Raw genomic sequence first — 57,671 nt, forward strand, 5'->3', positions numbered from 1 at the left:
TGCGACAGCGGCAGCACAGAGATCAAACTGGCTAATGAAAATGCCGCCTCCGTCGAAAGGAATGTCTTCAATGCCGAGGTCGAGGCCGTGAACCTGGGTTCCCCATATCAGCTGCGCCGCACCCTCGATGATATAGGAGAGCCCAAGAGTGGCCATAAAGAGTGTCATCGGCGATCTGTTGGTTAGAGGCCGAAGAACAACGCGCTCGATTACAATCCCGATGGCGACCATCAATATAAATGTGATCGCCAGCGCCAAAGCAAATGGGACAGCTCTTTCCACCAGGCTGACGAAGGTGAGTGCCGCAAAAAGCAGCATCGCCCCTTGAGCAAAATTCAATACGCCCGACGTCTTGTAGATCAGCACAAAACCGATCGCGACGAGTGAATACATGACTCCTGATAGCAGGCCGCCAATCAGAACCTCGAAGAAGAAAAGCCAATCGAACTCAACCATCAAATCCCCTCGCCATCGATATTTTCCGGAGCAACGCCAAGATAGGCATCAATCACGCCCTGATCGGTGCGGATTTCTTCGGGCGTGCCATCGGCAATCTTGCGACCATAGTCGAGAACGGCAATATGGTCGGAAAGGCCCATGACCACGCCGATATCGTGTTCGACGAGGATAATTGTCGTGCCATATTGCCGATTGGCGGCACGAACGAAATCGCTCATTTCGGCTTTCTCTGGAGCGCTCATTCCAGCCATCGGCTCATCAAGCAGCAGGATCGCCGGATCCGCGACCAGCGCGCGTGCGAGTTCGACGCGCTTTTGCAATCCATAGGGCAAACTACCTGCCAGACGATTGCTGACGTGGGTAAGATCGAGGAAATCCAGTATTTGGGCCGCACGTTCGCGGGCATCTGTCTCTTCGCGGCGCGAGAGCCGAAGTCCCAGTACCTGCGCGAGAAAAGTCGAACGGACCTTATACGCCCGACCGGAGATGACGTTGTCGACGACGCTCAATCCCTTGAACAGCGCAAGATTCTGGAACGTTCGCGCAATTCCAAGGTGAGCAAGTTTTTGGGTCGGAACCCTGGCGAAACGATCTGGCCCGATCCGTACCTGGCCGCGATCGGGTCGGTAAACGCCACTGATGATATTTATTAGAGAACTTTTGCCCGCACCATTCGGGCCGATAATCGCGCGTATCTCGCCCGATCGCACAGTGAGGTCGATATTGTGGAGTGCAACGACGCCGCCAAAGGAAAGGCTGATCCCCTCCAGACCAAGAATAGTATCCGCTTGCTCCCGGGGCTCGACCTGCCTTAACAACTCGATTTCCGGAGTGGCCACCGGCTCGCGAAAGGCAACGGTGGCGGGACCTTCGTGAAGGTAGTTCATCGAATGCATTTTCTGCCTCTCTCCAGGCCCGTTTCCGGTTCGATAAAAATCGAGCGCAAAATTCCCTTCGCAGACCGAATACAGACGACGATACAGCGCTTGGTTTGGCTAGCGGAACAGGTCTGCCGGCCTTGGTCGTTGTGGATTATTCGGCTGCCACTGCCGTAACCGTCTCCGCCTTTTCCAGTTTGCGGATCAACGGAATTACATGTTTGCCAAAAAACTCGACCTCTTCCTGGAAATGCAGGAACCCGAGCAGGATAAGATCTGCACCAGCATTCTTGAGATCGATCACGCGCTCGGCAATCTGTTCTGGCGTGCCTATGAGATTGCTGCGGAAGCCATCATTGTACTGAACCAGATCCTCGAAAGAAGACTTGGCCCAGTTCCCCTCGCCTTCCGGCGAGGCTTTGCCGGCATTCTTCACCTGATCGGCAAAACCCTGCACAGCCTCCGGGTTCGCCTTGGCAATGATCTCGTCCAGCACTGTGCGGGCTTCCACTTCCGTGTCGCGAGCAATCGCAAAGGCATTCACCCCAATTTTCACCGAATGGCCGTTAGCAGCAGCCTTGGCTCGGATGTCATCCACCTGCTTCCTGATTTCCGCTGGCGTATTCCCATTCGTGAAATACCAATCGGAAACACGCGCCGCCATGTCGCGTGCGGCACGCGAGGACCCGCCCTGGAAAATTTCCGGGAGCGGATCGACCGGCTTCGGCTTCATCGAGTACTCGTTAAATCGGTAGAAATCGCCCTTGAACGTGAAGCTGTCCTCTGTCCAGATTCCACGCAGCGCCCGGATGAACTCCTCCGAGCGCCGATAGCGCTCGTCGTGATCAAGCCAATGCTCGCCAATCGCTGCAAATTCACCACGGAACCACCCGCTGACTATATTGACTGCAACACGTCCGTTGGTGAGATGGTTGATGGTTGCTATCTGCTTCGCCGCCAACGCCGGATTCCATGGTCCTGGCAAGAGGGCAGCAATCACTTTCAATTTCGTCGTCGCTGCCAGCAGCGCGTGGCTGAAAGACACGGATTCGTGCTGATTGTCAGCACCATAACCGGCTGTGAATCTGATCTGGCTCAGCGCATAGTCAAAACCATTGGCTTCAGCGATCTGGGCCAGTTTGCGATTGTAATCAATATCCCAGCTCGTGCGCTGTTCGATATTGGAAATGACCAGACCACCCGATACGTTCGGGACCCAATAGGCAAACTTAACCGGCTCTCTTTTTATCTGTGACATGTAATTCCCCTTCAAAATGAATTCAGGTTTGCGCCAAAACAATTTCCCGCTGCGGGCTTGTGCGGCTGTTGCCGGAATTGGTATCGGCACAACGAAACAGCTGGGCGAGTTCCGTCACCGAACGATCGATGCGTTTCGCGACGTCGGGACTGGTCAGCTCGTACCCGGTGAAGTCGGCCTCAGTCGCATAGACCGCTGTTGGAATTGTCAGGGCGTTGAAAAAGCCAAAAAGCGGGCGGAGCTGGTGTTCGGTAACTAATCCATGCAGCTGCGTGCCGCCGGTCGCAGCAAGGATGACGTGTTTTCCCGTCAATGCGCGGAAGTGCACAAGATCAAACAGATGCTTGAGAGCACCCGTATAGGAGGCTCTGTACACAGGCGAGCCGACGACGAGGATATCTGCCGCTTCGACGGCATCGATAATATCGCGCCCGGCCTTGTCCAGGTGATCTGCTCTTAAGGCACGGAAAAGGACCGGCGCCGCATCGGCGAGTTCAATGACCCGGCCATCAACATCGAATTGCTTTCCAACCGCCGTGGTAATAGCCCGGACAAGGGACGCCGTGCGCGATGGCCGACTGACATTGCCTGACAAACCCAGAATTTTTAAGCGCCGCATACCACCTCGCCTTATCTATACCAATTTACTAGAGATTAAGGATTTGGCGCCCTCCGTAAAAGAAAGACATTCCAAAATGAACGCCTGACGTGAAACGGTTGATGCGTTTATTTGGCGGCGACGATCTAAGTTTATGGCTGGGGCTAAATTTCAATGCCGTCCAATTTCCGTTCGCACATCAGCGTAGATGCAATGTGTGACCGAGCGAACCGACGTATGAACCACATAACGGTGCAGGCGCCCAAATTCGGCCAATGGATCGTGACGACATCTCTGTCGACAGGGCGGACACGTCACTGGTCTAGCCCATGACCGCAGCGATCCGAATGCTCTCCAGCGCTCGGCGAACCACCGTCGCTCTGGGAAATCGGCCTCAATGAACCGGCTCAGGCAAGACCAGGGAAATGCCGATTAAGCGCTCTTTTTCAGATAGTCGTGGAAGATGTTGGCTTCTTTCGCGGCACCAATAAATGCCGAACGCGCATCCGCAGCGCTCACTTTCCCTTCGAGGGCGTCAAAGCACAACTGGCGGGCCATCTTTAATTTGGGTCCGTCATGTATCGGCCATCTCATAAGCAGAAACTCGGCTGCTTGTGTGACGGAACAGATATTTATCGGCTTGCCCAAGCGGGCGGCTTCGATGGTAACTGGAGGGAATGAATTGATCATGCGCTGAAAACTTTCCTATGACATTCCGGGTTCCACGCCGCTTCGCAAGATAATGCTCCAGTTTCTTCACACACATATGACGCGAAGAGAGATCGATCCTGTTATTCCGCTGCGCTCGCGACGATGGACCTCTCTGCTGTGACAAAAGGCCGGATTTCACTTACGGCCTGGGTGATCCGTGCGTTGATGTGGGCGGTTGCAATTTCATAGTCCAGAAAGTCGCGGTCCACGGCAAAAACCCCCGTCGGTAACGTGTGTGCCATGAAGAAACCGAAGAGCGGTCGCAGCTGGTGCTCGATAATCAACGCATGCCGGTCACTGCCTCCCGTGGCGGTCAGGACAATGGGCTTGCCCTGCAGGGCCAGCGGATCGAGTAAATCAATGAGATGCTTGAAAAGCCCGGTGTAGCTGCCCTTGTACGTCGGGGTGCCGACCACAAGAACGTCAGCCGCCAAAATCTTCTCGACAATGTGCGTTGAGGGGGCGTCAAGATCTTTGGCGTAGCGGGCCGTGCCAAGGCTGTCACCGAAATCAACCAGATCGAAAACCTCAGAGGCAAGCCCATATTGATGACTGATGCGGCTGACCACATTGGCGACAAGCGATCTTGTTTTCGATGGGCGCTGGAAGTTGCCGGAAAGGCCGACGACGGTCGGATTGGACATGGAAGGCTCCTTTGAAACAAAACAGGCAGATACTTGCAGTGCAGGAACACTAACAAGAGCCGTTAGATAAAGAAGAAAACCAGGCCCGAACTTCGACGCTATCGGGACAAAATATTCTCAATCAAGGCATCCTTGTGGGACGATTCCTGACGAGCATCAGGGACAGACGGCGAGTTTTCGTCAGAGACAACTAAACAGGAGCAAGCCTTGGCTAATACTCTCTCGTTATGTTTGGAGTTGTATTGGGTGACGAATAAGGAGAGACGAGTTGGTACCAATGGCGAACAACGGCGCGTACCCAGGCAACTTTCTTAGGTGAAACACCGAAGGCGTCTCGGCAACTCCCGAAGATGGATCAGTCGTGCGTTGCGAAGATTGCAGCAGCCTCGTGGGCGGCACAGTTGGCCAAGTAGCCCTTCAGTGGTGGACATACGTCAGCGCTGCGATGATTAATTTAATGCAGCACCCTATCGAGGCAGAGTTGAAGTGCAACGTGAGTTACTCATCGTTCTGGTTTCTCAGAAGATTCAAGAATGTCGTGAGGCCCAACCGGTCGGATTGGGCGGTCGTAATAGCCGAGCGACTGATTGATACTTGCAGATTAGTAAGACAGGATGCCGACGCTGGACTTGAACCCCAGCGGTGAGGCTCGGCACCGTGTCATTCCCTTGATGCACGTGTCGGGCTTCATCTTAGCATCTCGCACATTTGCCTCAAGCGGGCGGCGGCGTTCTTTTCCATACGAACAGGTCGAGGGTTGAAGCTGCCATAATCGGTATGTCGCGGGCGCGAATGCGTCATGGCGCAGTCATCGGTACCGTAATCGACGCATTGTAGCTGACCGGATACTGATTGATTAGTGGAAGGTCGACCACAAAGTTGTATGTGGCGGTGACATGCGCCATCTTGAAGCCGCCGTCAGGTGGGTCGATTGTCAAGGACACCGTAATATTTTGCAATCCTAATTGGCTTACATGGTCCCGGACGAGTGCCTCGATCTCATTTTGACTAAGCGATTTTTTCAATTGAAGCGCCCGCGAGGTCTCCTCAAGCGCGTACCGTACGCTGGACATTGCATTCATGCTCCACCCGAACACAATGATTCCCAGCAGGAACATCATCAGCAATGGCGCAACCAAGGCGAATTCGACTGCAGTTCCTCCCTTTTCGTTGTCTTTGAACGGAAGGTTACCGCACACGTATCACCTGTTCATGACTGAGTTCGCGCGAAACCGGGTATATGTCGAGATCGTAGGGTGCGGTCCACGTCGCTTGCACCTGAATCCAGACGAAGACTGCGGGCGGTTTTGATCCCTCACACAACATTGACGACGTGACCACGCTGTTGCCGCACATGTATCTACGGTTCAATAGGACCTGCGCATCATCCGGACGACTGTCCCAACTTGCAAGCGCGACCCGCTCGATTGCTGCATCGTCTGCGGCACCTTGCATCACCATATTGGCCGCCGTTTTTACGCCTGCACGCATGGAAAGTGCGCTAGAAGCAAGAGACCAGCCGTCAATGATACCAAGTGCCAAAAGGCAAAGGACGGGTGCGATCAAGGCGAACTCTATTGCGGCAACGCCCGACTCGCCGCCAAACTTTTGCGAACGGCGACCTTTCATAGCTTACTCGACGAGTTGGATGGATTGCGTCGCCGGAATGTCCCGCATTCCGAGGCTGCTGCAATCCTGGTTGATACCGGTGTTTCCGGTCCACTCGATTGTTCCGGCCACGACTTGCGAACAGCCGCCTTTTCCCGAGAAGTTCCCGAGATAGCGAACCTGTTGCGTTGCAAAATAAAGAGCGCCAGTGAGCAGTGAATCCGCTGTTCCGTTGAACGTGTTAGATCCCCCGACATTCGATCGATCGCCAAAAAACAATATACCCGAATAGACCCCCGACGTTGGTGCGCTAAGTTGAACGGTCGCGTTACCGTTCATACTCACACGCGAGCTTCCTGCCAAATAGATCAGGACCCCTTCCCCCTGGACATACGCATTTGCGTTTATCTTGAAATCCCCGCCCTTGATAACATAGACGCCGGGAGAAAGGCTCACATTGCCGCCCAGTGCAAGCCCACTACAATATGTCCCCGGCTTCAGCGCGTTTGTCTTGGCATCCTGACATGTGGTCGAGACCTGCGGCGCCGGAATATCGGCGAACGGATCAGAGGCTATCGATGCTTTGGTGATCGGCGCTGCACAGGAAGTTTTGACAGCGCCATTACCTAGATCCACACCTCCGGCTGATATCAGGCAATCTACCTGGAGTTTGGCGGAACCTTGCACCTTGATCGCGTTTGCGTCTATTGAGTTTGCCATCACAGAACAGCCCTTCAGCTTAACGTCGGAACTGCCAGAAAAGAGGGCGGCATTGGAAGCTGACGGATCAAGCGCGAGAATGCAGGCCTTTGACGCCTCAGAAATAAGTGCGACAGCTCTGGCCTGCGCGACCACGGGCGTTTGCGAGTAGATCGACGTGAAAAACCGCCCCAGTCTTTGGTGAAGGATTACCTCTACGGCCCGTTTTGTTGTATTCGGTCCAGTTGACGGAGGAGTGAAAACTTCGATTTCGCCCGTCGAGGTTTCAAAATAGTTTGACGTCGCAGAAGACGTGGCTGCGGCAACGATTGCCGGTTTACCGGAGCCCAACGCTTTTTCCAGTGCACCTGCATAGGCAGAAGCATCTGCTGCCGCTTGTAATTTCAAATCACTGTAAAACCAATAGGACGTTTCAACACCTAGTCCCGCGCCACCGATAACGAGTGGAAGGCAAAGCGCAAAAATAATAGCTACGTTGCCCTCCTCCCCTGCAAATCGCTGCAGAAGGGATTGAAGATGTTTCATACCGGAGCGCCATCTTTTTCTCATTCACTAATAAATACACAAAATGATGAAGAAACGTTTTAACGGGTTCGTAGTAATTTAATTGCTTGATCGAGATAACTCTTTTAGCCGGAATGATCTTCTCCCTCCCGGTTTACGCCCCTGCGGTTGTTGGGGCGACGCGCAAATGTCTCGGCTACCCCCGCTGAAGTCTTCCGACAAAAACTGCCCTCACGGACGGTTGGCTTCTCTTTCGCCGCGTCGCGCTTCAGCGAAAACTCACACTCCCGCTAAAACTGTCTTGTAGAGATGCCTGGGTTTCGGTGGCGCCTGTACCCGTCAGACAGCGCTCAATTGATCAGCTGACGATTTGCCAGATCTTTTGTCTTGTACCAACTCGTTTGATCTTCTGACCGTCATTTAGGCTTCGCATGCCTGCGCGTTCAACGGCCGATATATGAACAAAAACGTCGCCGCTTCCATCGTCAGGTTGAATGAAACCAAAACCTTTGGTTGCATTGAACCATTTTAGTGTACTTGTGGCATGTCTGCCCTCCCCGGTTTGTAAATCGTATGGTTATCTGTCAGGGCGTTTGATATCAAGCGATGATCTAGTCAGGCGCAACTCACAACTTGGTTGCAACAGTGGAGATGGCACATTCATCTCCCCGATAGACAACCTCACAACGCTCCTCCAACCGACCTTTACGCTTGGACATGTGTGAAGTTCGCTCTCCAATCAGGAAGCGTGGCCTGCAGTCTGGCCACGATCGTGTCATGGACGATAAAGCCGGCTTCGGCGATGGCGTCGAGCGCTAATTCTTCCGGGAACGGAGAACTCGCGGCCATAACCACGGATCCCGCCAGGACAACGGGAATATGGTCGCACTCAAGGTCATAGCCGACGGCCTTCGCGCAGACTGCCGCGTAGTCGGCGAGCCCTAGAGCCTGTTCGCGAATAATCGCTCGAGCGACCGGATCCTGCACTCTTGCCCATTCCAGGACGGCCGGCGCCAGTCTCGCAAGCTCGCGCGCTGGTCGGCGGCCTTCCAAACGCGTGAAGGCGTGCAACAGAGCCTCGACGCTGCCGGCCCGGTAGGTTTCCAGCAGTTCCTCCTTGAGCGCTGTCTCCGGTCCAATCCCAAGTTCAGCCCGGCACACGGCCCGCAATGCGGCGCGACCGAGCGCCGCTCCCCCAAACGGCTCCTGCGCCCAGAAGGAAAGCGCCCAGGCGCGATTGCCGCTGGCCCGCGCCGCAACGGCAGGCCCCGTCCCAACCACGATCGCAACTCCAAGGCCGTCCTTTGGGCTTCTACATCGCAGCGGAGCAAAGCCGTCATTTCTGATCGAGGCAGGACCCAGATCTGGAAGATGATGGGCAAGTACATTCTGCCAGTAGATCTCGTCTTCGGGCCAGTCCACGCCTGCCAGGCAAAACGCCGACGACAGAGTGTCGCCACCCTCGCGCCGCTTTTCGCAAACGCAGTCTTCACCGCCTCCATCACGACGGCGACGCCGTCCTTGGGATCCGGGACACTGTAGATGTCGCCGCAACCGCTGACTCCGGTACCAAGGACTTGACCCGAACCGGTGCAGACGACGGCAACGGTCTTGGTATTGCCGCCGTCAACCGCCAGATGCAGTGACTTCATGGAACGAGACGCTCGGGCAGATGACGGGCATGTGCATGGGCCATCTCTGCGTAGAGCGCCTCAGCAACCGGCAGCGATGGAACTAGGGGATTGGCGGCGAGCGCCCTGATTCCGTCGTTCACGTCACCCCTCCAGGCTGCTTGGGCCGTGAGCACCTGATATTCTGCGAGCGCATGAACCAATCCCGCGGTTCGATGCGGCAGGCGCGGCTGGGGAATGGCCTTGAGCCCGACGCGTCAATGCTACTCAGACCCCGCCTTATAACCAAATTCTTCGAGAAGGCGTGCTGCCCGCAAGTTAGGGCCGCTGACTGCCACTGAACTTTCATCCAGCAGCGACTAGAGCCTCGGCGGTTTCGAATACGCCAAGTGGCGCGGTGGTTTCAACCGGCGGAAACGCGAAGCTTTCATCTGGCGCAGCGTTGGAGCCGGTTGCTGTGACGATCCCGGCAAAAGCTGCGGGGTCTGGTATTCGAGCGATGAGTGCGGCCGGAAATTGTTATAATCGTCAGCCCATTCAGTAATGGCACTGCGGGCATGATCGAGGCCAAAGAACAAACTCTCATTGAGCAGTCCGTATCGAGATGTTGCCAGACTGAAAGAGCACCGTTGATGTCGGTATGAACGGATGATTGCATCACTTTGCCATGACAGTGCGAGTATCCAAACATGTTGTCCTGCCAGGTTTCCGGCTGAACGCACGGCGCTCTTCACTGTCGAAACGGATGGCATCGAACGCAAGTTCAAGCTTGCCGGAGGCCGCTTGATCGAATGCCATGATAACGATTGCCCGAGTCGACTGGCCCATGCCATAATACTTTGTCGGGGTTGCAGACGGAGCTTTGCAGAAGCAGCAACGTCAGGTCAGTGAATATCCCGCCCGGAAGCTATTTTGCGCATTGTCGCCTTCTTTGGGAGCGCCCGCTATTGTCTATTCATCGCGCTGGAGAACTTTTATTTCTGGGCAAGCGCGAAAAAGGCAAAAATCTTCGTTGAACGAACTTTCGCGACACGCCAGCATGAACTGCTACGCAGCGAGTCCGCGCGGCAAGCAGGTCCGGTACGCGTCTCCTCCCTTGATACTCGTACCGGGCCTCAGCGTCCCGTCAGTTTTTTTTGCGCGCATCATGCAGAGTCCGCAACTGATCAGAAAGATGCCTCTCGGGGTTCGAATCCGTTTTGTCGGGTTCGTTACATCAAGTGCGACCTTACTGTTTCTATGAGGATTGGAGTGAAATAATCAAAGAGCTTATAGCAAATCTCAAATCAGGGCTGAATCCGTTCGCGCTCAGATTAAGTTGATCAGAGAAAACAGCCATAATGAGCCAGAATACCGCCGTGGCACGCCTCTCGAACAAAGACTGGTGGACGTGGAAAACCGCCTTCAGATGATCACTATGGAGTCTATTGAGCAATGGTCGGTTGCAAGCGGGACGTCGAGCAGTTTATGGAGGCTTTGACCGGCGCTGGTTTCCTCTCTCCATTTCAACAAGCTCGTTCGCGAAAGGCGGCGTTACTCTTCAAGTCGACCGGCAGCGGACCTAAGAGGATACCCGATGACGCACATTGCAAACATTATGGTGTCCGCGATTTTTGCAGATCGCCAGGGCCTGCGATCTTTACGACATTGCAAGAACCACCCGCCGGTTATTGGCAGAAACTTGCTCGGCAAGAACGTCGAAAAGGCCGATCTGCAAACTGTCAATTTTTCCGCCGAGGATACCGTGACGATTGAGCGTTCCGGCGCTCCGGCTCCCTGGCGCCGCACGCAGCAAGACGCCAAGAATTTGGGACAAGCGGACGACGGACGTCCTGGTCGATCACGCAAGCAGGCCGAACTGTGATCCACGGATCGCTGCCGTTTGATCTTTGCAGCAAATCATTCTTGTCTGCCAGGGTAACAAGTCCTTATACATCCTCGTGATCTATGAACCAACTGAGGCTGACGATGCCGCCGATCTCCTTGAGCAAGACCGCGTTACGCCGAGCCAGTGGATGCCGCACTCCAAATTGTAGGTGTCGATCCGGCGGATCGGGCGGTGTCTTATGCGGTCAATGCGGGCCTGCTCGATGCCGGCGTTGCGACCAACTTCGAGAACAGTGAGCCGACGGCACAAGATGTCGCGGTGATCGAAAACGCCGACCTTGTCATTTTGACGGGGTGCGTCGGCTATGTAAACGAGATTTCACTGGAACGGCTCCTGGAAGCGAGCCTCGACAACCGCCCCATGGTTGGCGCATTTCGTGCTACGCATGTTTCGATTTCGGCGCCGCGCGGAAGAAATGCTGAGCCAGCACGCCTATGTCACAGAAAAGCTGGAAGGCCCGTTTCCGCAGCGCCGCTTCGCTTCCACCGAGGAACGGCAGCACGTGCTCGACAACCTTAGCCGGTTGAGCATCGATGCCGCCGGGGCGGAGGTGACCGGTTGGTACCTTGCCGAATTGCATGTCGCATGACCGGAGGAGGTCGCGAAATCGGTGCCGCTCAACGAGATCCTGAATGGCGGCGTCCGCCAGATCGCTTAGGCGGTAGGTGTCAATCCGTGTGAGTTAGCGATCGCTCTTTTGACAGCCAGGCATTCCGCGCGCCTCCGGCCTCAACCTGCTGGTCAGTGCCATCGTTTCCCAATGACCCTGCTAACCCCGCGCGAAGCGTCGCAGCGCGCACATCAGAGGGTGTAGCGCCGTAGCGCCGGCGGAAGGCATGATTGAAGTAAGACAGATCGCCAAATCCGGAATCATAGGCGATGCTGCAGATGGTCCGATGGCCAAACCGCCGGTCCGCAAAGAGGCGGTGGGCATAGGCCAAGCGCTGCTCCAGGACGAAGTTGGTAAAGGTTATGCCGGCGCCGGCGAACAAAGCGCCAATGTAACGCGGCGAGATGCCGTGGCGGGCCGCCAAGCTATCGATGGTGAGATTACGATGGGTGGCGTTGGCGACGATATCAGCTTTGACTGCGGCGAACCGTGCGGCGCGTTTGCCGCGTCCCTCGATAAGGTCGCGTGCATCACGCGTCGCGGCGCACGCCAGCGCGACGAGATCATGAATATGCAGAGCGAGTAGATGGCGCGCCTCCGGCGTCGTGATTGCCTCTTCGGCGTCGAGGGCTCGAATATAACCACGCAAAAGGCCCATGGCTTGCGTGTCATGGACGATAGCAACGCTTTGTAAATCCGAAGCGCTCTGAACCAACGGCAGCAGCAATTGTCGGCGCAGGCGTATACTCAACAGCTGCATGCCCGATGGCGCATCGATCGTCGATTGCCCACCGATGGCGCCCATGCCGGCAGCAAGTTCATGATCGACGCCATCAACGTGCAGCGAGAGCGCGTCCCTGAGCGGAACCAGCAGGCAAAGATCGCCCTCCTTGGCAGCATGCAACGTTCGCATTGGAGAGCAAGCACTGTGCGCAATGGCCACGTCCGGCAACGTTCGAATGGTGGTCTCAAGGCAAAATTGCGCTTTCTTGTGCGGGGCGATGTCCAAATTGTACAGTTGTCGGCTGTGCTCTTTACAATACCATTCGATCCATTGACGGTCGGATTGATCGGGCGATGTAAAAAGAATTCTCCGGAAATCATATCCCTCAGCGGTCATCAATGCCCCCATTGCCCCAATGATTGAAAAATGCCCCGTTAGGGCGTACTCCGTTTCGCGCACCGATTGCTTCAGCCGCTTCGCCGAACCGTATTGTAGTGCTGCGAGTGTGGCTGTCGTCGAAACGAGTCCGACGACAGCCACGTTGCCTTGGGAGGCTAGACGGAACGAAAATCTTTGGAATCAGTGCCGCCGGAACGCGTCGAGAAAAATCGGCTGCCGTTAAAACACGTTCAACGGCAACCGAGTGGCATTGCGAGGTTGGGGTAAATGCCATTCGTAGGTCAGGAACTTCTCTGGGCCGAGCCCGGAAGCCGTTGCTCATGGCGGTGATGAACCGCTTATCGCTCCCTGCTCTCCAATTCGCCCACGCGAGCGGATTACTAGCGCCCGGCAGCACAGCTACTTGCAGAAGTGAATGACGCCATCCTCCGCCAAGCCTGCGACTTCAATTCGCTTTACCTTCATGCTGTAGATGCGCCATGATGTTGCCTTGCAGCGACCGGCTGATCGCGAACTTGAAAGAATACCGAGGGAAACAGGGAATAGCTAAGAAATCCGGGAGGAATTCGGGTAAAATTGAGTAAGGTTGCCGGCACAAATCTACTTTTGCGGGACCCTTTTTTGCGTATTGCAATGAAACAGGACTGGAGTGAGCTTTTGATTGGAACGGCGTCTGGTAAATCGGCGGAATCCACATAATTGCCTCGAATACCCAGAGAGCACCTTATAAGGTTGGAGCGAGGGGTTGATACGCGAGACCATCATGCAAAAGAACATCGTCATTGTCGGGGGTGGCGATGCAGGCGGGCGTGTTGCGCAAATACTTGCCGCATCTGATCATCATCTTGACATCACTCTCATTGGACGAGCGTTCGTTCCACCCCACAACAGACCGCCCTTATCAAAAGGTGTACTTCTCGGCAAAAGCCGAAACGCTGGCCGGCTTCGTACTGATCCCCTTCGCCTTCTTCAACAAGACTGCCTTCCTTGCCGAAAAGGTGCTCGGCAACATTGTCAGAAAACGCGGGAAAGAGGCTATGCGTTCGACGACGAGGAACGCACGGGCAGTTTTTCTCGAACCGGCAATTCGGGCGTGGCAGCCAGGCCCTGGGGGATAGGCCCGCCTGTTGCCCAATCGAGAAGTTCCACCGTATGAACCATCGGGATGCCAGTTGCCGATCCGATTTGCATCATACAGCCGATATTGCCCGCGCTGATCACCTGAGGCTGCGTCGCCTCAAGTGTCGCGACCTTGCGCGTCTTGAGCTCGGCCGAGATCACCGGCTGCATAAGATTGTAAGTGCCGGCCGATCCGCAGCAGATGTGGCTGTCACGGGGCTCAACCACTTGGAAGCCAGCAGCTTTGAGCAGGTCCTTTGGAGCCGAGCGGATCTGCTGGCCATGCTGCAAGGAACAAGCTGCATGATAGGCGACACGCAACGGTTCGGCGTGCCAGGCGTCCCTCAACCCGATATCGGCGATCACCTCGGAAATGTCCTTCGCGAGAGCTGCAACGCGGCCGGCGTCGGCGGCCAGCGGGTCGTTGCGAAACATGTGAGCATAGTCTTTAACGGTAGTCCCGCAGCCAGAGGTATTGATAACAACAGCATCAAGCCCCTTGCCATCAAGTTCTGCGCCGATCGCACGGATGTTGGCAGCGGCCATCGCATGACTGTCGTCAGTCTTACCCATATGGTGGGTCAGCGCGCCGCAGCAACCAATTCCATCCGGAATGACTACCTCGCAGCCATGCCGCTTTAACAATCTGATGGTCGCATCATTGATGTCGGTGTTGAGAGCGCGTTGTGCGCAGCCCGTGAGAAGAGCAACGCGTTTGATCCGCTTTCCCTCAGCAGGAAAGCATTGCGGGAGATCATTTCTGCTCGCGGGTGGTATGCGGTCAGGCGCCATTTCCAGCATTGCCCGGAGCCGGGCATCCGGAACAAATCTCCTGAAAGGACGGACGAGCTTTGCTCCTAACAGCGCAAAGCGAAATCGGTCGGGATAGGGCAGGATCTTCGAGAGAAGCCACCTAAGCGCTCTCTCGTCCCATCGGCGTTTGTAGTTCCGCTCGATGTAGGCGCGCGCGTGATCGACAAGGTGCATGTAGTGAACGCCGGACGGGCAGGTCGTCATGCAGCTGAGGCAACTCAAACACCGGTCGATGTGCATCACCGTCTTTTCGTCCGGTTTTCTGTTGTTCTCCAACATGTCTTTAATCAGATAGATGCGACCGCGGGGACTATCGAGTTCGTCGCCGAGCACTTTGTATGTCGGACATGTCGCTGTGCAGAAGCCGCAGTGGACGCAGGATCGCAAGATTTCGTTCGATCGCCTCGTATCTGGGTCGGCAAGTTGTGCTTCGTTAAACTTCGTCTGCATCTTAATTGCCCATAAGACCAGGATTGAAGATCCCGGCGGGATCGAATGTTTTGCGCAGTGCTGCTGATATCCGGGCAACGGCGCTGTTTTCAGGTGGGAACAGGTCAGCGGCCGACAACGAACCAGGCCGCACCAGCATCGCCCGCCCCGCGCCCACGGCTTTGCGAACCGCCGCACTTGAGGCCGGACCAGAGAACCAAATCAAGCCCCCGCCCCAATCGAGAGAAGCCTCTCCTCCGAGCTGGCGTAGGGCCGCCATCACGTCTGGTGCGTCAGTTGGTTTGATCAATATCCGCCAGATTGCATCTTCCGAAGGTGCGAAATGTCGTACGTCGCGCAGGTCGCGCCACAGGTTCCGGCTGGCGGCATGGGCGACGACATCGATTTCCCGCCCAGAGAACAGCTCCTTGAGCCGGCCCACGCGATAGTCGACCTGTGCCTCGAAGCCTTCGACCCTCAACCATGCGGTGCCCGCGTGGAAGGCAGCTCCGGAGACTTCGAACGACGTAGCAAGCGCCGCGACAAAGATTTCAACCGCCTCACGAGGAGTGACACCGGGGAATCCCAGGCTCTTTTCTGTTTCCGCCAGAGGCAGCGTTTTCAACGCCACCTCCGTCAGGACGCCCAGAGTGCCATAGCTGCCGCAAAGAAGCTTGCCGAGGTCGAGCCCGGTGACATTTTTCATCACGCGGCCGCCATTCTTGATTGTTCGGCCACGACCATCGATGAACCTCACACCGAGAAGATGGTCTCTGCACGCCCCCGCCTGGATCCGACGTGGCCCCGAGACATTGGCAGACACCATGCCACCGATCGTCGGTGCGCCTTTCGAACCGAGGATCGCCCTGTGGTCCATTGGTTCGAATGCCAGGGCCTGCCCCTCTGCCGCAAGGACGTCTTCCACCTCCTGCAAGGACGTGCCCGCCCGCGCGATCAGTGTCAACGCGCCCGGTTCATAGGTTACGATGCCGGACATATTGCGGGTCGTAACCATGTGCTCGGCTTCGACGGACCCCGGCTGAACTCGCGTCCCGCCCCCGGCAATGCACATCGGTGTTGCTCGTGCATGGCTTTCGCCAACGAAAGCTGCGAGCTCGGCTTCGTCTGCCGGACTGACGGGGTAAGGCAGGGCCTTGATTGCTGACTCGTCGATGCTCATCAGCCCCTCACCGCCTTGTCCCTGTATGGCTTACTTGCTTCGAGGGGAAAGACCTTAGCCGAATTGAGCAGCCAGTCTGGATCAAAGACGCTTTTGATTTCCATTTGGATCGCCAGATCATCAGCTGAATATTGCTTGGTCATCAGATCGCGCTTCTCGATCCCCACTCCATGTTCTCCGGTGAGACATCCTCCAACGTCGACGCAGAGCCGGAGGATATCGGCTCCAAAGGCTTCGGCCCGCTCCAGTTCGCCGGGCGCGTTGGCATTGAACAGAATCAGAGGATGCATATTGCCGTCACCGGCGTGGAAGACATTGGCCACCTCCAGGCCGTAGTCCTTGGAAAGCTCGCCGATGCGCTTCAGCATGTAAGGAAGCTTCGAGACGGGAACGGTTCCATCGAGGCACAGATAATCGCCGAGCCTTCCCATCGCGCCAAAGGCCGACTTGCGGCCTTTCCAGATTTTCAGAGACTCATCCGCATTGCGGCTCGTGCGGAATTCCACGGGATTGAGCTCTGCGGCGATCTGGCGAATTCGCATGATCTGGTGAAGAATCTCATCCTCGGAGCCCTCCACTTCGACAATCAGAACGGCTGCGCATTTTGGATATCCAGCGTTTGCAAAAGCGTCGACGGCGCGAAGACAGACGTCGTCCATGTATTCAATTGCGACGGGCAGCAGCCCGGACCGGACGATGCGCGCTACGCATTCGCCAGCCGTTTCGGCGCTATCAAATCCAATAAGCATCGGCCGCGCGCCTTCCGGCCTGGGAAGGATTCGCAAAGTCGCCTCGGTAACGATTGCGAGCTGCCCCTCCGAACCGCAGAGCAGGCCCAAAATATCGAGCCCGCTTCCGCTCAACAAAGGACCACCGATATCGACGATTTCCCCGCTAGCCATGACCATCCGGATGCCCATAAGGTTGTTTGTGGTCACACCATGCTTGAGGCAGTGCGCGCCGCCGGAATTCATCGCGATATTCCCTGCGATCGTGCACGCGAGCTGAGAGGAGGGATCCGGTGCATAGAAAAACCCTGATGCCTCCAGTTCCGCGCTTACCGACAGATTAGTGACGCCTGTCTGGACGCGGACAAAACGGTTGGCTGTGTCGATCTCCAGAATGTCGCGCATCCGCATTATGCCGATGACCACGCTGTCCGCCGTTGGCAACGCGCCGCCGGCAAGCGACGTACCAGCGCCTCTCGGAATCACGGGCACGCCCATTTCATGGCAAACCTTCATAGCCGCTGAGACCTCCTCCGTCGTCCGCGGCAGCACCACCGCAAGTGGCAGACAGCGATAGGCGGCCAATGCATCACACTCGTAAGCGCGTGTTTCCTGAGGGTCCGAGATGACGGCCTCGGCGGAGACCACAGCTGTTAGACGCTCGATAATTTGTGATGCTCTGGCAAGAATACCAAGGTCCGGCTCTGGCATGGCTATCGTCGGCATTGGAATCTCTTCCTCACGGTAAATTCAACGATCAGGGGCGCCGCCGACCAATCGCTCCTTGACATCGTTAGACCCCTCTCCCTGATATGAGGCCTCGTGGGCGAAATTTGACGAATACAATAGCCAATACGAATACAAGGACGTCGGCAATCACTGGTGTCATCACCCAGGGCAGTGCGGCGCTAAGCGTGCCAATCACGCTCGCGCCGGCAACGGGGCCTGCAAACGATCCGACGCCGCCCACCATGACGGCGACGAAGCCTTGAATGAGAAATCGGATGCCTAGATCCGCGAATAGCGAGAACACTGGCACGATCAGAGCCCCAGCGAGACCTGCCAGCGCAGCTCCGAATGCAAATGTGATGCTGTAAATCGTATGGCTCGATATGCCTGAAGCACGCGCGAGCGATGGGTTCTCTAAAGAAGCGCGTATGCGCAGTCCAAACGAGGTGCGCGCGAGCAGAACATAGCAAGCAGCCATTACAAGCAACGTAACGATGACGATCACGCAACGCCAGACAGCAAAATGCAGCGGTCCAACGATGATCGAACCGCCGAGCGGTTCCGGTACCGAAAGATAGAGGCCACCAATTAGTCCCCGTACCATTTCGCGTATTATCAGACCAAGCGCGTAGGTGCCGAGCATTGCGACGATCGGAGCGGTGTAGAACCTCCTGACCACGAGCCTTTCCAGCACGAATCCCAGCGCTCCGACTATGAAGGGCGCCGCTAACATGCCAACGGCGACAGGCAAGCCAATACTGTAAGCCAGGTAGGTGACATATGCACCTAGCAGAACAAACTCACCCTGCGCGAAATTGAAAATGCCCATCATGCTGGCGATGATCCCCAGACCAAGCACCACCAAAACTACGATGGCGCCGAAGCTTAGAATCTCGAAAAGTGCGACAATCAATGTATCCATGTTGCTGTCCTGATATTCTGAAAATAAGTGTGAAATTCACTACTTCGATTTCGATGCTTTGGGCTGGCAACAAAGAGCGGCTGCCCACTCCCGGGTCATGTCGAGATCACTTAGTCCGGTAACCGCTTGACCAAGTAATAGGTGAATCGAACTCGATGCTGTACGCCACATAAAGATATCCGACGTATCCGACAGTTGCTTCGCGCATATCAGGATAGCCGGAAGAATTTCTTTGCATTCTTACCTAGTATATTGGTAGCTAGGAGTTCGGCGTCTCCGTTTCGAAGGTATCCGCTTGCGACCTTCTCCTCTAAGACATCGCCGATTAGGTGCCGGGCAAATTGGATTGCAGCAAACGATTCTTCGACATGCTGGCAATCACCCCCGATCATCATCCTTGAATTGTCTGGCAATACTTCGATAGCTTCGTGCAAAGCGAGCTTAAAATGAGATGGGCTTAACAAAAAGGACCAACACAAGTCCAACCAGACGTTTCTGTAAATGAACGCCATGCCCAGGAGGTCGCGACTCCAGGGATAAGCAAGATGCATTAGCAGGAAACGCGTCTTAGGATGACGCTCGATCAACCCGGCAATCCGGAGCGGGTGGGAACCTCTTAAAATTGCGGTCCCAAGATGCGTTTGGATTGGGAGGTCGAACTCGGCTGCAAGCCGGCAAAACAAATCGACGATGTAGTCACCGAAGGCTTTTCGGGCCGAACCGGATGGGGAAACTTGTCCCCAGGCTTCGCGCGCAAGTCGCTCATTTGGTTCATCAAAATTTAGATCTCGGTCGTATGCAAGGGCGTTCTTGAGCGCGACTTGATTGCGCCCACGGCAACCTCTGACAAGTTCGCGGATGGCGTCGCAGTAATCGTCAAAGGTATTCAACTCCATGCCGAGCCGCTTTAGCAACGCATGGCCGGAATTTCCGTTATGATCTCGGGATTGCGGATTCCAGCCAAAGGCAAAAGCATTGATCCGGAGCACGGCGTCGTAGTTTTCTCCGAGCGCCGCGCGCGGCTCGAATATGGGATCGAGGTACGAGTCGGTTATAATCCTCCCGATACCGGCGCGCTTAATAACCTCGCGCGGCCACGTTTCCTCCTTGTGACGCGACCGAACCGAAGCATCTACGGCCTCCCAATTTTCTCGCGTAATCCCAACCTCGCTGAACCCGTGTAACTCGACTGTTCCGCGAACGAGATTCGTAACAAAGGAATTTGAACTGCTGTTTTCCAAGTACGGAGCTAAGGCTTCCCACGTGGTCGGCACGGTCGGAGCGGATACCACGTCGTGGGTAGCTTTAGGTTCCGAGGGCAGCACATTGCTGGTCCAGGCTGCATAGCTCTGTTGAAACAACTTCAGCAAGTTTACGTCGCGGCTGAGCGTGATCTGAGGCATGTGATGTTCATGAACATCGATAACATCGAACGAATTCACGACTTGCCTGATTGCTTCGGACATAGTCTGCGTCTCCTTGGTAATTCTTCGGAAAGGAAAAAATCTAGCCCCGCTGATGTTGCACGCGGAGGTCCTATGGCGCGAGATATTTCAAGAGCCGCGGATCATCACGCACGTCAGGAGAGGAACCCGCAAGTGCGACACCCCCACGGTCGAGGACATAGGCATGGCTCGCCACCCTCAGAGCAAGGTCCAGATGCTGTTCGACCACGATCACGGCGATATCTTTCGCGAGATCAATGAGCCGCTCTGTGATCTCTTCGACGACGCCGATCCATACACCCTCTGTGGGCTCATCGAGCAAAAGCAGCCGCGGTTTAGGAAGCAGCGCGCGTGCAATTGCCAGCATTTTGCGTTCACCCCCTGAAAGCGTGCCGGCGGCTTGGCCGAACCGTTCGCTAAGTTTAGGAAAGATCGCAAGAACCCGGTCGAGGGCATCCCGCTCACGAGATGCGATCATGCCGATCGCAAGGTTGTCGCGCACCGAGAGGCGCGCGAACACCGAATGTTCCTGCGGCACATAGCCAATACCTCGTCTTATTCTCTGTTCGGTGGGCAAATTCCCAATGTCGCGGGCATCCATGTTGACAGAGCCGCCCGCTAAAGGAAGTTCTCCCACAATGGCTTTTAAGAGGGTCGTTTTGCCGGCTCCGTTACGCCCCAGCACGGCCACACCGCCTTGGTGTGGCACATGAATGTTGACACCGAACAACACTTGGCTACGTCCGTAACCCGCGTTGAGATCCTTCACGTCGAGTAATCTGTTATTAAGCACGGCGCAGATAAACCTCCTTGACCTTGGAGCTTGCCTGAATCTCCTGTACGGTGCCGGAGCATATGACGCTGCCCTGATCAAGCACGGTAAGCCGATCGCAAATGTCCCGAATGAAGTCGAGATCGTGCTCCACTATAATGAGGGAGCAGCTATCTTTGATCGGTCGCAGCAACTCACCCGTAACGCGTCGCTCCTCGTAACTCATTCCACCGGTGGGTTCGTCGAGGAGCAGCAGCTTTGGCTCTCCGGCCAATGCCATGGCGATCTCGAGCCACTGCTGCTGGCCATGCGAGAGAACCGCTGCAGGTTGGTAGGCGCGATCTGCAAGACGAAACTGTTCCAGCATGTTCATGACACGGTCATGCAATGTGCTTCGGCTGCGAGAGAACACCAAGCTCACCAGCGATAGCTTGGCTTGAAGCGCGAGCAAGACGTTGTCGTACAGTGTCAGTGCCGGCAGAACGTTGGTGATCTGGAACTTGAGGCTCATTCCCGCGCGTGCCCGCTCAGCAGGTGAGAAGCGGGTAATGTCGACACCTGAAAATGACACTCTACCTTTAGTCGGGTTCTCCGCGCCCGCCACGCATTTCATGAGGGTACTCTTGCCGGAACCATTCGGACCAATAAGCCCGTGAAACTCGTTTTTGTGGACCGTGAACGCTGCATTGTTGAGCGCGGTGAGCTTTCCGAAAGTCTTGTCGATGCCGGTTACCTCAAGCAGTGTCATTTTTCCCTCGCTTTCCCGGGCGGCCAAAGGTTCCCACCCGTTCGCGTTCGCTCAACAGCAGACTGACAAGGCCAGCGGGTCGAAACATGATTACAAGGAGCAACAGGACGCCGAGGATGATAGGCCAAACGTCCTGGAAGCTGTTCGAGAGCCAGAAGCTCAATGCTTCAATGACAATTGTCCCGATTATTGCGCCGACAAGGGTTCCAGACCCTCCGAAAAGCACGTAAAGTACCACTTGCGTCGACATCACCACACCAAGAACGTTGGTGCCGACGAAGCCCTCGTGAAAAGCATAGAGGCTGCCCGCCATTCCAGCGATGGCGCCGCTGATTGCAAAAATAACGGCCTTCAGATGCTGCGCTTTATAGCCGAAGAAGCCGATCCTGTATTCGTTTTCTCGCAGCCCCGCTAAAGCAAGGCCAAACTGCGAGCGTAGTAAAAATCGAGACAGCAGATAAACAAAAACTAGAATCCCAAGCGCTAGATAGTAGAACGTCGATCCCTCATTCAGTTCATAGGGCCCGATCGTCATCAACTGGATGGACGGAATACCATTCTGACCCCCGAGGTAAGATGAACCTCCGGCAAGTCGATCAGCAGCGTAAGCGCCGGTCATTGTACCAAGCGAAACAAAAACAATGCTTGAAGGGTGACGACCCAGCAACAAAAAACCGGCGAGCAGCAAGGAAGCCACGAAACCAATCAGGGCACCGACTGGAAACACCACGAAGATCGACGAAATGTTGAAGTCTCGGGAAAGAAGGGCGACTCCGTAGCCTGCCATTCCGAAAAAGAGCGACTGACCCAGGCTCAAGATCCCGGCGTATCCCCAGACCAAATCGAATGACAATGCAAAGAGGCACAGGATAAGAACGCGGGTTGCGAAAACGGTGACGTAGTCTTGAAGCAGGAGCGGTACAAGCACCGCGACGATGAACATCGAGATTTCGAGAGCCGGAAGAATCCTCCGGCTTTCAGATAACGCAAGATCTTTCGTGCGTCTCGTTGGAAGCTCTACCACCTGCGGGCCCAATGTAGCCGCAGCCTTGTCGGTTGACTGATGTGACATTCAGCACTCCTTAGGGTCTACAGGACCGTCGCTGCGTGCGACGATCTCGTATTTGCCCCCTTTAGCTACGCCGATGTACATGTTCATCTTGCAATGGTGTTTGCCCGGCACCATCTCCGCGGGTCCGCCAGGACCTTCGGCGATTTTGGCATGATCAAGGGCTGCGGCCACGGCGTCGCGATCAACGGTGCCCGCTTCCTTCACTGCGGCTTCCCACAGCTTCAGCCCTCGATAAGTGCCCGTAGCGGCGCTTCCGGCTGAGAAACGAAATTGACTGGGGAATTGCTTTTCGTAATCTCCTTGGATTTTGGCGCTTACTGGATCCTCATCAATCAGCGCCCGGTAGTAGTCAAGGCTGCTCGCGAGACCATCAATCTCGTGAGCCTGATTCATTTCGAGGAAGTTTTCGTCAAAATAGGTGCAACCTATCCGCCCGCCATTCTTGGAGAAGCCGGCTTCATAAAGCTGTTTGAAGAACGGACCGACACCCGGGGGGACGACGGTGTTGAAGACTACGTCCACGCGGTTTGAGATGACGCGGTTGACGGTGGAGGAGAAATCAATCTGATCGTTAGGATAGTATTCTTCGAAAACCACCTCGCCGCCGTTGCTTTCGATCACCTTGCGCGCGTAGGCGTTGATCGTCTGTGGCCACACATAGTTGGAACCAGGCAATGCAAAACGTTTGCCGCCATTCTTGATAAGCCAGGGAATGAATTGATCACAGTTCTGCGCGGGTACAGGACCGGTGCAAAATAGATAAGGCGTGCACTCCTTGCCCTCGTAGCCCTCAGGGTAGATGTAGATCGTCTTGCCGCGGGACACGATGACGTCCTTGATGGCATTGCGCATCGAACTGGAAATTCCTCCTAGAACCAGATCGACTTTGTCACGCTGGATCAGCTTGCGAACATTTCCAACGGCAACGGACTCGTTGGTGGCCGTATCCTCGATATAGAGTTCGATGGGGCGGCCGAGCAGACCACCTGCGTCGTTTATCTCCTTAACGATCATACGCGCGACGTTGGCGTCAGTGTTACCCGCAAATCCCAGCGAACCGGTAAGGTCGGTAGCAATGCCGAGCTTGATCGGCCCCTCAGATGCGTTCGCCCAGCCGGGACGTATCACCCAGCTGCCCGGACCTACCGCGATGGCGGCCGAAGCGAATGCGAAATTATGCAGAAAGCCGCGCCGACTGAACTTCACACTGTCAATCATCATCGATAGTCTCCCACTGGCTCGTTGGCCTTGATGCGCCCCCCTCCGGGCCGCAGCAGCAGGAAGCTATCCGTCATTTTTCAGTCACATCCGGTCTTTCGAAGCGGAAGTTGGGTAAAATTGCGTAATTCGCTCGAAGAAAGAGAGGTGCGGGCTGCTGCAAACGTGCGTCGCGTGGGTGCCCCCTGCAGGAGACCTTCAATTCGACGCTATTTGGAGACTGAACGCCTCACCGGGAAGATAACAGCGGGGTTTGTTATATATAAAGAGCGGGTACGGTTTCGAACACGAGCGATGAGGCGGTTTCATACACGCCTACTACCAACGTTGACCGGCCTTGCGTTTCGGCAGCCGAGGACCCCGTAGATTTCAAGTGGCGGCTTCAGTTCTTATGATGTCAGCCGTCAAAGGACAAATTGATCTAGAGAGCTCATGGGGGCACAGCGACAGTGCGATCGGTGACGCGATACCACCACCTCGGTGCAATGAATCATTTTGCAGATTTCGCGACGGGTTTCATCGGCCGACACCGCTACAAGGTCGTTGAAATTCGTGTTCACCAAAGACCTATTGACGCCGGGTACCTTATTTCAGGCCGATGCCCAAACCCCGTGATAAATAACTCCCAGCCATTAAAAAAGCAGGCAAGGTGCACCTTGCCTGCAAAAAAACGCACAATCGTTCCTTCAGCGGAAGCCAAGTTCCCAAGAATAACTATGGTGAGGCTCTCATTCAGCACTCCTTTGGATCAACGAGGCCAGCGCTGCGCGAGACGACCTCAAATTGCTCGCCTTTGGCTACGCCGATGTACATATTCATCTTGCAATGATGCTTGCCTGGAACCATCTCTGCCGGGCCGCCGGGACCATCAACAATTTTGGCATGATCGAGGGCTGCGGCCACGGCGTCGCGGTCGACGGTACCAGCCTCTTTCACTGCGGCCTCCCAGAGCTTCAGTCCTCGATAAGTGCCTGTAGCTGCGCTCCCGGCCGAGAACCGAAATGGACCAGGGAACTCCTTTTCATAGGTTGCTTGGATCTTGGCACTTACTGGATCTTCCGCAGTGAGCGCTTTATAGTAATCAAGGCTGCTTGCAAGACCTTCCACCTCGTGAGCTTGATTCATTGGGAGCGCGTTCTCATCGTAGTAGACACAGCCTAGCCGACCGCCGTTCTTAGAGAAATCCGCTTCATAAAGCTGTTTGAAGAACGGACCGACACCCGGGGGGATAACGGTGTTGAATACGACATCAACCCGGTTTGAGATGACGCGGTTGACGGTGGAGGAGAAATCAATCTGGTCGATAGGATAGTATTCTTCGAAAATCACCTCGCCGCCGTTGCTTTCGATCACCTTGCGCGCGTAGGCGTTGATCGTCTGCGGCCACACATAATTGGAGCCCGGCAAAGCGAAACGTTTGCCACCATTCTTGATAAGCCAGGGTATGAACTGATCACAGTTCTGTGCCGGCACCGGACCGGTGCAGAATAGATAAGGCGTGCACTCTTGTCCTTCATAGGCCTGCGGATAAATGTACAGGGTCTTTCCGCGAGAGATGATCGTATCCTTGATGGCGTTGCGCATAGCGCTGGAAATTCCTCCAACCACCAGATCGACTTTGTCGCGCTGGATCAGCTTTCGAACATTACCAACGGCAATGGATTCATTGGAGGCGGTATCTTGGATGTGAAGCTCGATGGGGCGTCCCAGAAGACCGCCCGCATCGTTGATCTCCTTAACGACCATACGAGCAACGTTGGCGTCGGTGTTGCCGGGAAAGCCGAGCGAGCCCGTAAGATCGGTGGCCATGCCGAGCTTGATCGGCCCCTCAGATGCGTTCGCCCAGCCAGGACGTATCACCCAGCTGCCCGAACCTACTGCAATGGCGGCCGAAGCGAAGGCGAAATTGTGAAGGAAGCGGCGCCGGTTGAACTTCATACTGTCAATCATCATCGATAGTCTCCCACTGGCTCGTTGGCCTTGAATGCGTCCCCCTCCGGGCCGCAGCAGCAAGAAGCTATCCGTCATTATTCAGTCACATTCGATCTTTCAGAACGGGATTTGGGTAAAGTTGCGTACATCTCCAATAATGGAAGAGGACCTTGCGATAGACCGGAACATCGACTCGCGCTTGACGTACTGTTGGGGGGTATTTCAAGGGATGAGGCTGGGTACGAATAGCGCTTCAGGCTGGTTTGGAACATGCAAACCCAGCCTACCAGGCCCGCTTCAAACCTTTCAAACGACTGTTGTTCGATTAGGGCGAACGTCTGGCCCCGCATTTCGCTGCGGGGCCAGGGTGCTCTGCACGACGCTTGGGAGGTCTGTGATCATTCGTGTGCAGAGTCTGACTTTGATAACAAAATCGGCCTTTTCCAGCCACGTGACAAACGCACCTCCGGCTTAGACAAGCCGGAAGTGGCAATGCGCAATATCGCTGCAGCCGCTAGGATCCGGTCGAGCTATTTCTTAGTCGACGCGCCCTCCGATCGCATTGGCCGCCCTGTAAGCGAATACAATTCCCGGGCCGATTGTGATGCCCGCCCCTGGATAGAGTCCTCGCATCAGCGACGTTGCGTCGTTGCCGCAAGCATAAAGTCCGTCGATCGGAGAGCCGTCAGCCTTCAGGACCCGACCGGAAGTGTCCGTCGCAAGCCCAGCTGCAGTTCCGAGGGTCGCCGGCACGATTCGGAGCGCTACGAACGGACCCGCAGTAATAGGACCGAGATTGGGATTGAGTTTTCCGACCGACGGGTCTCCGAGCAAACGATTGAACGCGGATTCTCCGCGATGAAAATAGGGGTCAAGACCGCTCTTTGAATGAGTGTTATGCTCGGCCACGGTCTTTTCCAGCTCAGATGGATCGACCCCGATCTTCCGCGCAAGTTCAGCAACTGTGGCTGCGACCTGGATGTAGTTTACCCGCTCATATGATTTTGTGCTGCGCGTCCATGGCCAAGGAAGAAGATGTCCCATGCCACGCTTTTTCAGGAACTCGTGGTCACAGATGAAGTAGAACCGTTTGTCGGCCGGATAGCCGCTCTGGAACATCGCCAGGCAGATGTCGTGATAGGAATTGGATTCGTTGACGAAACGCCGAGCGTTTGGTCCGATTGCAATGACGCCCGGCCGGCCGCGATCAAGCCAGCCATATGGAACGGTCTGCGTTCTTCCTTTTCCATGCAGCAAGGAAACAGGCGTCCAGAAGCCCGCGCTCGCGACGTTGTTATCAATAGCACCGCCCAGCTCCACAGCCAGCTTGATCCCGTCGCCGGTCGAGTCCGGGTGCGCTAGGGTGTCATCGTGCTGATGGGCACCGCTTAAGGCGGCCCGAAGCTTGGCATCGCGCGCAAATCCGCCTGTCGCCAGGATGACGCCACGCGCAGCCTTGATGCGTAGATCGCGGCCATTGCGCCGAAGGACGACGCCGGTGACACGGCCGTCTTCCACGACGAGGTGAACCAGCGGAGCTTCCGTCCAGATGTCGACCTTCCGCTTGCGAAGACTTGTGATGAAACGGGCAACAAGCGCGTTGCCGCCACTCAACTCCGTGCCGCGCTGGTAGCGCAGCCGATCGCGAGCATAACGGCCGACACGGCGGAGCACATGCCGCATCGAGTCCAGGGACTTGAATGGATTGAGAAACTTCGTGACCTCTCCGGAGGAAATCATCATGCCGCCGAGAACCACTCGGATCGGATCTCCAACCAGATCGAAATCCTTGCCAAGCCAGCGGCCGTCATAGGGGGCTGGGCTCAGTGCTCTGCCTGAATCAACACCACCCACCTGGCTGGAGTGATAGTCGGGCGCAGAGGCGAGCGTGAACTTCACGTCCGTCCCCTTCTCAATTTCCGTGAGAGCCTTTGGACCATCAGTCAGATACGCATCGACGAAATCCTCGCGGTAGTAGTTTCCGAGTTCGTTCTTGAGATAGGTCCTGGCGTTTTCAATGCTGTCCTGGACCTTCGCGGCCACAGCTTGAGGCGAACACGGAACCCAGATCATCCCGTTCGACAGCGCGGTAGTTCCCCCCAATTTCGACGATTTCTCGCAGACGAGAACCTTCAGGTTGGCCTGAGCGGCGAACAGGGCGGCCGACAGGCCGGCTGCGCCGCTTCCGACAGAAACGACGTCATAAACCGCGTCCCATGCGGGTTTGACGGACTCTTGGGGAGAAAGTGGGGTGGCAACTTCGGACATGACAAACTCTCGTGAAACGGAAACTTGGTGGCGCTCTAGGTCATGAGCGGGGAGACATGGGCACGGCCTTGAAGGCCTTTGCGACAGCCTGTACCGCTCTCTCGATCGGTATCCGCTCGATTGATGAGGCGCCGACGAAACCGACGCAGTCTGTAGACCGGTAGACTTCCGCCGTGTCCTCCGGCTCGGCGATGGCGCCGCCGTGAGCAAGCAGGATGACATCCGGCCGAACAGCCTTAGCTGCATCGTTGATCCTGTTGATCTTCGATATCGCTTCCTGGATGGCCTGGCCTTCTTCATGGCCGGCAAGCCCCCCACGCGTTGCTCCGACATGAGGAACGATGCAGTCCGCGCCCGCTTCGGTCATCGCCGCGGCGTCATCCGCAGAAGCGACATAGGCCAGAGAGAAGACGTTCTTCTTCCGCGCCAGCGCGATCATCTCGACTTCGCGTTCGAAACCCAGCCCGACGCGGCCGCGGCGGTCGCGCCATTTGTCTCCCATGGTCGAGATCGTCGGGTAGTTAATCACGCCGGAGTAGCCGGCAGCCCAGAACTTATCCAGCAGCGTGTCGAGATCCAGACGTACCGGGTCCCATGCCTCGACACCGCCGATGATTGGAACAGATGAAACGACATTCCTTATCTCCGCGGCCATCTCAATCGTGCGCGCGTTGGAATCACCTATTCTGCTTGTCGGCAGGCCCATCAAGCGCGATAGGCCAGTGCTATAGACCACCAGCATGTCGGCTCCGCCGAGAGCTGCGCATTTGGCAACCAGGCCGCAGCTGCTGCCCGCTGCAAGGAGCGGGTTTCCTTTGGCAATCTGTTCGTTAATTGATGCCAGAATCTCCGAGCGCTCAAACATTTTCATCGGTTGCAACCCCTTCTCGAATGTTCTGAAGAATCCAGCCGACGGCGGTTTCCGCGAAAGCTGGATCGTTGATATGGCAGGAGATTTCCTGGCAGTTGATCGTGGCTGGCAGGGTGCTGCGAAGCCCTGCCAGCCACGCCCGGTTCGCCTCCGGATCGTGGAACACAGCGCCATCCCGGTCATAGTCAGAGACCCCCTCTGAGGGCCAAAGGACATGGGAGGCACCTCTGGCGGCGGCAAGCTTCAGCCCGGTGCGGCGGCCGATCTCGTAAGTTTCCTCGGACGTCGTCCGCATCAGGGTGGTGTATGGAGTGTGGGAATAGAATTTTCGCCCGGCGTAGCGCTCGGGCACGCTGGAGCGCACACCGAAGTTTACCATGTCGACGGCACCGGGCGCGATGAGCTGCAGGATGCCTCTGCGTCCAGCCGCCGTAAGGCGATCAGGTCCTGCACTTGCAGTTCCTCCCGCGAGTTCATCTGCAAGCTCGGTCGTTGTCAAATCCAGGACAGCATCGAACTCGCCCGCGTCTATCAGGGCCTCCATCTTGCGGCCGCCCGATCCGTTGGCCGGAAAGACGATCGCCTCAACGTTCTTCTCCGACAGAAGCCAGACGCACCGGTTCACTGCTGGTGTCGTCACCCCAAACGCGGTGATTGCCACGAGCTTGCTGCGAGATTGATCTTGTGGCGCATAGTGCATAGCCGCAATCGCATGCGCGGCGTTCGCGAGGATTCGACTGGTGAAACCGTTGACGCCGAAGAGATCGACGAGCGTGGGATAAAACAGAATGTCGCTCTTGGACGCGAGTTCGGAGAGCAAGGCTGGCCGCGCACTCGAAACAAGGAGCTTTGGAAAACCGAAGGGAAGATCGGCGACCACTTCGCCGAACACCGCACTTCCCTTGCCGCCCGCAATGCCGATGACCGCCGTGATGTGGCCCTCGGCGTGCAGGTCGTTGACCGAGGCGCGGGCACGTCGGCCGATATCGGCAAGCAGCGCTGCCGGGTCGCCCGACCTGCCGGCAGTGACGCTGGAGGTGCCGACATCGACGAGAGCAACCTTTCTGCCGCGCGTCCGCACGATGTCCGCAACATAGGACACTTCTGCCTGTTTGGTGTCCATCGTCGCAACGATTGCGACCGCACCCGTCCTGAAGCCCGCCTGGGTCACGATTCTTTCCGCCCCAGACGGGCCATGCAGCCGCTGCCGGCCCGGCATATGCGATCCATCTCTCTTCCTCCCTTGCGCGCTTCGATGCATTAGGCGATTTTGAGCCAGCATTAGACGTGGACGGCGCGCAGTTAAATCGCGCGCAGGACAGGAGATGGGTAAAATTGGGTACATGGATGATCATCGATCATATCGCCGCAAGAGCGCATGACGGTTCCAGCTCTCGCGAGAGCGAGACTTATATCTTCGCTCCCTCGCTTCGCACCCTTCCGCAAGGTTTTCCGCTTGTAATGGCGACACTGCCGGTGACCGATTGGAATGCAGAGCTGTTTCAGGCGCTTCGCGATGCAACATCCGTGCAAGGAAAGCGCTATTACGCCGCGATGATGATGATCGACCCGTTCACTCTGTGGGAAGACCTTGCCGACCTTCTCAAGGAGAAGGGCTTCATCGGCGTTGTCAATTTTCCTCCGGCCTCACTTGCGGAAGGCACCCAAACAGCTGGATCGGCTGAGGCCGCTAACACAATCGAGATCGATCGGCTGAAATGGTACCACGAAACGGGTCTGAGGCTGGTCTACACTGCATCTTCGACACAGGAGATCGCGAGTGTTCAGAACCGTCTGGCGGACTTGCTGGATGGGATCATCTATTTCCCGCCGGACACCTTGGCACATCCCGTCGGCAGCCGGATGGAACTTGAGGCCTTCCATGTCCCTGGTCTCTCTTCATCGTCTGTCTGGTCGTTGAAGACGACCCCCTGATCAGGCTCAGGGAAAGAAGACTACTGGTGATGCTGGCTAATCCAGGATCCGCAGTTTTCGGATCTTGTTATAGAGCGTCTTCCGGGAAAGACCGAGAGTACGCGCCGTCTTGCCGCGGTGCAACTTGTTGCGCCGCAGCGCGTCTATTATCCATTCACGTTCCGAGAGGTTTGTCGCTTCCTTCGGGATTGGCTTGATGCCCAGTATCGGCTGCAGCCGGTCCGCTGTGATCGGAACGTTGGGCGCCAAGGTCGCCAGTTGTTCGACGACATGCCTGAGTTCTCGGACGTTGCCCGGCCAGGAGTGGCTGGCCAGTGCAAGGAACGCAGAATTCTCTATCGCGAGGGCGCTTGTTCCTGCGTCGCCCTTCGTTTCCACGGTGAAGTGGTGGATGAGTGCCGGCAAATCCTCAAGCCGGTCCTGAAGCGGCGGCAACAGGATTTCCAGTCCGGTAAAGGCGGCCCGCAGCCTCGGACTGATCGGCAGCGTTTCGAGCCCTGCCCCGGTCGATATCGTGGAGGTGGCGATCACCTTGGCTTCCGAGCGGGTCGACGCGACACCGTTGACGGCGGTGAATGTCCCGGTTTCCAGAAAGTCAGCCAGTTGCTCCTGCCCCTCTTCCGTGAGCTCGTTGAGGTGAAGGATTATGAGCGAGGTGTCGGTCGCGGTCTCCAACACGGAGAGCCGCCGACGGGTGTCCCTGTCCGCCTCCAATCCGAAAAGGGCGATCGCATTCTGGTTGCCAGGAGACCGACGGCACGGAAACATGACGGGTTTGCGATGCTTTCGCGCTCCCAACGCATGGACAAGCGAGGCAACACGCCGCTTGCCCGTGCCTGGCTCGCCGACAATGAGAACAGGGTTGGCGCCGCTCGCAAGACGCTTTGCTGCGTCGAGGGCATTGTTCATCGAAGCCGAGCGCGCGACGACGCCGTGGCGATACCCGTTGAGCTGCAGTTGCCGCTCGAGAAGGTCGACCTTCTCCCGCAGGACGTTGATGGTCTTGAATCCGGACGTCATCTCAAGAACCGACATCTCGAGGGGTACACGGTCGAGCGATGAGCCGCCGATGAAGCCTTGCGTCCCGGTTTCCCGGCAGACGTCCATCAGTTCCTCGGGCCTGGTGATCGGTCCGCCTCCGAGAAGGCAAACGACGTTGCGATCGATCGCGTGAACGGTGTGCGCTATGTCTCTGGTGCGCGCGGCAAGTTCCGCAAGTCCGATCGAGGAGGAAGACTGGCCGGTTTCCGCCGGGTTGAGATTAAAGTTCATGCTAATCGCTTCGACGCCAGCCTCCACCATGCGCCGCGCCTCAACTTGCGTACGGGTATAGGCGATCGTCATCAGACCGCGCTTGGCTGCCTTCACGAGGAGCTCGATCTCACGGGAGTAGCCAAGTCCGCACCTTTCCAGTACTGACCGACGGTGCTCGTCGAGATGAATGACCGACGGAAAGTTGGTGACGCCCGCAAAGCCCCATCGACAGAGCCTGTCCAGGAAGTCGTCGAGGTCCAGTCTGGGGTCGAACGTGCAGGCACCGAAGAAGGCAGGAAGCCTGGTGCTTCGCAGGATCTCGGACCGGCCGAAGCCGGCGACGAACGCGTTGCTGTTGCGAATGGGAAGGATTGATGCCGGCGACGATCCTCCCATCGCCCGAAAACGGCCGGCGTTGAGGGCAAGCACGAAATCCGCGCCAGCACGCTCGGCCGCCCGCGCCGTCATGCCGGAGCCGATAGCAGCTCCCAGCATGAATGAGCGGGAATTACCCAGAAACTGCCGGATGCCCGAAATGGTCGTCACGCCTCCTAAGATCTAACGTTCTTGTCAGGATCAGGCATTCCGCTTGAATTTTCAACTCCAGCTTCTGGGCGCCTCCAGTCGTGACAGCGCCTTTCCCTTCTCCGTGAATAGATGACAGTCTGACGGGGTAACCGCGAGCGACACCCGCCCTCCACTTCCCGCGTGAAAATGATCGGTAGGCGAGCGGGCGACGATGTGCTCCCCGAATGCAGCTCCGTAGAGGTAGGTCGCGCTGCCGAGGTGCTCCACGAAATCGACGTCGATCTCGATGACCAATTCACCCGGTCTTTCCGAGGGCGCAACGAAATCGTCAGGACGAATTCCAAGGGTCAGCGCTTGCCCAGGCTCGACAGCCCCCGCCTGTACGGGAAGCCAGCGAGAGGATCCGTCGCGAAGCGCGACTTCGGCTCGCGCTTCATCCTTGGCCTTCAGCTTGCAAGGCAAGAAGTTCATTCGGGGCGAGCCGATAAAACCAGCGACGAACTGGGTCGCCGGGCGGTGGTACAGGTCGTGCGGACTACCGACCTGCTCGATACGCCCGTCCTTAAGCACAACGATTTTATTGGCCATGGTCATGGCCTCGACCTGGTCGTGCGTAACGTAGATCATCGTGTTGCCCAGCTGCCGATGGAGCTTGGCGATCTGGACGCGCATCTGCACGCGAAGTTCTGTGTCGAGGTTGGAAAGCGGCTCGTCGAACAGAAACACCTTAGGTTCGCGGACGATCGCCCGACCGATGGCGACGCGCTGCCGTTGCCCACCCGAGAGTTGCTTAGGCTTGCGGTCGAGAAGGTGCTCGATCTGCAGCAACGCGGCCGCGTCGTGCACCTTGCTGGCGATCTGATTCTTGCCGAGCTTCGCCATCCGTAGCGGGAACGCGAGGTTGTCGCGGACAGTCAGGTGCGGATAAAGTGCGTAGCTCTGGAACACCATGCCAAGGTTGCGATCGGCAGCATCCATCAGGTTCACCACCCTGTTGTCGATCTTCAGTGTTCCGCCCGAGATCTTCTCCAGTCCCCCGATCATGCGCAGGAGCGTCGACTTGCCAGAACCTGACGGGCCGACGAAAACCACGAACTCACCATGCGCGATTTCGAGATCGATGTCGTTCAGGATCTCAACTGTGCCATAGGCCTTTCGAATTCCCTCGAGGCGAACTTCAGCCATTGTTTCCTCCCATGGTATACCGCGCGCCCATTTCAGCGCTTCAACGGAATCTGTTTAAGACTGGATATGATGAAGTCAGGCGCCTGCAGTGATGGATCCTCGACAGGCGGCACGCCCGTTGTCACGAGAACCGAACAAAGGCCTGCCCGCTTCCCAGCCTGGATGTCGGTGGGTATCTGGTCGCCGATCATCAGGGTCGTAGCCCTGTCGGTGCCGAGCCGTGATAGCGCTGCCTCAATCATGTACACCTCGGGTTTACCGACGATGATGGGTTTTACTCGTGCCGCTGTCGCAACGGCGGTGAGGATTGCACCCGCTCCAGGCTCGAACCCGGTCGGTGTCGGCAGCAGCAAGTCAGGATTGGTGCCGATCAGCACCGCTCCTTTCAGAACCGCGTCGACGGCGATGCGCAGCTTCTCATGCGTGATCTCACGGTCGAGGCCCATTATCACGATAGCGGGTTGCTTGTCGGTAATCACAAGCTCCGCGTCCAAGATCGCCTTTCTAAGAGACGGTGCACCAACCACGTAGATGCGCGTTCCGGCGGGATAGCTTTGGCGGATCAATTGTGCTGCCGTCGCCGCCGAGGTTACGACGTTGTCCTGCGTGGTCTCCAGACCGAAGCCGTTAAGCTTGGTGACGACGTCCTTTGCCGTGTGGGTTGAGTTGTTGGTGACGAAGCAGAATGGAATCCCTTCCGCTTGCCAGTTCCGAAACGCCTCGACCGCATCGAGGATCGCCGTCCTGCCGCGGTAAACCACGCCGTCGAGGTCAGACACGATGCCCTTTACCAGCGGCCAGTCCATGGTGTTTGCGAGCTCAACCATTCATCAACATCCCGCCGTTCACGTGCACGATCTGCCCCGTAATATAAGCAGAGGCAGGGCTTGTCAGAAAGACGGCGATCCCGGCTACGTCTTCGGGAGAGCCGACGCGGCCGAGCGGAATACGCCCGGCATGGCGGGCTTCCGTCTCCTCACGTGGCCGTCCGTGCATCGGGGTGTCGATGATGCCGGGTGCTACACCGTTCACGTTGATGCCGTATGGAGCGCACTCGTAGGCGAGCAACCTTGTAAGGTCATGCACCACCGCTTTCGAGAAGCAGTAGTCCGCGCCTCCCGCTTGATAGTTAAACACCGCGCCCTGCGATGACAGCGAAGACCCGATGTTGACGATCCGGCCGCCGCCCTCCTTCATGAAACGGTTCACTATGAGCTTCGAGCACAGGAGTACCGCCCCGGAATTGATCTCCATCGTGCGGTCGATCTTTGCTTTATCGCCAAAGAGCAGGGATTCAGTCGACTTGATGCCGGCATTGTTCACGAGAGCGTCGAGCCGTCCGAACTGTTCAGCCACAGCGTCCATCACGCGTTCGATCTCCTTCTCGCTCGTGACGTCCATGGTCATGGTGACGGCCCTATCACCGCCCTCGACCTTGGCAAGTGCCCGTTCCAGCGCATCCTGGTTGGCATCGGTGGCGATGACGGTCGCACCGTTTGCCAGGAAAGCACCCGTGATCGCCGCGCCAATTCCGCCGCCTGCCCCGGTCACAAGAACCGTGCTACCCGACATTGAGAAAAGTGGTGATGTCATCATAACTCCAGTAAAGTTTTGTGATTGAGAAATTCGTCGACCTCGGCTGCGGTCGGCATCGATTGTTGAGCACCACGGCGCGTCACGCACAGTGCAGCTACAGCCATGGCCTGGCGGACAGCGTCACGGATTGGAACGCCTCTCGACAGCGCGGCGGCGAAACCACCGTTGAACGCATCACCCGCTGCCGTCGTGTCGACAACGACAACCGGAAAAGCGGGAACAAGAAACGTCTGCGTACTGTCGACATAGATGGCTCCACGTTCGCCAAGGGTAATGAGCGCTGCTCTCGGGCCAAGCCCGAGCAAGGCGCTGGCCGCCTGCGCCGCTGCCTCCATGGAGGTGATTTCGATTCCTGTAAGCTCAAAGGCTTCGGACTCGTTCGGGGTTACAAAGTCCACTTGGGACCACGTCTCGCGGGACAAGCCCTGCCTGACGGGTGCCGGATTGAAAATGAGTTGGAAGCCGAGGCGCGGTTTGAGGGAAAAGAGCCGCTCTAGAGCTGAAATGGGTAGGCCCATTTCCGCAACCACGATCGAACCACGCTCGATATGAACCGCGGCATCATCAATAATTTCAGGCGTAACGTTTGCGTTGGCCCCTGGATCGATGACGATCATGTTGCCGCCATCGTCGCCGACCATGACGAGCGCCGAGCCGGAAACCTCGCCCCTTGCGATCTGTACGGCGTCCGTGACGACGCCGGCGTTCAAAAGCGAGTCCATGAGGACACTGCCAGCCTCGTCGTCACCAATACGGGTAAACAGCTTGGGCTTCAGTCCCAGCCTCGCTGCGGCGACCGCCTGGTTGGCGCCCTTCCCTCCAGGATGCCGGACGAGCGATCCGATGAGGCTCTCGCCTGGCGTCGGCAGTCTCTCGACATTGAAGCAGAGATCGAGATTGGTCGTACCGAAGAAGATCACGGGTGTCGCGCTCATTTGACCGCTCCGAAGGTAAGTCCACGCTCGAGGTGGCGTTGCCCGACGACGATCAGGATGACCGGAACGATCATCGTGACGACGAGTCCGGCCGCCATGACGGGGTAGAACTGAACGCCGGGATTGAGCAGCTTCAAAAGGGCCACGGTAACGGGAGCCTTGGTCGAGCTCAGCATCAGGCCGAGTGCAAAGTTGTGCCAGGCGAGAAGGAAGACCAGCAGCGATGCGCCGATCAGTCCCGTCTTCAGGAGCGGAAGGACGATGTGGAGCACCACGCGCACTGGCTTCGCGCCGTCGATCGCCGCCGCCTCCTCGATATCCTTCGGAATGTCCTCGACGTAGGAGCGGGTGAGCCAGACGATCATCGGTAGTGTTATGACCTGGTAAACCCAGACCATGCCGACATAGGTGTCGTAGAGCCCCATCGACTGGAACAGACTGAACAGCGGGATCACGACCAGCAGCACGGGCGCAAACCGGAAGCCCAGTATGAAAAAGGCGATGTCTTCTTTGAACGGTATGTCTCTTCTCGCCAGAACGTAGCCGGCAGGCACGCCGACGATGAGGGAGACCACAACCGAACCCAGAGCGATCACGACGCTGTTGATGATGGGGCTCAGGAAATCGACCTTGATCGTCCCGTAGCTCGTTGCCCCGGCCTGCGCGACGTCGAACAAGACGCGAAAGTTCTCCAATGTCGGCGTGAAGACGAACGTCGGCGGCCAGGCCATGACATCGGTCTGTGTCTTGAGCGACATCATCACGATCCAGACGAGCGGGAAAGCGAGGATCAGGGCACAAAGGGCAACCAGCGCGTTCAGAACAAACGTCGTGGCGGGTGAGCGTGTAAAATCCATTGGTCTCTCCTTAACTCACCCGGCTGCGAACCGCTTGCCAGGCTTTGACCATCAGGAACGCGCCGATCAAAACGATAAGCCAGTTGACGACCATCAAAGCAGCACCGCGACCGAAGGTGAGATTTTGGAACGCGGTGAAATAGGCTTGCACTGAGAGTGCGGCGGTCGAGTTGCCAGGACCACCCTGCGTCGTCCCGAAGATGATGTCGAACTGGTTCAGAGATTCGATGACGCGGAAGACACCGGCGATGAGAATGTATGGCGCAATGAGCGGCAGCTCGATATTCGTGAACGTCGCCCACGCCTTCGCGCCATTAATACGCGCGGCTTCGCGCAGATCGTCTGTAATGCCCTGCAGACCTGCGAAGATAATCAGGGTGAAGAAGGGCGTATAGGTCCACACGTCGATCAGGATCACGGACAGCAGTGCTGTCGCCGGATCAGATATCCATGAAAATGGCCCAAGCTTCACCAGCGAGAGCAGATAGTTCAGGATACCGCTTTGGGGATTCATCATCGTCGTCCACATAAGGGCGACACTCATGGGCGGAAGGACGAGTGGAAGCAGGATGATTGGTCTTAACAGGCGCGCGAGAAGAACCCCAGAGGCAAAGAGCTTGGCGATCGCTAATCCAAGAAGTGCCTGCAGCAGCACCGCGCAAACCGCGTAGGTGACGGTCACGCGGATGTTGTTCCAGAAATCCGTGGTCTTCATGAGCGCGGTGTAGTTGGCAAAGCCGACGAACCGCACAATGGGCCGCCCGAGACGCAGGTCGGTTAGCGATTGGTAAACCCCGTAAAAGAACAGAAGCAGGAAACCGAGCAGGATCAGGACAGCAGGAGCGATGACGACAAGGCTCAGCCAGTCGACCGTCCGCTCTGTTTGGCTGTCGGACTTGCCGGCACTACTCACTCTGTCAGCGAGCGTATCGGTTCCGACAGGCATCACCGCCTTTGAAAGATGGGGGGTCATCATGAAATTCTCCATCGTGGTGAGGAAGGGCAGCAGCAAGCTGCCGCCCTTCATGCTCACATACCAGCGCGGATTTCTTCAGCCAGCGACTTCAGCGTGGCCTCCACGTCGTCGCCGTTCACCATCTTCTGCATGGCGACCGCCCAGGCATTCATGGCCTCACCGAACCCGACGCGCGGGGTGAATGCCAGTGCAGCACGGTCCTGCGTTGTTTTGAAGCTTTCGACAAAGTTGTTGAACTCGGGCTTCGCCGCGTAGTCGAGCCAAGCCTTGTCATTCCAGGTGGATGCACGCGGCGGATTGACGAGCTTGCCGCCGACCGCACCTGCAAGCGCGACCTGCTTGGAAGTCGCCCACTGGATGAAGAGCCAGGCGGGCCCTTTCTTCTGGGACGCAGAGTTCATTGCCAGCGACCAGATCCAGATGTTGGATTCGAAATTCTTCGCGTTCGGCGCATGCAGCGGCGGAGCGAAGGCAATCTTTCCGGATGCTGGCTTGCCAGCGACATCGTTCCAGAAGCCGAACATGTTGGAGTCGATCGCCATGGCGGTGCGCCCGGAGGAGATCCCGTCGACGACCTGATACCAGTTGTCATTGGCGAAGGACGGCGCGGCGCACTTCTTGATCATGTCCACGTAGTCCTTATGGAACGCGATCGATTCAGGCGAGTCGAGACCGGTATCGAGGACATCGTCCTTCATGACGAAATCCTTCACGCCATATGAACGAGCAATGGACACAGCTGCTGTATGGATGCTGCTCCAGAAGCGGACACCACGGACGCCCAGCGGAGTGATTGAAGGATCGGCGGCCTTCAACGTTTCGCAAGCCTTGGCCATTTCGGGTGGGGTGGCAGGAACCGCGATCTTGTACTTGTCGAGGATGTCCTTGCGATAGAAGAGCTGGATGTTCTCGAACGCGTGCGGGATGGCCCAGACGTGCCCGCCCTCGCCGGTCGCGATCTGGCCGTCTTCGACCTTCCAGGTGAGTGCCGTGCGTAGAGACGGAAAGAAATCATTGTAGTCGTAGCCTGCGTCGGTCAGCTTGGGATCGTTGAGGTATTGATCCAGCGGCTCCAATAATCCGCCGGGCGCAAGGTCCCATGCGGGCTGGATGCCGGTACCGACAACGTCCCATGCAGGTGACTTGGTCGTCAGCTGGATCGTCAGCTTGTTCCAATAGGAATCGTCCGGATAAAGCTCTGGCGTGACCTTAATGCCTGTCAGCTTCTCGAACTGCGGCAGTTCGGCGGCCAGAGCATCGGCATAAGGATGAATGTCATAAGCCCAGGTGATTGACGTTCCTTCGAACTGACGCCAGTTGATAGTCTCTGCCTCAGCCGAGGTTGTTACCGCCGCGGTTGTGGTGAGTAGTAGAGATCCTAGTAATATACTCTTCATACGACGACGCGCATCGTTGCGAAAGGCGGCCATTGAATTGCGCATGCTATCCTCCCTCGGCGTTCAGCCAAATTGTTCACGGCTCACCCCTCCATTCCCAGGTTCGCCTGAAACCGGAATAGCTGAGGAATTGGATGAAAGTTGCGAAAGAGGGTAGCGAATTGGGTAAAGTTGGGTAAGCAGATGGGTGCATGGGGCTGAAAGAGTACGGGAACCTGAACGACCTTCAGGTAAGACCTCATCTTAACCAGCCGCCCAACGGGCGACACAATGATGCTGAGTCTAATAAAAAGTCTCCATGACCTCATTCAGTTGGACAGGTAAGTATGAATGAGTGTGCGGCAATGAGGGAACTCTTCCGTCCGCAAAGCGTGGGCCGATCATAGTCATACCCAAGTGTAGACAGCGCTTGAACAAAGGAAGAACCGCTTCAGCGGTTTGGTCTTTTTAACTCGTATGGGCACTCAGGGTGCGGGATAAGTCGGCGGCGGATTGCTTCATAACCTGAAGATAAGGAATCTGCGCTTCGGGCGTGAACCTCTGCATCTGAACAGTTAGGCCAAGCGATCCAGCAAGACTGTTCTCAACTGCGAACACGGGAACACCGATCGCTCCATTGTCGGGATCGCGTTCGCCCAAAGAAATATAATAGCCCTTCTCGCGAATATCGTCGTAGAAAGGTCCGGGTTCCCCGGAGAAGGCCATGAGGATGCGTGCCGTTGCACCTTTGTCGAGTGTGAGGGAAGCTCCCTCCTCGAGGTAGTGTCTGAACATTCGGTCGGCATGATGCCGAAACAGACAAATTCGGCGATTGCCGTCCTTAACGTAAAAGGCAGCCGTTTCATCCGTCTGTTCCGCAAGTTCGCGCAGGACGGGCCGAACGTAGTCGGCGAGGTTGGGGTGGTGCGCGCATTGGCTGACGACGTGATTGTCATGCACTGCGGCCGCATCGAGGAGAGAGGCCCGACCTCGGACATTTTTTGTGCGCTGGCGAGCCCCTACACACGCGCGCTGCTGAACGCCATGCCACGCCTCATTAACTTTCCGCCCACTTCATCAAAAACGCCAGTCACGGCGGTGCCATGACCCAATTTTCGAATATGCGCTTTGCACTCCTTGCATTGACGTCTGGAGGTGTAGATGAAAAAGGCGCGATTGACCTGGCTCATCAATTCATGAATGCGAACCAGTACGATTTCTTCGACATCGAGCTGAAGAAAACGCGAATGCGAAATTCTGCAGGCACGAGCCGCCAGCAATCGGATCAGACAATCGCCTTTTTCGACAAGGCGACCCATTCCGCATGGCAGGCCAATCCGGGACGATACAGAGTATAATACCATTGATTGCCTTTACGCTAAGCGGCCCAATCCGCGCCACCAACGAGACACCGTCGCGCGGTTACTTCACCCCCCAAGCCTAAACGTTTGGGCAGGAAGACGTGTTCGGGCGATAGATGCGACTCCAGTGGAGGGATCAGCAGCCACTTGAGCCGAGCTGAGAGAGCGGCCGGGTCGATGTGGATCAGGCGCCCCACGACCGCCCTCTCGTTGTCGCCCAGCCGTTTTCCGCATCGCCATTGGTTGCCGGATGACCAGCCCGATTTGCACCTGATGTTATTGAAGGGAGGATCGCAAAGGCGATATGGGGTAAGCGCACAAATCCCAGTAACCTTCGGGATTACCGATGTTTTTTCGTCGCATGTTGGTTGCGGTGGCTCGCAACCATCGATTCCTGCGATTGATGGAACGTGACGTACCGAAGCTGGGGGCCACATGTCTTCAAGTCTGATTTTGAAAGGAACTGAACCAGCGATTCTGTGTTTGAGGAGTAGATCCGCTCACCGCCTCTGAAGCAATTCCGCAAAACCAACGGGGTGCTCGACCCATTCGGCGCGCCCTGTCGGAACCCGAGCGGCCGCGCGGCAGACCCTCTGCTTGCATCAGCACGGCGGATCGTTGACCGCAAATATGCATCCCACAGCGTTTATAGCCACGTATTTTCGCGGTTCTGATGTGCAATGACGGTCATCTCGCGATGTGGCGTTTTTGCTGCGCCATGCTCAAGAATCCGGCGATGTAGTCGACATCTTCTTCACCTTACTCCAAGGTGAATACACTTCTGAATGCCCTCAGCGCCGAGCCGCGCGCGGCACGGATTGTTAGCTCGCCACCCTCCTCCTTGAGCAACCAGTCCGGCACGACACTCACCCCGCGGCGCGCCGCGGCGAGCTGTAGCATCAGGTCAGTGGTTTCCGCCGTGTGGTGAAGTCGTTGCGGTCACCCAAGCCGGCGGCGCTGGCCTTGGCCCGTTCGGACAGCCGTTGAAACCCCTCGATGATGCGCCGGGCGCCAACAACAAATTCTTCGCCAGTGGGCGTCAGACGGGCACCCGATGTCGCACGGTCGAATAGAAAAACACCGAGCTCATCTTCCAACTCTCGGATGCGTTTGCTGATGATCGGTTGCCGCACGTTAAGCTCGTCCAGCCGCGCTAAAGCTCCCGTTGCGGGCAGCGGCAACGACGTATCGGAGATGACGTAGATCCATTGCATCCTTCCCCTCATCTTGGTTTCGCCAGCAGTAGCGTTTGTGGGCCAAACATGTTGGTCCCAATTGCCAGGGCGGGGAGCTACGCGCGCTCTTGGTCTCCGCTTTTCCTATCAGCCAACGCTGAAGATTGCTTGCAAGCAGCAGCCATTGCTCGGACACCAGTCGGACGGTCGTTCTGCAGGATTTCGTCTCCCCAAATAGGTTTTGCGGCATCCGTTCGCATTTGCTCTACTCAATTTAAAAACTTCATTGCGAGCATTCTTCTAGCCATCGGTAGTCCCGAGAGCGGAACCAACGCCAGCTACTCGACCCAGTGCCGACGCTTTCCGACCGGCGCTTGCGCAACCGGATTGTAACGAGTGGGTGCCCAAGTATTCCGGTCTCAGGCAAGAAGGGCCGTTCCACGTCATCTGCTTAACCGCCGACAGGACCGTGTCAGGCCGCATCTGCCTTAAGGAGACCAATCAGCGCATCTCCGGTAGCGGTCAGCGTGGGAAAGCGTTTGAACGCAACAATGCCGGACGACCTGAAAACAATCTCAGTTGGTTGAGTGGAGACATCGTCAATTCGATGTACGAAGCCAGCACACTGACCACTTGTAACGTTTTGCCCCGGCCTCACGAAACTCTCGAACAATCCGTCGCAAGGAGAGTAGATAGTTCCATTTCGATTGCGGAATCGGACGAATTGAGTCGGAGCTGCTTCACGGCACTTTAGACTTGACGCTATCCCAAAATCGCGCAGGACCCGCCTGAGACCATCCTCAGCTATCGAAAGACCCTGCTCGGAGAGCGTCGGACCGCCGCCCAACTCTGTAGTTATCGCAGCAATCCCATGTCGCTCGGCCGCTGCGTAAAGGGTGGAGCCTCCGCCGCCGCCTGAACCATCGGTTAAAGCGCTGTAGGGAGCGCCGAAACACTTCAATAGCCGCCTAATCGCATCTGCTTCGGGCCCACTGCGACCGGGATGGGCAAGCGCCATCGGCAGATAATCCAAAGAGCTGCCGCCCGAATGCAAATCGATTATGAGGTCCGCGAGTGGGAACAGTTCTTGGGCCACGAAATGTGCGATTGCCGCAGTAGGGCCTTCGTTCGCACTCCCAGGGAAGAGGCGGTTAAGATTACCGCCGTCAAGGGGCGAGTTGCGGCAACCCGCCTTTACAGCCGGTTGATTGAGCGCTGGCAGAATTATTACCCGACCTTCTAGTTCCGTCCGAGAAAGTTCGTGAACCAGCCTACGCAAAGCGACTTGCCCTTCGTACTCATCGCCATGCGTCCCTGCTGTTAGCAACGCTGTCGCCCCCCCTTTGCCACCGTTGAAGCAAACCATCGGCACAGGAATCCAGCCATAAGCAGATGTGTTGGAAGAGTATGGAACACGCGCGAAGTCCGTCTGCATCCCAGGCGCGTCGAAGTTGATTGTCGTCCAAACGGGTGTCTTCTTTGGACCGTTTTTCTTTTCTGGCGAAGAAGTCATGCAAGTTGACATCGGTCCTCACAACCCCACTGAAGGCAGGTCGGATGGAGAGATGGTACTTAGGAATTCGGGGCCATTTGGGGTAACCCGAAATACTTCCTCGACCTGGAAAACGCCTCCGGCAATTTCAAGTTTCGGCTCCACGTGCAAAACCATGTCTTCAATGATGACTTCTGACGAGCCTGCCATCAGCGACGGGGGTTCCGTCAATGCGATCCCCGAACCATGTCCAACGCGCCCTGCGATCGCGAGCTTTCCCCTTTGAGAAAAGTTGCGGGCCGACCATAGTTGCTCAAAAACCGCAAATGCGTCATGGCCCGTCATTCCCGGGCGGATCCCTTCTGCCAGGCGAAGTGTGACATCCCGCACGAAGCGATAAATATCGTCCTGTTCAAACGTTGGCTTACCAGTCTTAGCGATTCTGTTCAGGTCGCTGATCTGGTCAGCGCGGCGGACCCCCATATCCACCCAAACAAAATCATCTGGTTGGAGCGGGCGATCCGAATTAGGCGCCGCGTAGTCCATGCCTTCCTGACCAAAACGGACGGGAAGCCAATCGACGCTGTCTGCTCCCAAGCCGATCATGCGCATCTTGAGAATCTGGCCGAACTCGTATTCGGTCATGCCCAGCCTTAAATCGGCCAGTCCGTTGAAAAATGCATCAGTAGCAATGCTGCATGCTGTGCGCTTTGCTCTGAACTCATGCTCGCTCTTGATCGCACGCTGCCGCCAAATGAGATCGGCGGCTTCCACGAGCGCAAACTCGTGAGGCGCGTTCCGTAAGGAATCGATCAATGAAAGGGATCCTCGACCGTTCATATCGCGGCCATAGTCGAGGCCAACTGAAGAGCCTCTCGGCAGGTCACCCAAATAGTTTGCTGTCGCCTGCAAAGCGAATTGAGTAAAGCCCTGATAGGAAACCAGATGGACATCTGGATTGTCTCTGCTGAACGAATCCCGTCGCTCACCTTGATTAAGCACAATCGATATGCCGGGTTTGTCGAGGCGAACAACTGCAAAAAAAGGCCGCGTGTCCGACAGCCAGAATAAAGTTCTATAGCCCGTATAATACTCGAAATTATGCTGGGCCGTGAGTACGATTGCGTCCAATCCAGCGTCGCGCATGCTCCCTTTAAGCTGGGCCACTCGCTCGTTAACTTCTTTTTTCTCGGGCCAACGTGGCATTGTCTCCGACATACGCGTCCCTTTTGATGATTGTGAATACCGAGTGCCGGCCGGCTTTATAGCCCCACAGCACATCCTATCCGCTGATGTTGCCAGACGCGGGAGGCCGTTCAGTGCAGACTGGATCGACCCCTACAGTGTTTTATAACTTGTTATACCAGATATACCTTTTATTTGCAAGTTCCAGAGAAACTCTGAACGCGACCTGGGGTCCGATCGTCGCATCGGCGTAAGCCTTGACTATCGACAGCCCTTTGATGGACTGCGATAGTTTAGACACGCTCCATACGGTCCGAATTGACAATCCGACTACCGCAGGAGGTCCGCCACTCGCTGCAGATCTCTCCAGAGATCATCTACGCTTTCCAAGCCAACACTCACCCGCAAATAGGTTGTCTCGCTGAAAGACATAGCATGATGGTCGCGAGCAATGACCATGGGCGCAAGGAGGCTTCTCGTGCCGCCCCAAGAATTACCGATAGCGAAGGTTTTCAAGCTATCCAAAGCTTGATCGACAGCGTCCGCAGCAACGCCATCGAGTCTCAAACTGAAAACACCTGAGCTGCCCCTGAAGTCGCGTTGCCACAGAGTGTGCCCGAGGCAGCTTGCCAGGCAAGGGTGCAACACAGAAAGACGTTCGTTCTCTGCTAACCGGTGTGCCAGCTCTTCGGAAACTTCACCGACGTGACGCAGACGCAGGGCCAAAGTCTGCATACCGCGCAAGGCGAAAGAGCAGTCATCGGGCGACGCTCCGACACCAAGGCAACCCAGCGTGTTCCGAATATCTCTGTATAGCTCCATGTTGCGCAGAATGATTGCACCCAACAGAACGTCTGAATGACCACCAACATATTTCGTCAAGGCCTCTGCAACAAAGTCGACGCCTAGTTCCAGTGGTTTACAGAGGAGTCCCGTCGCCCAGGTGTTATCACAACCAACCAGCGCTCCAGAAGTTTTGCTCAATCGCGATATGAACGGAAGGTCACAGACCTCCATCGTGGTCGAGCCGGGTGATTCGACCCATACCAACTTCGTCCGTCCGGGCCGAAGTCTGGCCTGCAAGTCGGCTGTATTGGTTGGATCGAAGAACTCGGTTTCGACCCCCAGACCTGAAAGGACCTCGTTTGCGAAGTCTTTCACTGGGGGGTAAACGTTGTCCGCGACTAGCAAGTGATCGCCGTTCTTAAGAACAGTCAACATGGCGGCTGCGATTGCGGCCTGCCCGGAGGGTAAGATGATTGCCCGCTCTGCATTGTGAATCTTAGAAATCTGGGCTTCCAAAGTTCTGGTCGTTGGCGTCCCGGAAAGGCCGTAACTATAGCCATCTGGCCCGCGATTGCCTCTGCTGCGATATGAGGCTGCGTCCGGGAAAACGATTGTCGAGGCGCGATATACCGGGACCGATAGGCTAACAAAACCCTCTAACGGTGTTTCCGGCGGAATAACGCAAAGTGTGTCGTCCAACTGTGTGTTTCTTTTCATCGCACCTGCTCACAACATTTTCGTAAGGAATTCTTGCGTCCGCACTTGCGCGGCAGTCCGAATATCTGCTCAGGAGGTGATGTTGTTGGGAGCAGAGGTATAAATGAGGAATGCTGAAAGACCATGCCGATCCGCTGTTCCCGCGTTCTAATAGGAGTTTCCGACGGAGCACTGTTGTCTGCAAAATTCCGCATTCGCAGCCTTTTCATTTGGGATAGCATGCATCTCAATGCAGTAACTGCTTCAAGAATTGCTGGGTCCGAACATGCTCCGGACTGCTGAAGAATTTCTGGGGAGCAGCCTCTTCGATTACGGCGCCTTTGTCCATGAACACCACACGGTCGGCGACCTCACGAGCGAAGCCCATCTCATGGGTCACACAAATCATGGTCATGCCGTCTTTTGCGAGCGTAGTCATCACATCTAGGACTTCTTTGACCATTTCTGGATCAAGCGCCGATGTGGGTTCATCAAAAAGCATGATCTTCGGCATAATGCAAAGTGCCCGAGCGATTGCCACGCGTTGCTGTTGACCGCCTGACAGCTGCCGTGGGTGCTTGTTGGCCTGCTCAGCGATACGAACCCGCTCGAGTTTTTCCATAGCGATTTGATTTGCCGCGTCCCTAGGTATCTTGCGAGCTCTTCGCAAGGCAAGGGTGCAGTTATCCAGAACACTCAAATGTGGGAATAGATTGAACTGCTGGAACACCATTCCAGCATCACGTCGCACATTTGCCAACCCCTTCATCCCCGGGCGCAATTCAGTACCATTGACGACAATGCGCCCTTCCTGATGCTCTTCGAGCTGGTTGATACAGCGGATAAGGGTTGACTTGCCCGACCCAGATGGACCGCAGATCACCAGCCGTTCGCCGGCCGCGACAGTCAAACTGACGTTGTGAAGCGCCTGAAACGTGCCGAACCACTTTGACACGTCTTCGATCGTCACTGCAGGCTGACTGTTGGCCTTTTCGTTGAACTGCACGACGGTTGCGGATTTTGTGAATTCGAATGCCATTTGCTCTCCTCCGGCGGTTTCAATACCCAGCCTTTGCCGCACCTTTTAGTGAGACGTGCTGAGCACGCCCAGTCGCCGCTCCAACACCGCCACCAAGAGGGCCGCAATGAGCGCTAGGATCAAGAAAAGTACTCCCGCCACAAACATTGGCTCGGCGTAGCGATAGGTGTCGGACGCAACATCAAGGGCGCTCCCAAGCATTTCAGGCACGGCGATGACTGCGAGTAGTGGAGTGGATTTTAGTATGCCAATCGAGTACGAGCCAAGGGGTGCCGCAATATTGCGCAACATCTGCGGTGCAACAACAAATAGCACTGTGTCAAATCTGCCCAGACCCAAGCTCAGCGCTGCCTCACTTTGCCCTGCGGGAATGGCATCAATTCCGGCCTTGAAAACTTCCGAGATGTAACCGGAATAATAGAAGCTGAGACCAAATACCCCTACGAAGAGGGCAGGCAGTACAATGCCGTAATAAGGCAATACAAAGAACAGAAAATAGATCTGCACCAGTGCCGGAGTTGATCGGATTGCGTCGATCGCGAATTGTGTGACGGGGCGCACCACCTTATGACTGCGCCGGAGCATTTCCCAAAAAAAGCCGAGCAGCGTCGCGCCAAAAAAGCTGAGGACCGCCACCAATATGGTGTTCCCGACGCCCTCCAGGACACGCGGTACGATCTTGAGCGCGAAAGCAAAATCAAAATCCATTTATACGGCCTCCCGCTTTTCCCGCAGACCGATCCAGGTATCGGCCGAGCAGGCTGACCGGATAGCAAATGATAAGATAGCAGAGCAGCAGCCCGGAGTAGATTCCTACCGGATCATAGGACAACTGAGCTATTTGCTTCGCTCGAAACGTCATGTCCGTCAGAGTGATGAGCGATACAAGTGCAGTGCCCTTGATGAGCTGGATGGCTTCATTGACAAATGTTGGGATCATATTTCGAAGCGCCTGGGGTAGCTCGATCATTCGAAGGACGGTAAGGCGATCCAACCCCAAGGCCAGTCCCGCTTCGCATTGCCCACGATCAAGAGATTGCAAAGCCGCTCGCACAGACTGGCTTGCATATGCTCCAGCGTTCATGCCAAGGACCATAGCCCCCACTGACACAGCCGAAAGCTCGATTCCGAAGGCTGGCAGCGAATAGTAGAATGCGTAGAGGAGGACGAGCACCGATGTGCTTCGCCAGAACTCTATCACTATAGTAATCGTCCAGCGCGACGTGCCCGTCGAGAAGTGCTGTAGCACCCCTGCGACGAGGGCGAATGGTACCGCGTACAGCAACCCTAAAAGGGTCACCTCTGCTGTGACACCGGCCCCCTGCAGGATGCCAAGCACGATTTCAATGAAGCTCATGCTCGCTGCTCCACACCTTACCGATATTTGTCGCCGCAGAGGCTCTTGGCGGTCACATCGGGAGATGCGATCTCTGTTGCGCTAAAACCGTATTTTTCTGCCAGCTTTGCGAGAGCCCCATCTTGCTTCCGTTCGGCCAGACTTTCGTTGTATAGGTCTCTGAGCCCGCCGTCTTCCGGCCGAAAGACCACCGCAGCATAGTTGGCAAATTCCTTTCCATTCTGCACATAGCCGGTGAATGGTACCGCTCTATCAAGCCTTTCCTTGAGCGACGGATCCTTCAAAGCATTGATAACGCTTGGCGATGTGAGGGTGTATGCGTCAATTCGACCAGCCAGAAGGGCAGCAAATGCGGACTGATCGTCTTGGAAAAGTTGCATTCGATCTTTCGGAATACCTGCCTTGATCGCATTTTCTGAATTCGTACTGCCCCGTGATCCGCCGAGGCGAAGCGCAGGATTTTTTTCAATATCTTCATAACTGTGGATGTTCTTTGGATTTCCCTTCGACACCAAAATGGCGTCGCCTACCGCAATATCCGGATTGCTGAAAATGACCTGTTCGCAGCGTTGCGGCGTGATGGCCATCCCCGAGACTATGGCGTCGATTTTATTTGATAGGAGGCTCGGAATAAGCGCGCCCCAGTCCAACACGACGAAATCCACTTTCTTGAGACCCATCGGTCCCAGTACGGCCTTCACGGTGTCGGGTTGAATGCCTGTGACATCCTGATCCGCGCCGAGGAATCCCCAAGGCGCATTGTTGGCTATGCCGATTGTAATGCTGCCTTCCTTCAGAACGCGGTCCTTGATTGGCTCTGCGCTGGCTGGGAAGGCGTGGAGGCCGAACATCAACAGCGCCGATGCCGCCGCCAACAGCGCGCTGCGGCGGAGCATAACGGATTTTTTCCTGTCCAGTTTCATTTGAGTTCCCCTTTTTCAGTGATCAGGCAAATATACTAGGTATGCCAACCATGTCAATATCCTCTTTCGTTATCCCGGGGAAACAGAGCCATGACGGCGCCAAGGCAGGCTACTAGCCGCCTTGATGCACGGCGATGAGTTTTTGGCGGCCTGAAGCGGCGATGTGGTTGCCCTTGCGATGCTTTTTCACAAGCCTCACGGGCGCCGGGGTTGATCCGTCGTGATGGAAGGCGGGGTTTGCGGGTTGAGAGGTCAGCGGGTTCGTTTCGGGGCGTCGGCGCCCCGTCGGCTATGTCACGAGCCGCGGGATGCGATCGAGAACGATGCGCAGGATGCGCTGGTCGGGGCAGGATGTCGGCAGGTGCAGGCGGATTTGCGTCTTGATCTCGACCACCCGCGCGGCGATCTTGATGAGGCGCAAACGCAGCGTGTCGAATTGCGCGACGGCAAAGCTCGAGCGCTTCGGCATCGCGGCGCGCAGGCCCCACATCAGCCAGTAGGCGCCGGCGTGCAGGAAGAGCCGGAACTGGTTGGCTGCAGCTCTTGTGCAAGATGTGCGGTCGGCGGCGAGATGGGTCTTCCAGGATTTGATGTGGTTCTCGGCTGCTCCGCGCCGGCAGTAGACATCCTCGTAGAGCACCTTGGCCTTGCCGCTTGCAAGGTTGGTGACGATGAACCGGGTATCGGCTCCTTGGGCGCCGACCTCGACCCGCGCGATGATGCGCTCGACGCGGCTCCAGCTGGCGGCCCCGTCAACGAACTCCTTGAAGCGGCGGACCTTGCCCGTCTTCGCCGACGCTTCAAAGCGCGCCATCGTGCTGGTCTCCAGGTCAGCGACATGCTTGCGCAGGGTCGTGGTGGGCGCCAGGCCGAAGATGAAGTCGATGGCGTTGGCGCGGCACCAGTCAATGACCAGTGGGCTGCAGTAGTGGCCGTCGGCCCGGATCAGGATCCGGGTGTTCGGCCAGTTGCTCCGGATCGCCCGCACGAGGCGGCGCAGGTGAGCGCGGATCTCAGCCCCACCCGGCCGCTTGGCCGGCCGCAGGACCGCACCGACGAACCGTCCCTGGCCATCGAACACTACAATCGGCTGGAAGCCATATTCGTCGTAATGGGCGTTGAAGAGGCGAAGCTGCTGGCCGCCATGCACGGCGTCAAACGTGTCGTCGATGTCGAGCACGATCCGCTTCGGCACCTGCCGGAAGGAAGCGCAATAGAGATCGACCATCGCCCGGCCCATGGCGAGCAGCGAGCGCACATCGGGCAGGTTCTCCAGCCGGCAGATCGTCGATTGGGACGCCAGATCCCGACCCGACGGCAGCGCATCCTGGGCCATCTTGAAGACCGGGTCGGAGCGCAGCCGGTTGGCGTCGTTGCCATCCTCGTAGCCGGCGGCGATCATCTTCATGCGAAAGCCGATCATGTCCGCCAGGCTGTGGACGATCTGGTCCGGGCAGCGCGGATCCTCGATGCACCGCGCCAGACGGTCGGCCACAAGCAGTCGCTTCTCCACCTCGGCCAGAGCCAGAACGCCACTGTTGGAGGATAGCATGCCGCCGTCGAAACGCGCGATCACGGACTTGCCGCCGACAGATGACAAACCGCTCAGCGGCAGCGTATGATCATTCATGGCGGGTGTGGTCTCCGGGAAATGGTTCGGATCGGCTTAAGCAACCAAATCCTACGTCATTTCAACGGCTTGCACCACATCCGCCAACCCCCCATGAATTTTTCGGGCTAGGTATTCCAGTTCAAACTGGGCCAGTTTTCATGCGGCAAATTTTCGTGTCGCCACGTGACATGACTACGTTTGGGCCGGGAGAGCCCCTATGATTAATACTCCGATGCGGCCCTTCGACTTCGCTGCACGAAGCTATGCGCAAGGGAGTTTCTCGCGCGCATCAGAAAGCTGGGCTTATCAGCCGGAGGCGATCATCCATCGACCGCCATGCTTGGGATGAACTCGGTTTCAGCCCAATGCGGCTTTCTCTTCCTGTCATGTCGTTTAGGCTTTAGACTCGCCGACATATCGTTTTTGTAGATGCTGGTCGGTCGCGACATGCGGCCGCCGGTTATTTCGGCGTTCAGTGTCCTTCGTGATGAATCTGATGGCAGTATGGCGTGGAACAGGCCGCCTTGCAGCGAAACCAGAAGGCGGCTGGCGTTACTGATCCGCAACCCCCTGATGCGCCGGGTCTGTGAGCAGGACGATATCACCATGCCCGAGCTTGCCGCCGAACTGGCCGACCGCTGCACGGTGGACGCGCCGTTGGCTGACTATGTCAATCGGAAGCTCAACGCCTGGATCATGCGAAAGTACAAGCGCTTTCGGCTCACAAAACTCGGGCGTCGCAGTTCCTGCGGCAGCTTCACCGAGTTAGGCGGGACCTTTTCGTACATTGGCAGACGTTCGGAACGAACGCATTTACCTGATGGGAGCGAATCGAGAGGTTCACGCATCGTTCTGCGAGAGGCCGGCAAGTGAAATTCCTCCGGTCTACTCACCCCGGCACGACGACGAATATGACGTGTCTGCGTGGCCGCTGCCGAAAGGGCCAGCGCCTGCGCTACCTTCGGTCACTGGAAGACGCAGACCTTCATCGCCGGGCTCAGATGCCAAGGGCTGACCTCCCCTTCGTCGTCGATCGGCCGATGAGCCGCCCCATCTTCGAGACCTATGTCGAGACCCAATTGGCACAGACATTGATTCTAGGCGACGTCGTCATTCTCGACAATCCGTCCCTCTACTCGCCAACGGAATGCTCAAATTATTAAAAGCCGCCGGATATGAGCACACATAACGCTCATGCTCAAATAGGAACTGAGCATGAGAACCTGCCAGAAGGTGGGAGCAACAACCAAGTGAGGCGGATGGCCGCGCGAGTTCGTCAGCTCGACCAGCGTCTAGCCGCGAGGACCGAGCAATGACGTCAACTGGCAGGAAACGAAAGGGTGTCCGATCGCCTGTAGCGATTACTGCATCAGAGCAAGCTGCAATCAGTTTGCAGTTCAGGCGGCGCTTAGCACGATGCCATCGCTGCCTGGATCGGCTCCGCCATCGGGATTGCCATCGACGATGCGGATCCCATGGACAAGTGCGACGCCGTAGGTTTTTGGTGAGCGTTCCACCTGATAGCCCATTTCTTCGAGTTTGCGAGTCTCGTGCCGCGGAATACGGTTTGTAACGTCGATAAGATCGCTGGTCGCTGAAAACCGCGGAGCAGCAACCGCGTCGCTTGCCTTCATGTCGAAGTCGAGCACGTTGAGAACGGCCTGCAGCACGCCCATGGCAATCTGCGTCGCGCCGGGAGCACCTATGACGATGTATGGATCATCGCCTTTGAAAATGATCGACGGGCACATCGAGCTGAAGCGGGCCTTGCCCGGCTTGATGGAGCCGGTGTTGCCCGGACGGGGGTCGAAAACGCCCATGCAGCCGTTATACATGAAACCTAGGCCCTTCGTGACGACGCCCGACGGCATGCCGAGCGAATGCGTCATTGACACGCAGTTGCCGTCACGATCGACGACACTGAGATGCGTGGTGTCCTTTGACGGGAATCCGGAATTGAACCGCGGTACGGTCGCCTTCTTGCCCTCACTGATGTCAGTGGCGATCTGAGCGGCATAGTCCTTGGACAGAAGACGGTCGAGCGGGACGTCTAGGAACTTCGGGTCGCCGATATACCGATCCTTGTCGGCGGTCGCCACCTTCATGGCCTCGCAGACGGTGCGAATGTACTCGGCGGCATTGTGCCCCATGGCGCGCAAATTGAAGTTCTCCAGGACGTTCATCATCTGCACAAGCATGATGCCGCCGCCGGGAGGTACGTTGGTCGAAACCCGATAGCCGCGATAGTCGCCCCAGAGCGGCGCGTGGGTCGGAGCTTCATAGTTGGCCAGGTCTTCACGCGACACCAAACCGCCGTTGGCCCTCATGTCGGCATCGATCTGTGCGGCGATATCGCCTTTGTAAAAGGCGTCGGCGCCGTTGCGAGCGATCTCTTCGAGAGTAGCGGCCAGATCGGGATTATGAATGGTATCGCCGATCCGTTTGGGAGAACCGTCCTCCCGACAGAACAGCCCCTTGCCCGCAGCCGTGTAACGCAGGCGTTCCTGGTTGGACACTCGGCCCATGGTGCCTTCGTCAGACCAGAAAGACTCGACATGGGGTCTCACCACATAACCTGACTTCGCCCACTCGATGGCCGGGGCCATCACGTCGCGCCATGGGAGCATCCCGAATTTGCGGTGGGCCTTCTCGTAGGCGCGCAACGCAGCTGGCACGCAAATGGACTGGTAGCCGATGTCGTTGACGTTGCCTTTGGTGATGAAACCAAAACCGTCTCGGGCTTCTCCGACTATGAGGTCTGCCCACATGTCCTCGCGCGCCGCAGCTGGTGTTGGAGCGTGGAAGTCGATATATTCATGAACGCCGAGAGTGCGGGACAGGGCCGCCATGCTGCCGAAGCCGGCAATCCCGGTCATCATAGGATCGACGACACCTTGTACGAACGCGCACGCGATCGCCGCGTCGAATGCGTTACCGCCTGCGCGCAGGATGTCAACGGCGGCTTCGACCGCTTCCGGCTGAGGGGCGGACACCATGGACTTGGATATATTCATCATTAGTTCTCCATGACTGGTTGTTTATTGGCCGGTCGAACAGGTGGCCTTCGACGTAAACGGTGTCTTTTGAAAGCTGAGCGGGCCGTTTTGGATCATCGCCTCGCAACAGAATTAGAGTGTGGGCCCGGCGGGTAATCGGAACAGTGCTCGCCCAATGCGACTTGTTGCTAGCTTCCTATGCCAGCGAGATTCTGGCCTTCTCCAGCAAGGCTATAGCTGCCGCACGAATGAGACGCTTCATGATTGCCCCCTTAACCACTCAGCGGAGATGTCGTGCGGAGATTTCGATAAGTTTCCTTCCTAGTTCTATGCACCGCTCATGAGGAAAACGGTGAACAAGACCGCCAATGCTCAAGCTACCTAGCATTTGTCCCCTATTATTGCGGATTGGGATGCCAACTGCGACGATGTACTCAAATAAGTCTTCCGACCCAATGGTATAACCACGCTCACGCGCTTCACGAATACGTTCGCGAACGGCGGCAGGTTCGACTATCGTCTTGGCCGTAGCCTTCTGAAGCGGCTTCGACAGGTATTCGTCCACGAACTCGTCGCTAGAGAAGGCTAGCAGAGCGAAGGGGCCGCCACCCGCGTGGACCGGCGAGCGCGTGCCTAGATCCGTCCCGACCACCTTTATCGGTGTGGTCGAGGCGCGTCGTTCAACGCAAAGTGACATGCCTCTTTCGAGGGTCATCAGAAGCCCGCTGTCCCCGGTGAGGGCCACGATCTCATCCAGAATCGGCTTGGCGCGGATAATCAGGGGATTTTGCCGGAGTGCTCTTTGGGCCACGGCGATCAGGTTAACGCCGAGACGATAGCCGCCCGACGCCTTGTCGCGCTCGATGTATCGTTCCTCGCCAAACGTCGACAGAATCCGCAGAACCGTCGTCTTGTTAATGCCGGTTGTCTTCACGATCTCGGTCACGGTTACCGGTTCATCGGCGCCGCCGATAAGCTCCAATATTACAAGCGCCTTCTGTACCGACAGGCTCTGTTCGCGGTTTTCCATTCAGTTTTCCAAGGTCCGATAATAGGACTTAAAGTCCTATAATGTAACTTTCTTATGGGAGGCGGGCGGTTCTGTCAACGGAGACAAGTTGAATTGACGCTGAATATGGAGAGAACCCATATCATCCACGTCAATATGGCTTCGTCTTTCTGGGCCGCCGGATCATTTGCAAACGAGGGGCACCCGGACGGATGTCCTCGTTACGACGATACCCAGGGAGAAGGCCAAGGGGTTTGTTCGCGGACTGACCGAAACCCCTGGCAAGGCGAAAACCCGGTTCGTGTTTGGTCCAAATGAACGTGGCGTCGACATCCCCTTCATGGCGGCGGCCTGGTGCATCACCGGGCAATGCGTGTTCCTTCGCTATTCCGAACGGTAGCAGAACCAGGCATCGAGCCGTCTGTCGAAAGCGTCGGCTGAGCCGCGGCCACCAGAACCTTGACGTGAACGAGTTAGGCTACTAGGTATTCCAAGAGGAATTGGGAATATTTATGCCTTATATTTTCGTATCGCCACGTGAAATGACCGCGCTTGGGACGGGAGAGCCTCTATGATCAATATTCCAATGCGGCCCTCGGCGTCGCTGCACGAAGCTGTGCGGGAGGAGATTCTCGCACGCATCAGCAACGGGACTTACCAGCAGGAGGCAATCATCCCATCGGCCGCCATGCTCGGGGAGGAATTCGGTGTTAGTCCAATCACAATCAAACGTGCATTACGTGATCTGCAATCGGCCGGAGCACTAGTGGCAGTTGCGGGCAAGGGAACTTATGTAAAGAAGCAAACGCGTGTCCTGCGCCGCTTGGATATCTCGGCGCCTTCTTATGAAGGCACAACGATTCAGTTGCATTCGATTACGAGAGAGAAGATTTCGGACACAGCAATGAACTCGTTCAACCCACCAGCCGACGCTTTGCTTTGCGTTCGTAAGACGGTTTATGCTGACGGCGCGCCGTTCATGTACGATGCGACTTATCTGTCCTCAGATCTGAGCGATGCCATAACTGAAGAATTCGGTGAAGTTTTCGTCACGACGGCACTGGAACGTCACGGCTATGAGGTCGTAAATACCGACCTCATTATTGACGCGGCTCCGGCTTCGGGAAAAGTGGAGGAGATTTTTGGAATTCCCTCCGGGTACCCTATGCTTCGCCGATTCTACAAATTTACGACCAGTTCTCCAAAAATGACGGTATTCGGTGTCGTACAGGCGCCATTCGATCAACTCGCCTGTTCGATAAGTATCCCAGCACGTCCTAAGCCGAGAAGCAGTAAGAACGCTTGAAGCGGGCTTGTGCTAGACGAAAGCCATAATTAGCAAGCTTTTTACGAGAGCGAAGTTCGTAGCTCATACGGCCTCTCACAGATCCGCCCACACCCTTTAGCGACTCAATCGGATCACTGCGCGACTTTCAGTAGTAGTATGCGGCGAGCATGTCGCGTGTTTGGTACGCGGTGTAAGTGAGCTGCGCAGCGGCGAGGCCCGCAAAGCCAAACGTGCGGCTCAGGCCGAACACAGTGAAGCTCTCCCGCACCGGCCTTCCCTCGGCCAGCGCGGCGGCGAGCGCTTCCCCGGCGACCGTCGTCGGCGCCATCCCATGTCCGCCAAACGAGATCGCGTGCCAGATCCCATCAGCGTCCCGGCCGATCTGTGGCATCTTGTGACGCGCATAGCTCATCAAGCCGCCCCACGCGTGATCCACCCTAACATCGGCGAGTTGTGGATACACGCGTATGAGGTCTCGCCTGAGCAGTCGCGCGATGGCCTCTGGATCGCGGTTGAGCACTGAGATCCGACCTCCCCAAAGAATTCGTGTGTCCTGTAATGGACGGTAATAGTCGAACGCGAAGCGGGTGTCATAGACTGCATATTGCGCGTCGATTACGTCCGCCAGACGCGTACCAAGTGGCTCGGTTGCGATCACGTAGGTTGCGATCGGCAGTCCCGCCCGCTCGATGCGGGGCGATACGCCTCGGGCATAAGCACCGCCCGCGAATACGACATCCTTCGCACACACCGCGCCTTTGGCCGTGCGTACGACGAAGCTGGCGCCTTGGCGGTCAATCGCGCATGCCCGAGATTGCTCGAAAATGCGGGTGCCGCCCTGGACTGCCGCTTTGGCAATGCCGAGCACGTACTTGAGTGGATGGAAATGGAAGGCGTTGGCCTCAAAGAGGCCTCCATGATAACGAGCAGTCTTCAGCCGCCCACGCAGCTCGTCCGTCTCGACCGGTTCCCAGTCGACGTCAAATTCGCGTTTCATTAACACACGAAGTCTGTCAAGGCGGGTCCGATCATCGAACCAGTTCGCGAGCATCACTCCCCGGTCGGCGAGGTCGCAGTCGATTCCGTATCGCGCAATTCGCGCGCGGATCAGGTCGACAGCCTTAATCGTGAGCCGATAGAGGCATCGCGCCTCGTCGCGGCCGAGCGTGCGCAGCAGGTCGGCGGCGTCCAAGCTATAGCCCCCGAACACGAATCCGCCGTTGCGGCCCGAT

Annotated in this window: 53 protein-coding genes and 5 pseudogenes (1 of these 58 running past the window's edge); 10 read left to right on the plus strand and 48 right to left on the minus strand. The window is 56.7% G+C overall.

Annotation, left to right across the window (positions count from 1 at the left end; translation table 11 throughout):
- The 13 genes and pseudogenes from LB462_RS27230 to LB462_RS27285 form a co-directional block, all read right to left on the minus strand.
- On the minus strand, nt 1-456 hold a 456-nt coding region (locus LB462_RS27230; protein WP_370637319.1), incomplete at its 3' end, for a branched-chain amino acid ABC transporter permease.
- On the minus strand, nt 456-1,346 hold the full coding sequence (locus LB462_RS27235; protein ID WP_224514579.1) for an ABC transporter ATP-binding protein: 891 nt from the start codon (nt 1,344-1,346) through the stop codon (nt 456-458). The genes LB462_RS27235 and LB462_RS27230, both read right to left, overlap by 1 nt.
- A 145-nt stretch (nt 1,347-1,491) precedes the next feature.
- Nucleotides 1,492-2,595, minus strand: a complete 1,104-nt coding sequence (gene sfnG / locus LB462_RS27240; protein ID WP_224514582.1) for a dimethylsulfone monooxygenase SfnG — start codon at nt 2,593-2,595, stop codon at nt 1,492-1,494.
- 22 nt (nt 2,596-2,617) lie between these two features.
- The gene (gene msuE / locus LB462_RS27245; RefSeq protein WP_224514584.1) at nt 2,618-3,214 is read right to left on the minus strand and encodes an FMN reductase; all 597 of its coding nucleotides are present in this window, start codon (nt 3,212-3,214) and stop codon (nt 2,618-2,620) included.
- Nucleotides 3,215-3,625: 411 nt separating this feature from the next.
- The gene (locus LB462_RS27250) at nt 3,626-3,883 is read right to left on the minus strand and encodes a DUF982 domain-containing protein (protein WP_224514586.1); all 258 of its coding nucleotides are present in this window, start codon (nt 3,881-3,883) and stop codon (nt 3,626-3,628) included.
- A gap of 101 nt (nt 3,884-3,984) precedes the next feature.
- Nucleotides 3,985-4,548: an FMN reductase gene (msuE, locus tag LB462_RS27255; RefSeq protein WP_224514587.1), complete on the minus strand. Its 564-nt coding sequence runs from the start codon at nt 4,546-4,548 to the stop codon at nt 3,985-3,987.
- A 797-nt stretch (nt 4,549-5,345) separates the two neighbouring features.
- Nucleotides 5,346-5,747 carry a TadE/TadG family type IV pilus assembly protein gene (locus LB462_RS27260; protein ID WP_224514589.1) on the minus strand — a complete coding sequence of 134 codons (402 nt, stop codon included), beginning with the start codon at nt 5,745-5,747 and terminating at the stop codon, nt 5,346-5,348.
- Nucleotides 5,737-6,177, minus strand: a complete 441-nt coding sequence (locus LB462_RS27265; protein ID WP_224514590.1) for a TadE/TadG family type IV pilus assembly protein — start codon at nt 6,175-6,177, stop codon at nt 5,737-5,739. The genes LB462_RS27260 and LB462_RS27265 overlap by 11 nt, the downstream gene beginning before the upstream one ends.
- Before the next feature lie 3 nt (nt 6,178-6,180).
- Nucleotides 6,181-7,401, minus strand: a complete 1,221-nt coding sequence (locus LB462_RS27270; RefSeq protein ID WP_224514592.1) for a pilus assembly protein TadG-related protein — start codon at nt 7,399-7,401, stop codon at nt 6,181-6,183.
- 318 nt (nt 7,402-7,719) lie between these two features.
- A pseudogene (locus tag LB462_RS27275) lies at nt 7,720-7,876 on the minus strand (cold-shock protein).
- A gap of 209 nt (nt 7,877-8,085) precedes the next feature.
- Nucleotides 8,086-8,934, minus strand: coding sequence for a hypothetical protein (locus LB462_RS27280; RefSeq protein WP_224514595.1), 849 nt, complete (start codon nt 8,932-8,934; stop codon nt 8,086-8,088).
- A 94-nt stretch (nt 8,935-9,028) separates the two neighbouring features.
- Nucleotides 9,029-9,250 carry a hypothetical protein gene (locus LB462_RS31660; protein ID WP_370637321.1) on the minus strand — a complete coding sequence of 74 codons (222 nt, stop codon included), beginning with the start codon at nt 9,248-9,250 and terminating at the stop codon, nt 9,029-9,031.
- A 106-nt stretch (nt 9,251-9,356) separates the two neighbouring features.
- Nucleotides 9,357-9,604 (minus strand): annotated as a pseudogene (locus LB462_RS27285) (integrase core domain-containing protein); the annotation flags it as partial.
- Between the two features lie 983 nt (nt 9,605-10,587).
- Between LB462_RS27285 and LB462_RS27290 the strand changes: the two are divergent.
- Complete coding sequence (locus LB462_RS27290) at nt 10,588-10,875, plus strand: hypothetical protein (RefSeq protein ID WP_224514597.1); 288 nt, start codon at nt 10,588-10,590, stop codon at nt 10,873-10,875.
- 409 nt (nt 10,876-11,284) lie between these two features.
- The gene (locus tag LB462_RS27295) at nt 11,285-11,488 is read left to right on the plus strand and encodes a hypothetical protein (RefSeq protein WP_224514598.1); all 204 of its coding nucleotides are present in this window, start codon (nt 11,285-11,287) and stop codon (nt 11,486-11,488) included.
- A 79-nt stretch (nt 11,489-11,567) separates the two neighbouring features.
- On the opposite strand, the gene LB462_RS27300 is transcribed toward LB462_RS27295, so the two are convergent.
- Complete coding sequence (locus LB462_RS27300; protein ID WP_224514599.1) at nt 11,568-12,422, minus strand: helix-turn-helix transcriptional regulator; 855 nt, start codon at nt 12,420-12,422, stop codon at nt 11,568-11,570.
- A gap of 970 nt (nt 12,423-13,392) precedes the next feature.
- Between LB462_RS27300 and LB462_RS27305 the strand changes: the two are divergent.
- Nucleotides 13,393-13,596, plus strand: a pseudogene (locus LB462_RS27305) (FAD-dependent oxidoreductase); the annotation flags it as partial.
- Nucleotides 13,556-13,648, plus strand: a pseudogene (locus tag LB462_RS27310) (type IV secretion system protein); the annotation flags it as partial. The pseudogenes LB462_RS27305 and LB462_RS27310, both read left to right, overlap by 41 nt.
- A gap of 19 nt (nt 13,649-13,667) precedes the next feature.
- On the opposite strand, the gene glcF reads toward LB462_RS27310, so the two are convergent.
- The 13 genes from glcF to LB462_RS27375 form a co-directional block, all read right to left on the minus strand.
- Complete coding sequence (gene glcF / locus LB462_RS27315; RefSeq protein ID WP_224514600.1) at nt 13,668-15,014, minus strand: glycolate oxidase subunit GlcF; 1,347 nt, start codon at nt 15,012-15,014, stop codon at nt 13,668-13,670.
- A gap of 1 nt (nt 15,015) precedes the next feature.
- Nucleotides 15,016-16,173, minus strand: coding sequence for an FAD-binding protein (locus tag LB462_RS27320; protein ID WP_224514602.1), 1,158 nt, complete (start codon nt 16,171-16,173; stop codon nt 15,016-15,018).
- Nucleotides 16,173-17,627: an FAD-binding oxidoreductase gene (locus tag LB462_RS27325; protein ID WP_224514604.1), complete on the minus strand. Its 1,455-nt coding sequence runs from the start codon at nt 17,625-17,627 to the stop codon at nt 16,173-16,175. Before LB462_RS27325 ends, LB462_RS27320 begins: the two co-directional genes overlap by 1 nt.
- Nucleotides 17,628-17,694: 67 nt before the next feature.
- Nucleotides 17,695-18,552, minus strand: a complete 858-nt coding sequence (locus tag LB462_RS27330; protein WP_224514606.1) for a branched-chain amino acid ABC transporter permease — start codon at nt 18,550-18,552, stop codon at nt 17,695-17,697.
- Between the two features lie 209 nt (nt 18,553-18,761).
- Complete coding sequence (locus tag LB462_RS27335) at nt 18,762-20,018, minus strand: amidohydrolase family protein (protein WP_224514609.1); 1,257 nt, start codon at nt 20,016-20,018, stop codon at nt 18,762-18,764.
- Between the two features lie 70 nt (nt 20,019-20,088).
- Nucleotides 20,089-20,790 carry an ABC transporter ATP-binding protein gene (locus LB462_RS27340; protein ID WP_224514611.1) on the minus strand — a complete coding sequence of 234 codons (702 nt, stop codon included), beginning with the start codon at nt 20,788-20,790 and terminating at the stop codon, nt 20,089-20,091.
- Nucleotides 20,783-21,517 (minus strand): ABC transporter ATP-binding protein, encoded by a 735-nt coding sequence (locus LB462_RS27345; protein ID WP_224514613.1) that lies wholly within the window; start codon nt 21,515-21,517, stop codon nt 20,783-20,785. The genes LB462_RS27340 and LB462_RS27345 overlap by 8 nt, the downstream gene beginning before the upstream one ends.
- A complete protein-coding gene (locus LB462_RS27350) occupies nt 21,504-22,460 on the minus strand; it encodes a branched-chain amino acid ABC transporter permease (RefSeq protein WP_224514687.1) in 957 nt (318 codons plus the stop codon). Before LB462_RS27350 ends, LB462_RS27345 begins: the two co-directional genes overlap by 14 nt.
- Before the next feature lie 129 nt (nt 22,461-22,589).
- Nucleotides 22,590-23,807 (minus strand): substrate-binding protein, encoded by a 1,218-nt coding sequence (locus LB462_RS27355; protein WP_224514689.1) that lies wholly within the window; start codon nt 23,805-23,807, stop codon nt 22,590-22,592.
- Between the two features lie 732 nt (nt 23,808-24,539).
- Nucleotides 24,540-25,757, minus strand: coding sequence for a substrate-binding protein (locus LB462_RS27360; RefSeq protein WP_224514691.1), 1,218 nt, complete (start codon nt 25,755-25,757; stop codon nt 24,540-24,542).
- A gap of 519 nt (nt 25,758-26,276) precedes the next feature.
- Nucleotides 26,277-28,007 (minus strand): FAD-dependent oxidoreductase, encoded by a 1,731-nt coding sequence (locus tag LB462_RS27365; protein ID WP_224514614.1) that lies wholly within the window; start codon nt 28,005-28,007, stop codon nt 26,277-26,279.
- Nucleotides 28,008-28,047: 40 nt separating this feature from the next.
- On the minus strand, nt 28,048-28,878 hold the full coding sequence (locus LB462_RS27370; RefSeq protein ID WP_224514616.1) for a phosphoenolpyruvate hydrolase family protein: 831 nt from the start codon (nt 28,876-28,878) through the stop codon (nt 28,048-28,050).
- Complete coding sequence (locus LB462_RS27375) at nt 28,865-30,049, minus strand: Tm-1-like ATP-binding domain-containing protein (protein ID WP_224514618.1); 1,185 nt, start codon at nt 30,047-30,049, stop codon at nt 28,865-28,867. The genes LB462_RS27370 and LB462_RS27375 overlap by 14 nt, the downstream gene beginning before the upstream one ends.
- Nucleotides 30,050-30,225: 176 nt before the next feature.
- Here LB462_RS27375 and LB462_RS27380 point away from each other — a divergent pair, with 176 nt between their 5' ends.
- A complete protein-coding gene (locus LB462_RS27380; protein ID WP_224514621.1) occupies nt 30,226-30,813 on the plus strand; it encodes a hypothetical protein in 588 nt (195 codons plus the stop codon).
- Between the two features lie 36 nt (nt 30,814-30,849).
- Here LB462_RS27380 and LB462_RS27385 read toward each other — a convergent pair whose 3' ends face one another.
- The 9 genes from LB462_RS27385 to LB462_RS27425 form a co-directional block, all read right to left on the minus strand.
- On the minus strand, nt 30,850-32,613 hold the full coding sequence (locus LB462_RS27385; RefSeq protein ID WP_224514623.1) for a phosphoenolpyruvate hydrolase family protein: 1,764 nt from the start codon (nt 32,611-32,613) through the stop codon (nt 30,850-30,852).
- Between the two features lie 51 nt (nt 32,614-32,664).
- On the minus strand, nt 32,665-33,780 hold the full coding sequence (locus LB462_RS27390; RefSeq protein ID WP_224514625.1) for an ABC transporter ATP-binding protein: 1,116 nt from the start codon (nt 33,778-33,780) through the stop codon (nt 32,665-32,667).
- A gap of 32 nt (nt 33,781-33,812) precedes the next feature.
- Nucleotides 33,813-34,607 (minus strand): HAD-IIA family hydrolase, encoded by a 795-nt coding sequence (locus tag LB462_RS27395; protein WP_224514627.1) that lies wholly within the window; start codon nt 34,605-34,607, stop codon nt 33,813-33,815.
- Nucleotides 34,600-35,373, minus strand: a complete 774-nt coding sequence (locus LB462_RS27400) for an SDR family NAD(P)-dependent oxidoreductase (protein ID WP_224514630.1) — start codon at nt 35,371-35,373, stop codon at nt 34,600-34,602. The genes LB462_RS27395 and LB462_RS27400 overlap by 8 nt, the downstream gene beginning before the upstream one ends.
- A complete protein-coding gene (locus tag LB462_RS27405) occupies nt 35,373-36,311 on the minus strand; it encodes a ribokinase (protein WP_224514631.1) in 939 nt (312 codons plus the stop codon). Before LB462_RS27405 ends, LB462_RS27400 begins: the two co-directional genes overlap by 1 nt.
- Complete coding sequence (locus LB462_RS27410; protein ID WP_224514633.1) at nt 36,308-37,168, minus strand: carbohydrate ABC transporter permease; 861 nt, start codon at nt 37,166-37,168, stop codon at nt 36,308-36,310. Before LB462_RS27410 ends, LB462_RS27405 begins: the two co-directional genes overlap by 4 nt.
- A gap of 10 nt (nt 37,169-37,178) precedes the next feature.
- Nucleotides 37,179-38,144 carry a carbohydrate ABC transporter permease gene (locus LB462_RS27415; protein WP_224514635.1) on the minus strand — a complete coding sequence of 322 codons (966 nt, stop codon included), beginning with the start codon at nt 38,142-38,144 and terminating at the stop codon, nt 37,179-37,181.
- A gap of 53 nt (nt 38,145-38,197) precedes the next feature.
- Nucleotides 38,198-39,586 (minus strand): extracellular solute-binding protein, encoded by a 1,389-nt coding sequence (locus tag LB462_RS27420; RefSeq protein WP_224514638.1) that lies wholly within the window; start codon nt 39,584-39,586, stop codon nt 38,198-38,200.
- A 402-nt stretch (nt 39,587-39,988) separates the two neighbouring features.
- Nucleotides 39,989-40,411 carry an IclR family transcriptional regulator domain-containing protein gene (locus LB462_RS27425; RefSeq protein WP_444359187.1) on the minus strand — a complete coding sequence of 141 codons (423 nt, stop codon included), beginning with the start codon at nt 40,409-40,411 and terminating at the stop codon, nt 39,989-39,991.
- On the opposite strand from LB462_RS27425, the gene LB462_RS27430 reads away from it, so the two are divergent.
- Nucleotides 40,325-40,627 carry a hypothetical protein gene (locus LB462_RS27430; protein ID WP_224514651.1) on the plus strand — a complete coding sequence of 101 codons (303 nt, stop codon included), beginning with the start codon at nt 40,325-40,327 and terminating at the stop codon, nt 40,625-40,627. The two genes, LB462_RS27425 and LB462_RS27430, sit on opposite strands and share 87 nt — an antisense overlap.
- The gene (locus LB462_RS27435) at nt 40,624-40,878 is read left to right on the plus strand and encodes a hypothetical protein (protein ID WP_224514653.1); all 255 of its coding nucleotides are present in this window, start codon (nt 40,624-40,626) and stop codon (nt 40,876-40,878) included. The genes LB462_RS27430 and LB462_RS27435 overlap by 4 nt, the downstream gene beginning before the upstream one ends.
- A gap of 902 nt (nt 40,879-41,780) precedes the next feature.
- On the opposite strand, the gene LB462_RS27440 is transcribed toward LB462_RS27435, so the two are convergent.
- The 9 genes from LB462_RS27440 to LB462_RS27480 all read right to left on the minus strand — a co-directional run bounded on the left by LB462_RS27440 (nt 41,781) and on the right by LB462_RS27480 (nt 51,164).
- On the minus strand, nt 41,781-42,095 hold the full coding sequence (locus tag LB462_RS27440) for a LysR family transcriptional regulator (RefSeq protein ID WP_224514654.1): 315 nt from the start codon (nt 42,093-42,095) through the stop codon (nt 41,781-41,783).
- Between the two features lie 433 nt (nt 42,096-42,528).
- On the minus strand, nt 42,529-43,569 hold the full coding sequence (locus tag LB462_RS27445) for a succinylglutamate desuccinylase/aspartoacylase family protein (protein WP_224514655.1): 1,041 nt from the start codon (nt 43,567-43,569) through the stop codon (nt 42,529-42,531).
- Between the two features lie 18 nt (nt 43,570-43,587).
- On the minus strand, nt 43,588-44,766 hold the full coding sequence (locus LB462_RS27450; RefSeq protein WP_224514656.1) for a M24 family metallopeptidase: 1,179 nt from the start codon (nt 44,764-44,766) through the stop codon (nt 43,588-43,590).
- Nucleotides 44,767-45,063: 297 nt separating this feature from the next.
- Complete coding sequence (locus tag LB462_RS27455) at nt 45,064-46,218, minus strand: trans-sulfuration enzyme family protein (RefSeq protein ID WP_224514657.1); 1,155 nt, start codon at nt 46,216-46,218, stop codon at nt 45,064-45,066.
- A 244-nt stretch (nt 46,219-46,462) separates the two neighbouring features.
- Nucleotides 46,463-47,254, minus strand: coding sequence for an amino acid ABC transporter ATP-binding protein (locus LB462_RS27460; RefSeq protein WP_224514660.1), 792 nt, complete (start codon nt 47,252-47,254; stop codon nt 46,463-46,465).
- 45 nt (nt 47,255-47,299) lie between these two features.
- Nucleotides 47,300-47,962, minus strand: a complete 663-nt coding sequence (locus LB462_RS27465) for an amino acid ABC transporter permease (protein WP_224514662.1) — start codon at nt 47,960-47,962, stop codon at nt 47,300-47,302.
- A complete protein-coding gene (locus LB462_RS27470) occupies nt 47,952-48,611 on the minus strand; it encodes an amino acid ABC transporter permease (protein WP_224514664.1) in 660 nt (219 codons plus the stop codon). Before LB462_RS27470 ends, LB462_RS27465 begins: the two co-directional genes overlap by 11 nt.
- A gap of 17 nt (nt 48,612-48,628) precedes the next feature.
- The gene (gene ehuB / locus LB462_RS27475) at nt 48,629-49,534 is read right to left on the minus strand and encodes an ectoine/hydroxyectoine ABC transporter substrate-binding protein EhuB (RefSeq protein WP_224514666.1); all 906 of its coding nucleotides are present in this window, start codon (nt 49,532-49,534) and stop codon (nt 48,629-48,631) included.
- Nucleotides 49,535-49,823: 289 nt separating this feature from the next.
- A complete protein-coding gene (locus LB462_RS27480; RefSeq protein WP_224514668.1) occupies nt 49,824-51,164 on the minus strand; it encodes an IS1380 family transposase in 1,341 nt (446 codons plus the stop codon).
- A 411-nt stretch (nt 51,165-51,575) separates the two neighbouring features.
- Here LB462_RS27480 and LB462_RS27485 point away from each other — a divergent pair, with 411 nt between their 5' ends.
- Nucleotides 51,576-52,019: a hypothetical protein gene (locus tag LB462_RS27485; RefSeq protein WP_224514670.1), complete on the plus strand. Its 444-nt coding sequence runs from the start codon at nt 51,576-51,578 to the stop codon at nt 52,017-52,019.
- Nucleotides 52,020-52,048: 29 nt separating this feature from the next.
- A pseudogene (locus LB462_RS27490) lies at nt 52,049-52,270 on the plus strand (IS630 family transposase); the annotation flags it as partial.
- A gap of 273 nt (nt 52,271-52,543) precedes the next feature.
- On the opposite strand, the gene ggt reads toward LB462_RS27490, so the two are convergent.
- Complete coding sequence (gene ggt / locus LB462_RS27495) at nt 52,544-54,163, minus strand: gamma-glutamyltransferase (RefSeq protein ID WP_224514672.1); 1,620 nt, start codon at nt 54,161-54,163, stop codon at nt 52,544-52,546.
- Nucleotides 54,164-54,422: 259 nt separating this feature from the next.
- A complete protein-coding gene (locus LB462_RS27500) occupies nt 54,423-55,172 on the minus strand; it encodes an IclR family transcriptional regulator (protein WP_224514673.1) in 750 nt (249 codons plus the stop codon).
- Between the two features lie 550 nt (nt 55,173-55,722).
- Between LB462_RS27500 and LB462_RS27505 the strand changes: the two genes are divergently transcribed.
- Nucleotides 55,723-56,457, plus strand: a complete 735-nt coding sequence (locus LB462_RS27505; protein WP_224514675.1) for a GntR family transcriptional regulator — start codon at nt 55,723-55,725, stop codon at nt 56,455-56,457.
- Nucleotides 56,458-56,584: 127 nt separating this feature from the next.
- On the opposite strand, the gene LB462_RS27510 is transcribed toward LB462_RS27505, so the two are convergent.
- Nucleotides 56,585-57,671, minus strand: partial view of an NAD(P)/FAD-dependent oxidoreductase gene (locus LB462_RS27510; RefSeq protein WP_224514676.1) — the 3' portion only. The gene runs 182 nt beyond the window's last position; the window shows 1,087 of its 1,269 coding nt (coding positions 183-1,269); its start codon lies beyond the right edge, outside the window; it ends in the stop codon at nt 56,585-56,587.

This window comes from Phyllobacterium chamaecytisi, assembly GCF_020164455.1.
GTDB classification, from domain to species: Bacteria; Pseudomonadota; Alphaproteobacteria; order Rhizobiales; family Rhizobiaceae; genus Phyllobacterium; species Phyllobacterium chamaecytisi.

Bases quoted from the DNA above. Each gene is read 5' to 3' on its own strand.
- LB462_RS27480 (WP_224514668.1), bottom strand. From the start codon at position 51,164: ATGAATGATCATACGCTGCCGCTGAGCGGTTTGTCATCTGTCGGCGGC.
- LB462_RS27365 (WP_224514614.1), bottom strand. From the start codon at position 28,007: ATGTCCGAAGTTGCCACCCCACTTTCTCCCCAAGAGTCCGTCAAACCC.
- LB462_RS27450 (WP_224514656.1), bottom strand. From the start codon at position 44,766: ATGTCGGAGACAATGCCACGTTGGCCCGAGAAAAAAGAAGTTAACGAG.
- LB462_RS27370 (WP_224514616.1), bottom strand. From the start codon at position 28,878: ATGAAAATGTTTGAGCGCTCGGAGATTCTGGCATCAATTAACGAACAG.
- LB462_RS27355 (WP_224514689.1), bottom strand. From the start codon at position 23,807: ATGATTGACAGTGTGAAGTTCAGTCGGCGCGGCTTTCTGCATAATTTC.
- glcF (WP_224514600.1), bottom strand. From the start codon at position 15,014: ATGCAGACGAAGTTTAACGAAGCACAACTTGCCGACCCAGATACGAGG.
- ehuB (WP_224514666.1), bottom strand. From the start codon at position 49,534: ATGAAACTGGACAGGAAAAAATCCGTTATGCTCCGCCGCAGCGCGCTG.
- LB462_RS27235 (WP_224514579.1), bottom strand. From the start codon at position 1,346: ATGAACTACCTTCACGAAGGTCCCGCCACCGTTGCCTTTCGCGAGCCG.
- LB462_RS27250 (WP_224514586.1), bottom strand. From the start codon at position 3,883: ATGATCAATTCATTCCCTCCAGTTACCATCGAAGCCGCCCGCTTGGGC.
- LB462_RS27460 (WP_224514660.1), bottom strand. From the start codon at position 47,254: ATGGCATTCGAATTCACAAAATCCGCAACCGTCGTGCAGTTCAACGAA.
- LB462_RS27390 (WP_224514625.1), bottom strand. From the start codon at position 33,780: ATGGCTGAAGTTCGCCTCGAGGGAATTCGAAAGGCCTATGGCACAGTT.
- LB462_RS27430 (WP_224514651.1), top strand. From the start codon at position 40,325: ATGATGCCGAAACAGACAAATTCGGCGATTGCCGTCCTTAACGTAAAA.
- LB462_RS27300 (WP_224514599.1), bottom strand. From the start codon at position 12,422: ATGCGAACGTTGCATGCTGCCAAGGAGGGCGATCTTTGCCTGCTGGTT.
- LB462_RS27400 (WP_224514630.1), bottom strand. From the start codon at position 35,373: ATGACATCACCACTTTTCTCAATGTCGGGTAGCACGGTTCTTGTGACC.
- LB462_RS27500 (WP_224514673.1), bottom strand. From the start codon at position 55,172: ATGGAAAACCGCGAACAGAGCCTGTCGGTACAGAAGGCGCTTGTAATA.
- LB462_RS27295 (WP_224514598.1), top strand. From the start codon at position 11,285: ATGTTTCGATTTCGGCGCCGCGCGGAAGAAATGCTGAGCCAGCACGCC.
- LB462_RS27445 (WP_224514655.1), bottom strand. From the start codon at position 43,569: ATGACTTCTTCGCCAGAAAAGAAAAACGGTCCAAAGAAGACACCCGTT.
- LB462_RS27380 (WP_224514621.1), top strand. From the start codon at position 30,226: ATGATCATCGATCATATCGCCGCAAGAGCGCATGACGGTTCCAGCTCT.
- sfnG (WP_224514582.1), bottom strand. From the start codon at position 2,595: ATGTCACAGATAAAAAGAGAGCCGGTTAAGTTTGCCTATTGGGTCCCG.
- LB462_RS27345 (WP_224514613.1), bottom strand. From the start codon at position 21,517: ATGACACTGCTTGAGGTAACCGGCATCGACAAGACTTTCGGAAAGCTC.
- LB462_RS27290 (WP_224514597.1), top strand. From the start codon at position 10,588: ATGACGCACATTGCAAACATTATGGTGTCCGCGATTTTTGCAGATCGC.
- LB462_RS27330 (WP_224514606.1), bottom strand. From the start codon at position 18,552: ATGGATACATTGATTGTCGCACTTTTCGAGATTCTAAGCTTCGGCGCC.
- LB462_RS27440 (WP_224514654.1), bottom strand. From the start codon at position 42,095: ATGCAATGGATCTACGTCATCTCCGATACGTCGTTGCCGCTGCCCGCA.
- LB462_RS27270 (WP_224514592.1), bottom strand. From the start codon at position 7,401: ATGAAACATCTTCAATCCCTTCTGCAGCGATTTGCAGGGGAGGAGGGC.
- LB462_RS27470 (WP_224514664.1), bottom strand. From the start codon at position 48,611: ATGAGCTTCATTGAAATCGTGCTTGGCATCCTGCAGGGGGCCGGTGTC.
- LB462_RS27325 (WP_224514604.1), bottom strand. From the start codon at position 17,627: ATGCCGACGATAGCCATGCCAGAGCCGGACCTTGGTATTCTTGCCAGA.
- LB462_RS27320 (WP_224514602.1), bottom strand. From the start codon at position 16,173: ATGAGCATCGACGAGTCAGCAATCAAGGCCCTGCCTTACCCCGTCAGT.
- LB462_RS27465 (WP_224514662.1), bottom strand. From the start codon at position 47,962: ATGGATTTTGATTTTGCTTTCGCGCTCAAGATCGTACCGCGTGTCCTG.
- ggt (WP_224514672.1), bottom strand. From the start codon at position 54,163: ATGATGAATATATCCAAGTCCATGGTGTCCGCCCCTCAGCCGGAAGCG.
- LB462_RS27405 (WP_224514631.1), bottom strand. From the start codon at position 36,311: ATGAGCGCGACACCCGTGATCTTCTTCGGTACGACCAATCTCGATCTC.
- msuE (WP_224514584.1), bottom strand. From the start codon at position 3,214: ATGCGGCGCTTAAAAATTCTGGGTTTGTCAGGCAATGTCAGTCGGCCA.
- LB462_RS27350 (WP_224514687.1), bottom strand. From the start codon at position 22,460: ATGTTCATCGTCGCGGTGCTTGTACCGCTCCTGCTTCAAGACTACGTC.
- LB462_RS27410 (WP_224514633.1), bottom strand. From the start codon at position 37,168: ATGGATTTTACACGCTCACCCGCCACGACGTTTGTTCTGAACGCGCTG.
- LB462_RS27485 (WP_224514670.1), top strand. From the start codon at position 51,576: ATGCTGGTCGGTCGCGACATGCGGCCGCCGGTTATTTCGGCGTTCAGT.
- LB462_RS27265 (WP_224514590.1), bottom strand. From the start codon at position 6,177: ATGAAAGGTCGCCGTTCGCAAAAGTTTGGCGGCGAGTCGGGCGTTGCC.
- msuE (WP_224514587.1), bottom strand. From the start codon at position 4,548: ATGTCCAATCCGACCGTCGTCGGCCTTTCCGGCAACTTCCAGCGCCCA.
- LB462_RS27505 (WP_224514675.1), top strand. From the start codon at position 55,723: ATGATCAATATTCCAATGCGGCCCTCGGCGTCGCTGCACGAAGCTGTG.
- LB462_RS27420 (WP_224514638.1), bottom strand. From the start codon at position 39,586: ATGCGCAATTCAATGGCCGCCTTTCGCAACGATGCGCGTCGTCGTATG.
- LB462_RS27335 (WP_224514609.1), bottom strand. From the start codon at position 20,018: ATGTCCGAAGCAATCAGGCAAGTCGTGAATTCGTTCGATGTTATCGAT.
- LB462_RS27395 (WP_224514627.1), bottom strand. From the start codon at position 34,607: ATGGTTGAGCTCGCAAACACCATGGACTGGCCGCTGGTAAAGGGCATC.
- LB462_RS27360 (WP_224514691.1), bottom strand. From the start codon at position 25,757: ATGATTGACAGTATGAAGTTCAACCGGCGCCGCTTCCTTCACAATTTC.
- LB462_RS27435 (WP_224514653.1), top strand. From the start codon at position 40,624: ATGACCCAATTTTCGAATATGCGCTTTGCACTCCTTGCATTGACGTCT.
- LB462_RS27415 (WP_224514635.1), bottom strand. From the start codon at position 38,144: ATGATGACCCCCCATCTTTCAAAGGCGGTGATGCCTGTCGGAACCGAT.